The sequence below is a fragment of the Maribacter aquimarinus genome, from assembly GCF_047345505.1.
In the GTDB taxonomy this organism is placed as follows: domain Bacteria; phylum Bacteroidota; class Bacteroidia; order Flavobacteriales; family Flavobacteriaceae; genus Maribacter.
Genome location: NZ_JBLFEO010000032.1, coordinates 1 through 46441 on the forward strand (window position 1 = coordinate 1; position 46441 = coordinate 46441).

General features: G+C 53.3%; 33 protein-coding genes and 4 pseudogenes. 13 read left to right on the forward strand and 24 right to left on the reverse strand.

The genetic code is table 11. The features are described 5' to 3' along the window. Positions 1-115 precede the first annotated feature (115 nt). From ACKWCC_RS16935 to ACKWCC_RS16950, 4 genes are all read left to right on the forward strand, one after another. Positions 116-784 carry a hypothetical protein gene (locus ACKWCC_RS16935; protein ID WP_413997156.1) on the forward strand — a complete coding sequence of 223 codons (669 nt, stop codon included), beginning with the start codon at positions 116-118 and terminating at the stop codon, positions 782-784. Positions 785-866: 82 nt separating this feature from the next. Beyond that, positions 867-1385, forward strand: coding sequence for a porin family protein (locus ACKWCC_RS16940; RefSeq protein WP_413997157.1), 519 nt, complete (start codon positions 867-869; stop codon positions 1383-1385). A gap of 813 nt (positions 1386-2198) precedes the next feature. Further along, the gene (locus tag ACKWCC_RS16945; protein ID WP_413997158.1) at positions 2199-3758 is read left to right on the forward strand and encodes a M20/M25/M40 family metallo-hydrolase; all 1560 of its coding nucleotides are present in this window, start codon (positions 2199-2201) and stop codon (positions 3756-3758) included. A 98-nt stretch (positions 3759-3856) separates the two neighbouring features. After that, positions 3857-4813, forward strand: coding sequence for an L-threonylcarbamoyladenylate synthase (locus ACKWCC_RS16950; RefSeq protein ID WP_413997159.1), 957 nt, complete (start codon positions 3857-3859; stop codon positions 4811-4813). Between the two features lie 333 nt (positions 4814-5146). Here ACKWCC_RS16950 and ACKWCC_RS16955 read toward each other — a convergent pair. The 4 genes and pseudogenes from ACKWCC_RS16955 to ACKWCC_RS16970 form a co-directional block, all read right to left on the reverse strand. Beyond that, positions 5147-7277: pseudogene (locus ACKWCC_RS16955) on the reverse strand (Tex family protein). Positions 7278-7413: 136 nt separating this feature from the next. Next, positions 7414-9489: a methionine--tRNA ligase gene (metG, locus tag ACKWCC_RS16960; protein WP_413997160.1), complete on the reverse strand. Its 2076-nt coding sequence runs from the start codon at positions 9487-9489 to the stop codon at positions 7414-7416. A gap of 176 nt (positions 9490-9665) precedes the next feature. Beyond that, positions 9666-11375 (reverse strand): DUF1501 domain-containing protein, encoded by a 1710-nt coding sequence (locus ACKWCC_RS16965; RefSeq protein ID WP_413997161.1) that lies wholly within the window; start codon positions 11373-11375, stop codon positions 9666-9668. A gap of 11 nt (positions 11376-11386) precedes the next feature. Continuing rightward, positions 11387-12874, reverse strand: coding sequence for a DUF1800 domain-containing protein (locus ACKWCC_RS16970; RefSeq protein WP_413997162.1), 1488 nt, complete (start codon positions 12872-12874; stop codon positions 11387-11389). A 142-nt stretch (positions 12875-13016) separates the two neighbouring features. Here ACKWCC_RS16970 and ACKWCC_RS16975 point away from each other — a divergent pair, with 142 nt between their 5' ends. Together ACKWCC_RS16975 and ACKWCC_RS16980 are read left to right on the forward strand one after the other, a co-directional pair. Further along, positions 13017-13421 carry a YraN family protein gene (locus tag ACKWCC_RS16975; RefSeq protein WP_413997163.1) on the forward strand — a complete coding sequence of 135 codons (405 nt, stop codon included), beginning with the start codon at positions 13017-13019 and terminating at the stop codon, positions 13419-13421. Positions 13422-13557: 136 nt separating this feature from the next. Continuing rightward, complete coding sequence (locus ACKWCC_RS16980; protein WP_413997164.1) at positions 13558-14217, forward strand: aspartate kinase; 660 nt, start codon at positions 13558-13560, stop codon at positions 14215-14217. A 2-nt stretch (positions 14218-14219) separates the two neighbouring features. On the opposite strand, the gene ACKWCC_RS16985 is transcribed toward ACKWCC_RS16980, so the two are convergent. Beyond that, positions 14220-15545 carry a TlpA family protein disulfide reductase gene (locus tag ACKWCC_RS16985; protein ID WP_413997165.1) on the reverse strand — a complete coding sequence of 442 codons (1326 nt, stop codon included), beginning with the start codon at positions 15543-15545 and terminating at the stop codon, positions 14220-14222. A gap of 673 nt (positions 15546-16218) precedes the next feature. Between ACKWCC_RS16985 and ACKWCC_RS16990 the strand changes: the two genes are divergently transcribed. Next, the gene (locus ACKWCC_RS16990) at positions 16219-17061 is read left to right on the forward strand and encodes a zinc-ribbon domain-containing protein (protein WP_413997166.1); all 843 of its coding nucleotides are present in this window, start codon (positions 16219-16221) and stop codon (positions 17059-17061) included. 160 nt (positions 17062-17221) lie between these two features. Here the strand turns inward: ACKWCC_RS16990 and ACKWCC_RS16995 are convergent, their stop codons facing one another. From ACKWCC_RS16995 to ACKWCC_RS17025, 7 genes are all read right to left on the reverse strand, one after another. After that, the gene (locus ACKWCC_RS16995) at positions 17222-18034 is read right to left on the reverse strand and encodes a helix-turn-helix domain-containing protein (protein ID WP_413997167.1); all 813 of its coding nucleotides are present in this window, start codon (positions 18032-18034) and stop codon (positions 17222-17224) included. 164 nt (positions 18035-18198) lie between these two features. Then, positions 18199-21522 (reverse strand): transcription-repair coupling factor, encoded by a 3324-nt coding sequence (gene mfd / locus ACKWCC_RS17000; protein WP_413997186.1) that lies wholly within the window; start codon positions 21520-21522, stop codon positions 18199-18201. Between the two features lie 187 nt (positions 21523-21709). After that, positions 21710-22492 carry a tryptophan-rich sensory protein gene (locus ACKWCC_RS17005; protein ID WP_413997168.1) on the reverse strand — a complete coding sequence of 261 codons (783 nt, stop codon included), beginning with the start codon at positions 22490-22492 and terminating at the stop codon, positions 21710-21712. 164 nt (positions 22493-22656) lie between these two features. Next, complete coding sequence (gene pdeM, locus ACKWCC_RS17010) at positions 22657-23328, reverse strand: ligase-associated DNA damage response endonuclease PdeM (RefSeq protein ID WP_413997169.1); 672 nt, start codon at positions 23326-23328, stop codon at positions 22657-22659. Between the two features lie 185 nt (positions 23329-23513). Next, on the reverse strand, positions 23514-25979 hold the full coding sequence (locus ACKWCC_RS17015) for a ligase-associated DNA damage response DEXH box helicase (RefSeq protein ID WP_413997170.1): 2466 nt from the start codon (positions 25977-25979) through the stop codon (positions 23514-23516). Positions 25980-26108: 129 nt separating this feature from the next. Further along, positions 26109-27809, reverse strand: coding sequence for an ATP-dependent DNA ligase (locus ACKWCC_RS17020; protein ID WP_413997171.1), 1701 nt, complete (start codon positions 27807-27809; stop codon positions 26109-26111). Further along, on the reverse strand, positions 27806-28837 hold the full coding sequence (locus ACKWCC_RS17025; RefSeq protein WP_413997172.1) for a ligase-associated DNA damage response exonuclease: 1032 nt from the start codon (positions 28835-28837) through the stop codon (positions 27806-27808). The genes ACKWCC_RS17020 and ACKWCC_RS17025 overlap by 4 nt, the downstream gene beginning before the upstream one ends. Positions 28838-29111: 274 nt before the next feature. Between ACKWCC_RS17025 and ACKWCC_RS17030 the strand changes: the two genes are divergently transcribed. Beyond that, positions 29112-29534, forward strand: a complete 423-nt coding sequence (locus ACKWCC_RS17030; protein ID WP_413997173.1) for a tellurite resistance TerB family protein — start codon at positions 29112-29114, stop codon at positions 29532-29534. Positions 29535-29618: 84 nt separating this feature from the next. Here ACKWCC_RS17030 and fbp read toward each other — a convergent pair whose 3' ends face one another. Beyond that, positions 29619-30626: a class 1 fructose-bisphosphatase gene (gene fbp / locus ACKWCC_RS17035; protein ID WP_413997187.1), complete on the reverse strand. Its 1008-nt coding sequence runs from the start codon at positions 30624-30626 to the stop codon at positions 29619-29621. 108 nt (positions 30627-30734) lie between these two features. On the opposite strand from fbp, the gene ACKWCC_RS17040 reads away from it, so the two are divergent. The 3 genes from ACKWCC_RS17040 (at position 30735) to ACKWCC_RS17050 (ending at position 34402) form a co-directional block, all read left to right on the forward strand. Then, positions 30735-31229, forward strand: coding sequence for a GNAT family N-acetyltransferase (locus ACKWCC_RS17040; RefSeq protein WP_413997174.1), 495 nt, complete (start codon positions 30735-30737; stop codon positions 31227-31229). A gap of 18 nt (positions 31230-31247) precedes the next feature. Continuing rightward, positions 31248-32495: an aspartate kinase gene (locus ACKWCC_RS17045; RefSeq protein ID WP_413997175.1), complete on the forward strand. Its 1248-nt coding sequence runs from the start codon at positions 31248-31250 to the stop codon at positions 32493-32495. Positions 32496-32572: 77 nt separating this feature from the next. Further along, a complete protein-coding gene (locus tag ACKWCC_RS17050) occupies positions 32573-34402 on the forward strand; it encodes a GNAT family N-acyltransferase (RefSeq protein WP_413997176.1) in 1830 nt (609 codons plus the stop codon). A gap of 214 nt (positions 34403-34616) precedes the next feature. On the opposite strand, the gene ACKWCC_RS17055 is transcribed toward ACKWCC_RS17050, so the two are convergent. The 9 genes from ACKWCC_RS17055 to ACKWCC_RS17095 form a co-directional block, all read right to left on the reverse strand. Further along, positions 34617-35021, reverse strand: coding sequence for a TM2 domain-containing protein (locus ACKWCC_RS17055; RefSeq protein ID WP_413997177.1), 405 nt, complete (start codon positions 35019-35021; stop codon positions 34617-34619). A 90-nt stretch (positions 35022-35111) separates the two neighbouring features. Next, on the reverse strand, positions 35112-36068 hold the full coding sequence (locus ACKWCC_RS17060) for a 2-hydroxyacid dehydrogenase (protein ID WP_413997178.1): 957 nt from the start codon (positions 36066-36068) through the stop codon (positions 35112-35114). Between the two features lie 3 nt (positions 36069-36071). Beyond that, the gene (locus ACKWCC_RS17065) at positions 36072-36437 is read right to left on the reverse strand and encodes a cupin domain-containing protein (protein ID WP_413997188.1); all 366 of its coding nucleotides are present in this window, start codon (positions 36435-36437) and stop codon (positions 36072-36074) included. A 91-nt stretch (positions 36438-36528) separates the two neighbouring features. Beyond that, positions 36529-37881, reverse strand: a complete 1353-nt coding sequence (mgtE, locus tag ACKWCC_RS17070; protein WP_413997179.1) for a magnesium transporter — start codon at positions 37879-37881, stop codon at positions 36529-36531. Beyond that, positions 37868-38728 carry a 16S rRNA (adenine(1518)-N(6)/adenine(1519)-N(6))-dimethyltransferase RsmA gene (gene rsmA, locus ACKWCC_RS17075; protein WP_413997180.1) on the reverse strand — a complete coding sequence of 287 codons (861 nt, stop codon included), beginning with the start codon at positions 38726-38728 and terminating at the stop codon, positions 37868-37870. Before rsmA ends, mgtE begins: the two co-directional genes overlap by 14 nt. 13 nt (positions 38729-38741) lie before the next feature. After that, on the reverse strand, positions 38742-39380 hold the full coding sequence (locus tag ACKWCC_RS17080; RefSeq protein ID WP_413997181.1) for a DUF4286 family protein: 639 nt from the start codon (positions 39378-39380) through the stop codon (positions 38742-38744). A 409-nt stretch (positions 39381-39789) separates the two neighbouring features. After that, positions 39790-41577, reverse strand: a complete 1788-nt coding sequence (locus tag ACKWCC_RS17085) for a tetratricopeptide repeat protein (RefSeq protein ID WP_413997182.1) — start codon at positions 41575-41577, stop codon at positions 39790-39792. 149 nt (positions 41578-41726) lie between these two features. Further along, positions 41727-43478 carry a M28 family peptidase gene (locus ACKWCC_RS17090; protein ID WP_413997183.1) on the reverse strand — a complete coding sequence of 584 codons (1752 nt, stop codon included), beginning with the start codon at positions 43476-43478 and terminating at the stop codon, positions 41727-41729. 63 nt (positions 43479-43541) lie between these two features. Beyond that, positions 43542-44993 (reverse strand): M20/M25/M40 family metallo-hydrolase, encoded by a 1452-nt coding sequence (locus tag ACKWCC_RS17095; protein WP_413997184.1) that lies wholly within the window; start codon positions 44991-44993, stop codon positions 43542-43544. A 251-nt stretch (positions 44994-45244) separates the two neighbouring features. Between ACKWCC_RS17095 and ACKWCC_RS17100 the strand changes: the two genes are divergently transcribed. Beyond that, entirely contained in the window at positions 45245-45598 is a 354-nt protein-coding gene (locus tag ACKWCC_RS17100; protein ID WP_413997185.1) for a hypothetical protein, read from the forward strand. Positions 45599-45619: 21 nt separating this feature from the next. Here ACKWCC_RS17100 and ACKWCC_RS17105 read toward each other — a convergent pair. Next, a pseudogene (locus ACKWCC_RS17105) lies at positions 45620-45751 on the reverse strand (CBS domain-containing protein); the annotation flags it as partial. Positions 45752-46112: 361 nt separating this feature from the next. On the opposite strand from ACKWCC_RS17105, the pseudogene ACKWCC_RS17110 reads away from it, so the two are divergent. Beyond that, positions 46113-46337, forward strand: a pseudogene (locus ACKWCC_RS17110) (AHH domain-containing protein); the annotation flags it as partial. On the opposite strand, the pseudogene ACKWCC_RS19380 reads toward ACKWCC_RS17110, so the two are convergent. Beyond that, positions 46327-46441, reverse strand: a pseudogene (locus ACKWCC_RS19380) (IS30 family transposase); the annotation flags it as partial. The pseudogenes ACKWCC_RS17110 and ACKWCC_RS19380 overlap by 11 nt on opposite strands.

A 46441-nucleotide genomic window follows, 5' to 3' on the forward strand; every position in this document is an offset into this window, starting at 1 on the left:
ACAGCTTCAGGTCACCGCTCAACAGGTTCGACACCACAATTGCAAGCTGGAAAGGGTTCAACTACCTATCTTTCATCGTATTGGCACTGAAAAAAATAAAATTGAAAAAGTTTAAATGAGTTCATATAAATGCCGGGAGTTGGTACCTGTTTCACGAATTTTTATAATCGGTTTCTCGGTATTAATATTTTCCGATTGTTATTCTCAAATTGATAAATCAACAGAAGCCTATGTCGGTTTGGGATATTATCGTCATACAGGGTTTGATAACAATGCCTACTATCATGCAAGGCTCGGGCTGGAAATATTTTCATTTAAATTTATCTCCCCCGAAATAGATTTCACTTATTATTTTGGGGGCAATGATAGAATTGGCGAAAGGAACTTACAGACCGGCTTACCGATTTCCAGATTACTAAAGAATTTTAGAGGTGGGATTTGGGGGATTTCACCCAAGATTTATATCTGCGATATCGATTCAAGGTTGGTATTCATCCCCAAATATCACTTTGGTTCTGTTTCCGCAGATGGCCTAGTGATTACCCCCAATGGACGTGATGACATCACCGAAACGAAATCCCGAATCGCATTTTGGTCCTTTAGCGTGGGATTTGAAAACTTAATCGATAACGATAGGCTTACACTCGGTATTTATCTTACCTATACCGGCTTTGATGCCGGTGAAAGTCTAAATGATATTTCGTCCCCAGATTTTGGTTTTCCAAACTCCGAGACCGAAACCAGCACCATTGGACTGACCGCTAGAATAGGTTATAGAATGTGATAAATAGTTTTCGTTGAAACATATAAGCCATCGGAAGAAAGCTATATTTGATTTCAAATTACTCAACTATAATTGAATAAATATGAAATATGTATTATTGATTGTTGTCGCTTTGGCAATATCCCTGCCTAATGATGCTGCAGGTCAGAATATTTCCTTCGGCGCCACTGGCGGGCTTTTGAGCGGGGGTGAAAAGTTCAAGAGCGGTTCTGAGTCGGTAACCGCTTCGGATACCGGTTTTTACTTGGGGCTCACTTCGAAGATACCATTATCGGGAAAGTTTACCATTGCCCCAGAAGCGGATTACGGAAGAATAGAAAACAGTAGCTTCCTGTTTGTTGCTGGGCGGGTGCACTACTTTGTACTACCCAAATTTTATCTTCAACTAGGCCCTCAAGTAACTTATCTGTTCGATGACCTTAATGATGCCTTTTCCCAAGCCGGTCTGGATATTTCCAGTGGGGTGGGATATGAAATTAACGATCATTTTGGAATCAACGCCCGATATTCTTTTGAAATCACAAACCGTAGTAAATTAGAATTTGATGATGTGAGTTCAAGGCTTCGTTGGTTGATGATTGGAATTGAGTATGTGTTTTAGAGTATTACACCAAAATATCTTTTGAAATTAATGCACCTGACCAGGTGTGTAGGGGACTTAGCGACCTCATAAGTGCGAAAAACGACAAAATCTATGTGAAGTCCGGTAAACAGGCGGTAAATAAACATCAAATTTAATTTTATGAAATTTTTGATGATTATGGAAACTTGGGGCTTCTAGGAACTTCGAGCTAACTTGACTAATATGCAGCTACGTGGTCACTGACCCTATAATGTTTTCTCTCAGTTTGATTCAAAACGTCCCTAAAACCGGCCGTTTTACGGTGCCAGGAGTTTATCTCTTAAAAAGGAACAAAACACGGTTCCATTTCCCGTTCTTTTTAGTGATTCCGGTACTTCACCTTTTACGGAACTAAAGTAAAAGCAAGAGGTGTGGGTACCCTTATGGCCACCCAATGACCAAAAAGCGCGCATGGATTGCTTCCAAAATGCCGTTTGCGAAAAAATCTCCCCGCTGGAAATGCCTTTAACGTACCGGCAGCAAATGGAAAAGCACTTAGGCCCCTTACCTTGGTTAGAAGGCTGCCCAAAACACCACCATACTTCCAAAAAGAACTGGGGCACCGTTCGGCACCCTACAAAAAAACGGTTGGCATAATCCTGTATCACACCTATTTATGGTTCTCTGGAGTGCATCCCCATTCCAGTCGCCCCTAATCCGTTCTTTGAAAAAGCGCAGTGCGATATCTTTTGTAGCGCTCCCCAAGCGGTGCCCAACATCGGCCCCATAAAAAGGTGTTGGTTCCCACTTTATTACCTATCTTGTTCAGTTGAAATCCATACCCTTATAAAAATGAAAAAAATAGCTGCTTTCCTCACCTTTCCATTGCTTTTCGTGGGCGTCCTATCTTGGGCCCAAACCACTGAAGAAATCGTTGCTTCCATAGAAAAAGAGGCCACCGAGAACTCCCAACTGGAACGCTTGGCCTATGAGGTGCTGGACCTGAACGGCCCCAGATTGGTGGGCACGCCACAGATGAAGACCGCGCACGACTGGGCGGTACGCGAATTTGCCAAATGGGGCATTTCCGCAGAAAACGAAGCCTACGGCACCTGGCGCGGTTGGGACCGTGGCATTACCCATGTGGACATGATATCCCCCAGAGTGGCCAGTCTCAGCGCCACCCAATTGGCCTGGAGCCCCAGTACGGGAAAAAAGCCCCTGGAAGCACCCGTGATCCCATTGCCCACCGTAGCAGATTCCGTGGCCTTTGCCCAGTGGCTGCCCAAGGCAAAGGGCAAGATCGTCATGGTGAGCATGCTGCAGCCCACGGGACGGCCCGACTACAATTGGGAAGAATGGGCCACCCCGGAGTCTTTTGAAAAAATGAAGCAGGAGCGCGAGGCCCTGGAAAACGCTTGGCGCGATAACATGCGCAATACGGGCTATACCAGCCGAACCATTAACGCAGCACTGGAAAAAGCCGGGGCGGTGGGCATTGCCCAATCGCGCTGGTCAGATGCCTTTGGCGCCAATAAGATCTTCAGCGCGGGCACCAAGGAAATTCCCGTGGTGGACATTTCCCTGGAAGATTACGGCATGCTCTACCGCATGGCACAGAACGGGGACACCCCCACCCTGCGCATTGTGGCCCAGTCCAAGGACCTGGGCGAGGTGCCCACCTTTAACACCATTGCCTCCATTCCAGGCTCGGAACTGCCCAACGAGTACATTATCCTCTCCGCGCATTTCGACTCTTGGGACGGCGGTACCGGTGCCACCGACAACGGCACCGGCGTGATCACCATGATGGAAGCGGCCAGAATCTTGAAAAAAGTGTACCCCAACCCAAAACGCACCATCATTGTGGGACTATGGGGCGGTGAGGAGCAAGGGCTCAACGGATCGGCGGCCTACGTGGAAGACCATCCCGAAATTGTGGACAATATGCAGGCACTTTTTAATCAGGATAACGGTACCGGACGCGTGGTGCGGTTAAGCGGACAAGGCTTTTTGCATGCCTACGACTACTTGGGAAGATGGATGGAACCCGTTCCCCAGGACATTAAAAAACATATTGAGACCACCTTCCCCGGCACGCCCGCCAGTGGCGGATCGGACTATGCCTCGTTCGTGGCGGCGGGTGCTCCCGGTTTTTCCTTGAGCTCCCTGAGCTGGAGCTACTGGAACTACACCTGGCACACCAATTTGGACACCTATGACAAAATTGTCTTTGACGATGTGCGCAACAATGCCATCCTAACGGCAATTCTTACCTATATGGCGTCGGAAGACCCGGAGAAAACCTCCAGGGAAAGAGCCACCTTGTTCGGCAAAAACCGCAGAACCGGCGAACCCATGACCTGGCCCACGCCACGGACCCCAAATCGTAGAGGGGGATTGGACGATTGAGCTGGTGCCGGGCCACAAAAGGGAACCGTGCCACGACCGGCCAAAATCGCCGTGGCCATGCGGGACGCATGCCCATTTGGTAGTATCTTTGTCCCATCATGAACACCCTTGTCACCACTAATGTTGGCCACTGCCAAACCCTCTTGAAAAACGGAGAGGTCGTGGCCATTCCCACGGAAACGGTCTATGGCCTCGCGGCCCATGTTTTCAATGATGCCGCTGTGGGGCGCATTTTTGAGCTCAAGCAGCGGCCAAAATTCAACCCCCTCATTGTGCATTTGCACCAGATGGCACAATTGGATTCCGTTGTACGGCACATTCCAAAAAAAGCGCAAAAGCTCATGGAGCACTTTTGGCCCGGGGCCTTGACCTTGATCCTGCCAAAACACCCCGATGTAAGTGACCTGATCACGGCCGGAAAACCCACCGTGGCGGTGCGCATGCCCAAACACCCCATGACCAGGGCCCTATTGCAGGGGCTGGACTTTCCCTTGGCCGCCCCCAGCGCCAATCCCTTTACCCGGGTGAGCCCCACTTCTGCCAAGCACGTGCTGCACTACTTTAACGGTAAGATCGCCGCCATTTTGGACGGTGGGCCCTGCGAGGTGGGCCTGGAGTCCACCATTGTTGGTTTTGAGGGGGAAACGCCCGTGGTGTTCCGCAAAGGGGGCATCGCCATTGAGGCCCTCGAAAGGTTGGTGGGCCCCGTACGCCTTTTCACGGACAATGAAAGTGCCCCACAGGCACCGGGAATGCTCTTGAAACACTACTCGCCCCGCACGCCCTTGATCATTTCCAGCAACATAAGAAAGCGCTTGGAAGCCTGTACGGACAAACGTGTTGGCGTGCTGTCTTTTTATGCCGATGATTTTCCAACGGCCGAAACCATAAAAGTTTTGTCTCCCAAAAAAGACATGGAAGAGGCCGCCAAGGGCCTGTTTGCCGCTTTGCACGCACTGGACGCCCTGGACCTTGACCTCATCATTGCCGAAGCCTTTCCGGAAGAAGGTTTGGGCCGCAGCATACAGGACCGCCTGCGCCGGGCGGCCCATTAGATTGGCATACGGTTTTGTTTCAACCCATTGCTTCGGCGAAAGTGCCCCGCAATGAGGTCTTCGCGGGGAGGCACAACAAGGCCCCTGGCCTACGTCTTCGCGAGGAGGCACAACGAAGCGATCTGTTTGTTTCCAAGTTGAAGGTTCGTCTGGTTTCCCAACACCCCGAGACGGGTTGTCCCTTTGGATTAAACCAATTGCTTCTTCCGAAATGGGCCCCGCAATGGCGTCTCCGCGGGGAGGCAGGACGAATGCTGCCCCTGCCACAGGCGGGGGATGGGTCCGATCCAGGAAGCATTCACACCCTTTTGCCAGGGAAACCAAAAACCGATCCTAGTCCTTGTGCATGGCCAACTGAATGCGTTTCCTGGCCACATCCACGGCCAAGACCTTTACCATGATCTGTTGGTGCAGCTGCACGTGTGCGCCCACATCCTTGACAAAGCCAGGGGCCAGGTTGGAGATATGGATCAGACCGCTTTCCTTGATGCCCAAATCCACAAAACAGCCAAAATTGGTAATGTTGTTGACAATGCCGGGGAGCAGTTGCCCTTCCCGGAGGTCTTTAATGCTGGCAACGTTCTGGTCAAAGGCAAAGACCTTGGCCTTTTCCCTCCGATCCAGACCGGGCTTTTCCAATTCCTCCAAAATATCCTTCAATGTGGGCAGTCCGATCCCATCTTTGCAATAACGGTCCAGGTCCACTTGTGCCAACAGCTCCTTGTTGCCAATGAGTTCCAGCACGTTGGTTTTCCGATCTTTTGCCATCTGCTCCACCACACCATACCGCTCTGGGTGCACGGCCGAATCGTCCAGGGGGTGTTTACCTCCCTTTATGCGGAGGAAGCCGGCCGCTTGTTCAAAGGCCTTGTCCCCCAGGCGGGGCACCTTTTTAATGTCCTGTCTGCTGGCAAAGGGCCCGTGTTCCCGGCGGTGCTTCACCAAGTTCTCCGCGAGTTTTGGGCCTATGCCGCTCACATAACTGAGCAGGGACACGCTGGCGGTGTTCACGTTAACGCCCACGGCGTTCACACAACTGGCCACCACTTGGTCCAGGGCGGTCTTTAATTTGGTCTGGTCCACATCATGCTGGTACTGCCCCCACCCCTATGGATTTTGGGTCTATCTTGACCAGCTCGGCCAGGGGATCGGCCAACCTCCTGCCAATGGACACGGCACCCCTAACGGTAACATCGTAATTGGGGAATTCCTCCCTGGCCACCTTGGAGGCAGAATAAATGGATGCCCCCGCCTCGCTCACCACAAACACTTCTACGGGATGCCTAAAGACCACTTTCTTCACAAGGCGCTCGGTTTCCCGGGACGCCGTTCCGTTTCCTATGGCAATGGCCTCCACTTTATGGGCATTGGCCAGGGAACCCAATTTTTTAATGGCTCCGGAGACATCGTTTTTTGGCGCATGCGGATAGATGGTCTCATTGTGCACCAAGTTCCCTTGGGCATCCAGACAGACCACCTTGCAGCCGGTCCTAAATCCGGGGTCTATGGCCAGAATCCGCTTCTCCCCCAACGGGGCGCCCAACAACAATTGCCGCAGGTTCTTGGCAAAAACCGCAATGGCGGCATCATCCGCCCTTTCCTTTGCCTTGCGCAGCAGCTCATTGCCCAGGGCGGGAAACAGCAATCGTTTATAGGCATCGGCCAGGGCCAGTTCAATTTGGGCCGCACATTCGGTGTTGGGGTTTTTAATGAGGCGCTGGGCCATCCGTTCCAGGGCGCGATCGTGGTCCATCTCAATTTTTATACGGATGAACTTCTCGGCCTCTGCCCGCAAAATGGCCAGAAACCGGTGGGAGGGACAACGGTTAAGGGCTTCGCTATGGTCGAAGTAATCGCGGTACTTCTGTGCTTTTTCATCCTCTTTTTCAGGGGTGGCTGCCTTGGTGGTGATCAGGGCATCACGCTCCAGCCACTTCCTCAGTTGATGGCGAATGGCCGTGCGTTCGTTGATCCATTCCGAAATGATGTGCCGTGCCCCTTCCAAGGCCATCCCCACCTGGGTCACCTCCTTGTTCAGGTATTTGGTGGCCAAGGGTTCCAAGGCCCCGGTATTTTGGGCCATTATGATCTTGGCCAAAGGTTCCAAACCGTTTTTCCGTGCCACCTGGGCCTTGGTCCTTTTACTTTTCTTAAAGGGAAGGTACAGGTCTTCCAGTTCCACCAACTGTGTGGCCCGTTCCAGTTTGTCCTTGTGTTCCGGGGTCAGGGCCCCCTGCCCCTCCACCGCCTTTAGAATGGCCTGCTTCCGTTTCTGCAGGGCCTCGTACTGTTCTTTGTGCCCCAAAATGGCCGCAACCTGAACTTCGTCCAGATTTCCGGTGCGCTCTTTTCTGTACCGGGAAATGAAGGGAACGGTACAATCTTCGTTGAGCAGCGCCACGGTGTTCCGGATGCTCTGTTCTGGAAGTTGGGTGTGGGTCTGGAGATAGGGGATGAGCTGCATAGGGAAGAGGTGTTTAACTGAACGAAATAAGGGTCTATATCCGAAAACTGGGTTTGTAAAGGGCCTTTATGGCACCTTATTTCCGCCGCGGAAAAATGACCTTGGTCCAAAAAGAATGGGAATGGGCGTTTAAGGTTTAACCAATCCCTTCCCCATTCGCGACCCCAGCGGTGTCCGGATTCACAAAGACGAGTTTGCCTTCCTTGTTTTCGGTCATCAAGATCATGCCCTCACTTTCCACCCCACGCAGCTTGCGCGGAGCCAGGTTCACCAATACGGTCACTTGTTTCCCCACGATTTCCCCTGGGACAAAACTTTCGGCTATGCCAGAGACTATGGTGCGCACGTCCAGTCCGGTATCTACCTTCAGCACCAACAACTTCTTGGCCTTGGGCATCTTTTCCGCTTCCAGGATGGTGCCCACGCGCATGTCCAGTTTGCTGAAATCATCAAATGCAATGGTGTCCTTTTGGGGCACTGGGGCTTTGTTCATCTGTTCGTTGGCTTTTTTTGTGGCCTCCAATTTGGCCAGTTGTGCTTGGATCTCCTTGTCCTCCACCTTGCGGAACAGGAGTTCGGCTTGGTTGATCCTGTGCCCTGGATGTAACAGTACATCATTCGCGCTTACGCTCTCCCAACCCATCTTGACCGCGCCCGATGTGACATTCAACATCGATCTGAGTTTTTTGGAGGTAAAGGGCAAAAACGGCTCGCTCAAGACCGCCAGGCCCGTGGCTATTTGCAGGGCCACGTACATGATGGTGCGCACCCGTTCCCCGTCCTGTTTTATGACCTTCCAAGGCTCTTCATCTGCCAAATATTTGTTGCCCAGACGGGCCAGGTTCATCAGTTCCTGGCTGGCCTCCCTAAAACGGTAGCGTTCCAGGGATGCCGCAAGGCTGTCCGGGAATTTTCGCAGGGCCTCCAGGGCCGCCCGATCTTCTTTGCCCAAAACTCCGGGCTCTGGCACCGTGCCCTGGTAGTACTTGTTGGTGAGCACCACCACCCTGTTCACAAAATTGCCAAAGATGGCCACCAACTCGTTGTTGTTGCGGGCCTGAAAGTCTTTCCAGGTAAAATCATTGTCCTTGGTTTCCGGGGCGTTGGCCGTTAGCGTGTAACGGAGCACATCTTGCATGTCCGGAAAATCCACCAGGTACTCGTGCAGCCAAACGGCCCAGTTCTTGGAGGTGGACAGTTTGTTGCCCTCCAAGTTCAGAAATTCATTGGCGGGCACGTTCCGGGGCAGGACAAAACCGCCGTGGGCCTTTAATATGGAAGGGAAAATGATGCAGTGAAAGACAATGTTGTCCTTGCCAATAAAGTGCACCAGTTGGGTGTCCTGGTCCTTCCAATAGGGCTCCCAATCCTTGCCCTCACGGGCCGCCCATTCCTTGGTGGAAGATATGTAGCCAATGGGGGCATCGAACCAGACATAGAGCACTTTTCCCTCACCGCCACTAACGGGCACGGGAATGCCCCAGTCCAAATCACGCGTCACCGCACGGGGCTCCAGACCGCCATCGATCCAAGATTTGCACTGCCCGTACACATTGGGTTTCCAATCGTTCTTATGGCCCTCCAATATCCATTTTCGCAAAAACGCTTCATAGCGGTCCAAGGGCAGAAACCAGTGCGTGGTCTCCTTGGTGGTGGGCACACTTCCGGTAATGGTGCTTTTTGGATTGATGAGGTCCGTGGCGTTCAGGGACGATCCGCAGCTTTCGCACTGATCGCCGTAGGCCTCTTCGTTGCCACATTTGGGGCAGGTGCCCGTGACAAAACGATCGGCCAAGAACTGCTGGGCCTCCCCATCGTACAGCTGTGCCGTGGTCTCCTCCAGAAAATCGCCCTGTTCGTACAACTTCACAAAAAAGTCCGATGCCGTTTTGTGGTGAATGGCCGCAGATGTCCTGGAATAATTGTTAAAGGTGATGCCAAAGTCCACAAAAGACTGCTTAATGATGCCGTGGTACTTGTTCACCACCTCCTGGGGGGCAATGCCCTCTTTCTTGGCCTTCATGGAAATGGCCACCCCGTGCTCATCGCTGCCACAGATAAAGGCCACGTCCCGGCCCAGCCCGCGCAAATAGCGTGCATAGATATCTGCCGGGACATAGACTCCGGCCAAATGGCCAATGTGAATGGGGCCATTGGTGTACGGCAGCGCGGCGGTGATCGTATATCGCTTAGGGGTCTCTTTTGTGGCCATTTTATGGTTTTAGGCTGCAAAAATACTGAAATTGTGTTTGGGAACCTTCCCTTGGAGGCTAACAAAAATGGGCGTTGGCCCCGTAACGGACCCGGTGGCATCCAAAAGAAAAACCTTTGGGCCATCCCAACGATGTTCCCAAAGGTTTAAAAATCAGTGCTCGATTGGATCTTGTGCTAGGCCACCATCACCGACTTGCTCATTTTCTGGTTCTGCACGCTGATGCGGTAAATGTATTTCCCGGTGGACAAATGTTCGGGCATCCGCTCGCGGATATTGATCTCCGTGCTGCCCTCCATCATCATCTCATTGAACACCGTGCCCACGTTCTGTCCCAGGATGTTAAAGAGCTGAATGTCCACATGGGCCGAGAAGGGCATTTCCAAATAGATATGGGGGGTACTGTCCGTGGGATAAAAAGGTTTGTGCACCACGGCATTGGTGAGATTGGGGTCCATCGGGCTTGGGTCCGTGCCCTCTTCGGTGGGCGGCACCGGCGGGGTCACTTCCCCATCGTTGTACACAATGTCCGGAAATTCCGTTCCGCTGCAGTTGAACCCCAAGTTAATGGGCCTGTAAGGGTGCTGCAAGAGATGTTGTTCCACCAGGGGGATGTCCACGCACAGCCATTCTGCCAGCACCGTGGCGTAGAGGTCACGGAAATCCGTGTTGTACTCCAGATTGCCCCGGCCGTCCGGGTCTTCCAGGGTGGGGTGCTCCCCCACAAAGGCACTGCCGTTTAGGCCCGAGCCAAAAAACAAGGTGGGGGCGGCCTTGCCGTGGTCGGTGCCATTGGATCCGTTCTCAAAGATGCGGCGACCAAATTCGGAGAAGGTCATGCTCAGCACCTTGTCATCTTGTTGGGTAAAGGCAATGTCCTCATAAAAATTGTTGATGGCCACCGAGAGGTTGGTCATAAGGCGTTCATGGGCCAAGGGTTGGTTGCCATGGGTGTCAAAACCGCCCATGGAGACCATGAACACCTTGGTGCCCAGATTACCCTTGATCAGTTTGGCCAAGAGCTTCATTTGGCGGGCAAAGGGATTGTCCTGGTATTCCACCTGGTTCTGGCCCCTCTCGTAGGCCGCGTGGATAATGCCCGAATACTCATAGGTGGTGTTGGCCACGCCCCTTAAAAATTTAAGCTGATCGCCGTACATACAGTTGTTGAAAAGCGCGTCTTCCATGCCATAGACCAGTCCGGATTCCGCAATTTCCTCCAATTGGTTGATGTTGGAGGTCACAAAGGCATAGTTGGTCTCCTCGCCCTGAAAGACGAGGTTGCCAAACTGACCGATCTGTATGGCGGCAGGCGCCGCCGGCGGATTTACCAGGTAATCCGGGTACAAGTTCTCAAAATGCCGTCCCATCCAACCCGTGTCCAGGCCACTGAAACCACTGGTCTGCAGATCGGTGTTGGCAAAAATGTCCGACCCCGTAAAATGGGACAGGCTCTGGTTCTCATAGCCCACACCGTGCACGGCCTTGAACTGTCCTTCTCCCCAAAGGGGCTCCAAAGCGCTCATATAAGAGGGCACGCCAAAATCGTCCGTGAGCTTCAACACCTTGCTCTCGGGGATGTAGATGTTGGGGCGGGCGTTGGCGTAGGTATCGTACTGTTGTATGGGAATCACGGTACTGAGGCCATCGTTGCCCCCGGAAAGGCGAATGAGGATCAAGATGTTGTCCGTTTCCGCAGCGGCCACCCCGGCCGAAAGCGCCGATGGTCCGGAAGCCGTGAGCATGTTGCTGCCCAGCATCATGGAACCACTACCGGCAATGCCCAGGGCCTGCAGGAAAGAACGACGGCTCCAAAACTTGTGTTCGTCATCGTGGCCGTCATGTTCAAGGCCTTTGTATGGGGAATGGTGGGGTATGTTGCACATGGAAGTAGGTGTTATTTAAGTTGAAACTCTGGTTGACGGGCCAAGTATTGCAAAAGGAGGTACACTTGGTAGGGGGCTTGGGGCCAGGTGCCCAGGTCCCAAATGGGTTGGTCTCCGCCCTCATAGTACACCTCCTCCACATCACTCCTGAAAATGGCAAAGGCCTTATCGTATTCCGCCTCGTTCAGCAGTCCTTGGGGAAGGACATAATCAATGATCGGCCGGGCCACCAGATCGGGGTTGCTGGTGGTAAGGCCCAAGGTGCCGGTCACGGCCAGGCCAAAACGGCGAAACTGCTCGTTGTCCGCTTCATAAAAACGTTCCAAAATGCCTTCGATGGTAAGCCAGCGCCCAATGATAAAGTTGGTGTTGATCCATTCCCTGTCCCGCTGCCATCCGGCCACGTCATAGGGATCGAAGAGTCTTTGGCTCAACTGGCCGCTGTAGTTCACCATTTCGGCCACGTGGGTCTCGGTGTAGTCAAAACCGGTTTCCTTAAGGGTGTTGAAAAAGAAATCGAACGGGCTTTTTATGATGACCCCTATCGCTTCTTCATCAAAGAAATGTTCACTCTTAAAAAGCTGTCGCAAGACCGGGGCCATTTCAAAATCGTTGGCCAGCATGGTGTCTGCCATACCGTTCAGTATGGGCTGGGCCTGATCGGCCAGCGCATCTGGGTGCACAAAGAACTTGTAGAGCTTTTTGGAGATGAAAAAAGCGATCTCCCGGGTACGCTCCTCGAAAAGGATGTCAATGACATCGTCATAGCCCCAATTGCCGGTACGTCCCATAATGGTCTTGGCATCGGTATCAAAACGGGTGGGGTCAAAGGTGATCATGGTACAGCCCACCTCGCCGCGGTTCACATAACCGGTCAGTGCCCTTGAGGCCTGCACAATATCTTCTTCGGTATAGCCAATGCCCTCGCCCAGGGTAAAGAGCTCATAAAGCTCACGGGCGTAGTTCTCGTTGGGCCTGTTCTTGTTGTTAAAGGCCCCGTCCAGGTAGCGCAGCATGGCGCTGGTAAGGCCGATCTCCCTCACAAAGGTCCTGAAGTTTCCCAGGGCATTGCGCTGGAGACAGACCAGATATTCATAAAGGAAGGAGTTGCAGTCGTACACGTCATACTCCGTGACAAAGTGGTTGCTCCAAAAGAAACTGAGCCGGTCCCGGAGGTTGTTGTCCAGCAAGGACCGGGCGTACTCCAGCTTAAATTCCTCGAACTGCTGGCGGCGCAACTGCCTGGCGGCGTCATTGTCTTCGGGGTAGTTGGCGTTGGTCCAGGTTGCCCAGGCCGGTGGCGGTAGCACCGGTAGGGCCAAGGCTTGGTCCACGAGGGTGTCCACGAGGGTGCCCGCGTCCTGTCCCACGGCCTGCGCTATGGTCTCCGGAGTGGCCCCAAATCCCAACCTGCGATAAAGGTGCTGGGCACGGCGCTGATCCAAGGAAACGGTATAGGGGGCAAGGGAGGATTCATTGCAATTAATGAAATATTCCATAATCCTAAATAGGTTATTTATGCGTTTATAGAGAGTTGGGGCTTCTAATTAACGACCGGAAATATTGTTTGGTATCAAAAACCAAGTTAATTTCGATGGAATGCACAACAAAATAAAACCAATATTTTAAAATGACCGCCCAATGGTGTTTTTTTTCGATGAAATGCACCAACAAACCACTGTTTTATGGGAAAGCATAATGAATTTGGTAAAGAAGGTGAACAATTGGCCATCCTGGCACCTTGTAAAAAAAGGGTATAGGATACGCCAAAAAAACTACCGCTACCTCAAGGCCGAAGTGGATATCATTGCCCAGAAGGGAGACACTTTGGCCATAGTGGAGGTCCGTTCCCGAAGTTCGGAATTTTTTGAGCACATTGCAGAGACCGTTACCCCAAAAAAGATGAAGCTCCTGGTCATGGCCGCAGACCACTACGTGCAAAAAGAGGACCTGGACGTAGAGGTGCGCTTTGATATCATCACCGTCTTGAAAAAACAGGGCAAGCTCACCTTGACCCACCTGGAGGACGCTTTCTACCATTTCTGAACCCTTGCGCTCCCGCTGCCGCCGGAAGGCCCGCCAAGCCGCCCCATCCAAGGAAAGGGACGGCCATGGGGAATACCTTGGGCAAAATTGTTTTATTTGTAACATTATGTTATATTTGCAGTATAACCGTATTCCAATGAAGACCATATCTTCCGTAGTGGAGCGCTACATAAAAAAGAAGCCCTTTTTGCAAAGTGCCCTGGCCCAGGGCATCATTAACCTCACCTCCCTATCCCGAATGGTAAAGCCCGAAATTGAGGAAGAATTGGGCAAAACCGTGCGCAACGGCGCCATTGTCATGGCTTTGAAACGCCTATCGGACGACTTGGAGTTCAGGGCCACCCACAAAATTGTAAAGGTGCTCAAGAACATTGGCGAGATCACCGTACGCTCGTCTTTGACGGATTATACCTTCTTGGCCTCCGACACCATTTTGGTGCAGCAGGCCAAACTTTTGGAAGCGATAAACAACAACAAGGACGTCTTCTATACCTCCTCCCGTGGGGTCAATGAGATCAACATTGTGATCAGCACGGTAATGGACAGCACGGTGGAGACGCTTTTCAAAAACGAGAAGTGCACCCAAAAATCAGAGGAACTATCGTCCATAACCGTGAAGCTGCCGGCAGAGAACGTATCCGTGCCGGGCATCTACTATTTTATCTTTCAGCGCTTGGCCTGGGAGGGCATTGTGCTCTACGAGGTGATCAGCACCACCAATGAGTTCACCATATTGGTCAATGACGACCAGGTAGATGTGGCCTTCAAGACCATTAAGGACCTCAAAGGGCTCTGACCCTATTCATTATCCACCGAAAAGAAGCGCAGCACGCCCCCGTAATCCTGGGGCTTGTGAACAAAACGCTTCTCCGCATCCAGGACAAAGTAAGTGGGCGTTTGCCGTATGTCATAGGTTTTCGCCAGTTCGCTGTCCCATTTGCCCAAGGATAGGGCATGGGCAAACAAGGGCATTTCTTCCGTCACGGAGCGCCATGGCACCTCATCTTCCTCCAGGCCCACGGCAATGACCTTGGTGTTGGGCAACTGGCCCACTTTTTCGTGCAACAGGGGCAGCTCTTTTAAGCAATGGGAACAGCCACTGCTCCAAAAAACGAGCACATAGTTGGCCGCACCTTCCATCTCCCATAGATTTTGGGTGCCATCCGGTCCTTGCCAAGCCATGTCAGGGGCCTTGTTTCCCAATCTCAGCGTACGCTCGGCCTCAATGAAATGGGCCATTTCCGTATCGCCAAGGTCCGTTGCCAATTTTTGGAGGTACTTGGTGGCAACATGATCGGTGAGCTGGTGCAGGCCATTGTTCTGGGCAATGTTCCAAACATCAAAAAGCACGTCCAACTGATATTTTTGGGGCGTCTGTGTTAATTTTTCTTGGGCCTGGTCCACCAAAAGCTGCATTTGGGCCTCAGCGGGCATCCCGCCCTCCAACTGCTCCGGATGATCGGTATAGACATGGGCCAGTACCTTGTTCTTGAGCAGGCCGGAGGTTTGCAAGAGACTGCTGCCCACGGGCACGGAGTCCAAGAAACCCTTCTTTTTTTGCACAAAGTAATCCTTGAGCCCCAGCGGTTCCTTGGGCACAAAGGGCTTGTTGGCCATGATCAATTCCCTTACCATGAGCCCGGCAGAACGCTCCAAAAAACCTTCCTGTACGTCTTGCTGCCGTTGCAAGATGGCCTGCCATTCCCCTGGGGCTATGTCCCGGGGCACAGCGGCCATGGCCTTTTCCACCTCGGCCATGGCCTCCAGATAGTCGGCCCAAGTCCTATTTTCCTCGGATACCACAAAATCACTGCCATCCTGCAGGTCAAAATGGAGTTCAATATTCTCCTTTCCGTTGTAAAAGACATCCACATAAAACTCCTCTTGGGGAACCGCATATACCAACCTATAGGTGCCGGCGGGTGCACCCTTTGGTAGGGAAAGGACAAAACTGCCATCATTCACTTGGGTGTCTGCCACATAACGTTGGCTCCCGGGTATGAGCCTGTAGGCAATGAGCCACTTAAACTCCTCGGGCGGGGAGAGCACCCCCGTGATCTGGTTTTGGGATCGGAGCCCCATGGAAGTGAAGAGGATAAGAAAACACAAAAGTCCTTTTTTCATGGCTACGGGAATCAAGGGCCGCGACCGGCCGAGAATACCCACAAATATAGTCACTTGGCCCTAGTTAATTTTGCGTTGGCATTTTTATGTGGCACCGATCAAAAAATAAAACCTTTTAAAATCATTGGTATGCCCGCCCATTTTCGTGTATTCCTTCCCCTTTTGCAGGGAAGGTGGTCTGGTGCCCAACCGCCCAAGGCAGGTGGGGCAAAGCTCACGCAAGGGACAGCGCCCCAACCACCGGGCAGGGCGGATATTTGTAGTGGCGCTAACACCACGCATCGGCACCTAACCATAAGGGGCTGGGTGCAACCTCTTCCATAATGGAAACAGTTTGTTCAAAAAAAAAAAGGAGCTCCCGTCAAGAAAAACAGGTAAGCCCCCACGGCCCAAAGGGCTCCGAACCTTGGTGGAACCTTTAAAACCCAGATTAAGCAATAGAAATTCCCCGCCTGAAAGGAACGGGCAGGTATTACGGCTGCAAATCACGTCAAAAATCCAATGTGCCCACTTTCCATTTGTAATGGCTAATGGCCCCTGGCAAAAAACCAACCATCCAGACCTACCGGCCTCCCAACCTCCAAGGGAAGGCTGCCCACTTATCCCTGAAAAAGGGGTGTTACGATGACCGTACCCTGCTTATTTTTGGCGTTGTAACCATTAATTTTGGGGTATGATCTATTTTTTTGGAACACGGAGCAGCGTCATCAAGGAACGTAAACTGGACAAGACCGTTTGCCCGTATTGCCAAACGCCCAATTCCTTTGTGGTGCGTACCTATGGCAAGTATTTCCATTTCTTTTGGATTCCCTTGCTTCCCTTCTTTAAAACGCACGTGGCAGCATGTTCCCACTGCAAAAAATCTTACGCCCAACGGGAATTCACCCCCGACATGCAACGGGCCCTGGCGCGTGCAAACACCATAGATCCCGCCAAAAGACCGCTATGGCAGGGGTGTGGCTGCCTCATCCTCTTCACCTTCTTTGCCGTGATGCTCAGCATTTCCTTCTACGGTGTTTATGTAAGGTCTCAAGGGCAGGACACCGCGACCAAGGCCGTGGACCCTAGAATGGAACTGCTCTTAAAGGACATGGCCCAAATGGAAAGGCCTTTGAGGCCCGATACGGACTCCCTGTCCGTGGAACTGAAGGCGTGCTTGGATCATGACATCGTGGGCGGTCTGGATACCCGGAACATAGGCTACTTTACCAAAAAGGAGGGGAACAAGGTGCTGGTATTGCTCAAGGTTGCAAACATCAAAGCCATAAAGCCCGAGTTCAGGAAAGATATCCTTGATGTGGTAACGGACTGCCTAGGGCAAATGGGCATGGACCAAGAGGGCCATGAACTTTATCTGGGCGTGGAGGGCAGATGGAACACCGTTTTGGTAAAAACGCCCACGGAGGCCGACCTGGGCGGCAGGTATGGGGACAAGGCCAAACTACTGCCCTTTTACGGCGACCCCGCCCCGCTGGCACCCGAAACCCCGGCCACCGATTCCCCCATCAATGAATGACCCGGACGATCGTTTACCCCAGATGGAACATTAAAAAGTCCATCACGGCCACAAATCCCTGAAAAAACCGAGCGCTGTACTTCATTTGGCCCGATCGTAAAAATCTTGATTTTATTGGGGGTTGCGCCCTCATTGCGGCAGTCCGATACATTATCCGGGTTTAAGCCGCCTTGGCAACCATCTGCCGGGTCCTTACCAACAGCACAATTTCCAGCACCACCGTGGGAAACAGACTAAAAAGGCCCACCGGAGCCAAGACCACGGTCAAGAAAAAGAGGGCGGTGAGCACCTCAAAACCACCCGCCACATAGCCCAAAACGCCCCATCTTTTGGCCGATTTTAAAATGGAGATGCCAAAGAGCAGGCCCAGGGTGCCCATGACCATGGATGCTGCCACCAGAATCCCCTCCACCGGAAAGGTCTCACCAAGGAACAGGGAACCAATGTCGTAGCCATAGAAGAGCAGCAGCACTACGGCCATGATCACCGTGGCGATCTTCATCAAGTAATTCTGAAACAGTTTGCCCACCACCAAGAAACCGTAGATGAAAATGGCAAAAGAGATGAAGGACAACACCTTTATGGCCACGTGCCCGGGGCGCCCAAAAAACAGGTGGTCTTCCCAAAAGCGGTAATAATCGGCCAGCCCCTCAAAAGTGCCCAGAAGCAAGTACAGCGCGCCCGCTATGGCGGCCACGCCCAAGGCAAGACGAACCGACCGGCCTTCCCGGGCATTGTCCAGATCCAGGTTGCCCCCTTGGCCCCCTGCCCGGGTTCCGAAAACGGATTCATAATCGTGGTCCAGTGCGGAAAGGATGGTCCTTACCGTGTAGCTTCGGGGAGAGACCTCCCCGTTTTCTATGCGTTGCAGCGTACGTACGTTTATGTTGCAGCGCTCAACGAGCTCTTCTTGTGTAAGTCCTTTTTGCTTGCGCAGTTCGGTGATCTTGTGTCCCAGTGCCGGTTGTTTCATCAGTGTATGTTTTTTTTGGATTCTTGGACAATGTTAGCATCCAAACCCAGGGCCACCAAAAAAAACAATGAAATTTAACCCGACATTAAAACGGCATTTTGCCCCGTGCCAAGGGTTTGCGGGCTTTTTCAAAGGGGGGCATGGAAAGTGCAAGAAAGGGTGTCCTACACCTTTTCCACCTTGGGTTCCATCATTTTTAAAGGTTGAAGGGCCAAAAGGGCGCGATCCACACTGCCAATATCCCCGAACACCAAAAGGAGACGCAAGCCATTGCGGGTCTGTTTTTCCTTGACCTGGCATTTTTGCGGATGTTTTTGCACAAACTGGAGCACCTTGGTAAAGATGGCACTCTGGTAAAAGGCCGATTGTTGGTCCGAAATAAAGTACCCGATCAGTTTTCCCTTTTTCATCACCACTTTTTCCAGTCCAATGCCGTTGGCGATCCACTTGATGCGCACACTGTTCAGGAGGTCTTGGGCCTCCGGGGGCAGTTCGCCGAACCGATCCAACAATTGTGCCTCAAACCGTTGCAGGGCCTGTTCATCCTTTACCTGGTTCAGCTCGGTGTAGAGCGTGAGCCGCTCGGTAATGTTGTTGATGTAGGCATCCGGGAAGAGCAATTCAAAATCGGAATCCAACTGGGTCTCCTTTACAAAGACCTTTTCCTTCTCCCCTTCCACTTCCTCATAGAGCTCCTTGAACTCGTTGTCCTTGAGCTCCTCAATGGCCTCGGCCAGTATTTTCTGGTAGGTCTCAAAACCGATCTCGTTCATGAACCCGCTCTGTTCCCCGCCCAGCAGATCGCCCGCGCCCCGGATCTCCAGGTCCTTCATGGCAATGTTAAAACCGCTGCCCAGTTCGGTAAACTGTTCCAAGGCCTCTATGCGCTTACGGGCATCGGTGGTCATGGACTCATAGGGCGGGGCAATGAAATAGCAAAAGGCCTTTTTGTTGCTCCGGCCCACGCGGCCCCGCATCTGGTGCAGGTCGCTGAGGCCAAAATTATTGGCGTTGTTTATGAAAATGGTGTTGGCGTTGGTCACGTCCAGGCCACTTTCCACAATGGTGGTGGAGACCAGCACATCAAACTCCCCATTGATAAAGCGCAGCATCAGGGCCTCCAACTTTTTTCCCTCCATCTGGCCGTGGCCAATGCCCACCTTGGCATCGGGCACCAGGCGTTGTACCATGCCGGCCACTTCCTTGATGTTCTCTATGCGGTTATGGATGAAGAACACTTGCCCGCCACGCGCTATTTCGTATGCGATGGCATCCCTTATGGTCTCCTCGTTAAAGCCGATCACGGCACTCTCTATGGGGTAGCGGTTGGGTGGTGGCGTAGTGATCACGGAAAGGTCACGGGCCGCCATAAGGCTAAATTGCAGGGTCCTGGGAATGGGGGTGGCCGTTAGGGTGAGCACGTCCACGTTCTCTTTAATGGCCTTGAGCTTGTCCTTGACGGAGACCCCAAATTTCTGCTCCTCGTCCACAATGAGCAGCCCCAGGTCCTTGAACTTTACGCTCTTGTTCACCAGCTGGTGGGTGCCAATGATGATGTCTACCTTACCGGCGGCCAAGTTTTCCAGGGTCTCCCGCCGCTCCTTGGCCGTGCGGAAACGGTTCAGGTAATCTACCGAAACGGGCATGTCCTTTAGGCGTTCCGTAAAGGTGCGGTGGTGCTGAAAGGCCAAGATGGTGGTGGGCACCAAAACGGCCACCTGTTTCCCATTGTCCACGGCTTTAAAGGCCGCCCGTATGGCCACCTCGGTCTTGCCAAAGCCCACATCGCCACAAATGAGACGGTCCATGGGCCGCTCGCTCTCCATATCTGCTTTGATGTCTTCGGTGGCCTTGCTCTGATCGGGCGTGTCCTCGTAGATAAAGGAGGCTTCCAGCTCGTTCTGCAAATAACTGTCCGGGGCGTATTGGAAGCCCTTTTCCAGGCGCCTCTTGGCATACACCTTTATAAGGTCAAAGGCTATTTTCTTTACCCGTGCCTTGGTCTTGTCCTTGACCTTTTTCCAGGCCCCGGAGCCCAACTTGTATATTTTGGGCACGGCACCGTCCTTGCCGTTGAACTTGGATATTTTGTGCAGGGAGTGGATGCTCACATAGAGGATGTCGCGCTCGCCGTACATCAGCTTTATCGCTTCCTGTTTTTTGCCCTCGACCTCTATTTTTTGCAGTCCGCCAAACTTGCCAATGCCGTGGTCCATATGGGTCACATAGTCCCCGATCTCCAATTTGTTCAGCTCTTTGAGGGTAATGGCCTCCTTCTTGGCATACCCATTTTTAAGGCGGAATTTATGGTACCGCTCAAAGATCTGGTGGTCCGTGTAGCAGAGCAGTTTCAGGTCCTTGTCCACAAAGCCTTGGTGCAGCGGAAAAACCAAGGTCTTGTACGGCACTTTTTGGGAGATCTCCTCAAAAATATCGTGAAAGCGCTTGGCCTGTTGCTCCGAGGCGCAACAGATATAATTATCGAACCCGGCCGCATGGAATTGGTTCAGGTTCTCAATGAGCAGGTCGAACTTTTTGTTGAATGCCGGCTGGGGCACGGTATTGAAGGAAAGCGTCCTTTGGGCAGGGGTGCCGTTTTCTTCGCTTCCCATGACAACACACCTAAAATGTTCCAGTTGTGCCCTAAAGGCGGCCCCGTTCAAAAAAAGCGCTTCGGGGGTGGCGTGCTTTATGTCCTTTGAAAGATCGGCAAAGGCCTTGGTTGCCTTGTCGTAAAAATCATCCAACCTGCTGTAGAGCAGACCGCTGTTCTTTGTGAACACCAGGGTGTCGCCAGAAATATAACTCAGGAAAGAGGCGCGCTTTTCTTCCAGGAACTTATTGGCCACATTGGGTATTATGGTAATTTTTGCCACCTTCTCCGTAGAGAGTTGGGTCTCCACATCAAAGGTGCGGATGCTGTCCACCTCATCGCCAAAGAACTCCAGGCGGTAGGGTTCGTCATTGGAAAAAGAGAAGACGTCCACAATGCCGCCGCGCACGGAAAACTCCCCGGGCTCCGTGACAAAATCCACCCGCTTAAATTTGTACTCAAAGAGCACTTCGTTCAGGAAATCCAGCGAAAGCGAGTCCTGTACCTTGATCTTCAGGGTGTTCTTGTTCAGTTCCTGTCGGGTCACCACCTTTTCAAAGAGCGCATCTGGATAGGTGACGATGATGGCGGGCTTTTTACGGGAGTTGATGCGGTTTAGCACCTCTGCCCTGAGCAAGACATTGGCGTTGTCCGTTTCCTCTATCTGGTAGGGCCTGCGGTAACTTCCCGGAAAGAACAGCACGTCCTTATCGCCCACCAGCAGTTCCAGGTCATTGAGAAAATAGGCCGCCTCTTCCTTATCGTTGAAGATGAGCAAAAAGGGATCGTTGGAAGATTGAAAGAGCGAGGCAACGCAAAAAGAGAGGGAAGAGCCCACGAGCCCCTTGAGCCTTATGGCCCCATTCTCTGGGGAGGGGGCGGAAACTTGGGCCATAAGCCCCCTCAGTTCCCCCAGTTTGGGAGACCCCTGAAAAAGCTCGAGTATGGACGATTTGGTCAATCCAACAAATTTGTGGCAAAAGTAAGCCCGAGCAGGCTAGCATACAATTTTTTTGCGCGCCCATTTTAACCCTTGGCAAAAATGGCCCTGCTGTATAGGGGCCAGTCTCCCAGCTTAGGCTTCATTGCCCTTTAAAAAAGGGGTTGCCCTTTCTGTTCTTAAAACCGTGCCAGGCCATATGGGCAAAAATGACAACACTCCCCACCAGGGCCGTATAGGCCACGGGCTCCACAGCCTCCCTGTGCCTTATGAAGATGGCGAACAGGGCCCAGACACCCACGGCTGCAAATTCGCGCATGTTGCGGCGGTGGATGACGATGAGGTTTAAACCGGTGGCCACAACGATCATAACGATCGTCCACACCTCTTCGGAGAACGGTGCGCCCTCCCAGCCCAATTTGGTCAAGTAGGCCGATATGTTGGCTATGGTGGCCACGGATATCCATCCGGCATACAGGCAGATGGGCCACCAGACAAAGACAATGATCTTCTTGGGCGCGTGCCAGCGCTCCATATTGGTGTTCAAGATCACTTTGATCAGGGAAAGGAGAATGCCCAGCATGATCAGCACGGAAAGTCCGGTATGCTCATACACAAAGGCAAACACCCAAAGGGCGTTCAAAACATTGGCCGCTACGAACCAATAGCCGGTCTGGACCATGAAATCATGGGTCTCTTCGGTGAAGAATGCCCGGTACACCTGAAAAATGCCGTAGGCCAAGAGGCCCAAAAAGATGAGGCCCCAAATGGCAAAGGCATAGGAGGCGGGTGTAAACAGATTGTTGTATTTCTGACTGATGTCCCCTATGGTGGTGTCATTGAACCTCAGGGCCTGCGAGACGTAGTTTACGGCAATGACCGCCAACACGGACAACAGATTCAAGATGGCCAAGGTTTTCTTCATGGTGTGGATTTTTGATGCTATTTCCCCTTATTGAAAAAGCAAAGGATGGGTCGTTTCTCTTTTCTCCATCATACTCTGGCGTTTATATGGCTCAGGGATGGCATTCCCTGTCAAAGATAGCCCAAGCCGCACCCCGGCTTGAATGCATTTGAACAAAAACTGCACTATTTACGGTGGCGTCCGCTTGCCTTGCGTTCCTGGAGGGTCACGGGCAAAACGGCGTCGCCGAGCAGGGCAAAAATGGCACAGCCTTCCCTGGCCTCCAAGACGTGCGAGCCCGTGAACTCCCCGAAAGCGGGCAGGATCATTTGCAGGGGCAACTGATAAAAACAGCGCAGCCTTACGGATTGCCGCCCCAAGCCGGTGAGGCGCACGGCCGGATGGACGTGGCCGCAAAGATTAAAGAACCCTTCCCGTTCCTCCGGATGGTGGGTGAGCAAAAAACCGTCCAACAGCAGTTCCTCCACGACCTCTACGTCCAAGGCCTCGTACCTGAGGGGCGAGATGATGTCGTGATTGCCACTGACCAAAACAAAGTCTGCCGATTGCCTGCCCAACCAGGTCGCAAAGAGGTCCCACTCCATGTTGAGCGATGAATGGAACAGATCGCCCATGAACACCACGGTTTTGGGCGTAAAATGGGACAGCACGGCATCCAGGGCATCAAAATTGCGTTGCACGGCCCGCTGGGGCACCGCCGCCCCGAATTTTCTAAAATGGGACACCTTGCCCAAATGCACATCACTGATGAGCAAGATGCCCCGTTGCGCCCAATAGAGCACGCCCGAGGCGTGCAGGACAAAATCTTGGTTTTGGATGCTGATGGGGTGGGTCATTCGATAGGGTACTCGGCCAATCCCAAGGCACGATGGTCCTTTGTGAAAAAATGGCTTGGCTTTCTGGGCAAAAATAACGCAAATTGGGATACAGGGGCTAGGCCCAGAAACCACAAAACCCAAAAAACCTTCCTTTTCCGGGCATTATGCACCATATCTACCCCTGCATTTTTGCCTTGGCACCCTCACTTCATCAAAATGGCCGTCATTCTCTTAATACGGTCCGCGAGCTTTTCACTGGACAGTTTTTCGCGCAGCCTGTCCGTGATGATCGGGAAGGAAAATGGGGTGGGCTTGGTGCAGGTTTTCCAAACAAGGTGCTGCGACGCAATGCGCTCCAGGGCCATTCGAAGTCGGCCTTCTTCCAACTGATGCTCAAACGTTTCGGTATGGGCTTGCTGATACAGGAGGTTATCGGCCTCAAAATCCTTAAAGACGTCGAACAGCAATTGGGAGCTGCTCTGCAAGTGCTTCATCTTTATGCCCTTGTTGGGGTACCCCGTGAACACCAGGCCACTGATCACGGCAATATCCCTGAACTTGCGCCGGGCCATTTCATTGGAGTTAAGGCTCTTTTGCAGGTCTTCCAGCATGTGCTCGGTGGTGAACAGATCGTTGTCCAGCACCTGCTGTATGTCTATTTGTTTGTCCGAAAGCAGCTCAAATCCGTAATCGTTGTACGCCAAGGAACAGGTAATGGGCATCAATAAACCAATTCTGTAGGCCAGCAGGCTGCTCATGGCCTCGTGCACGCCACGGCCCTCGAACGGATAAAATATGTGGTGGTACCCGTCCCGGGTCTTGAACGTTTCCATAAGGAACTCATTGGGTTTGGGCACCATGCTCTCTTCGCGCTGTTTTTTGAACATGGGCGCCAAGGATCGGATTTCAATGGATTGCTCCTCTGTGCCCAGCCCCGCGGTATAGAGCTCCTGCCGCAACAAAGCGCTCATCTGGGCAGAAAAACTGAGTCGCCCGCCCATCCAACTGGGCACCTTGTTCGTTTTTTTGGTGGAGTTCCTGACAAGGGCCTGCATTCCCTTAACGCGGATAAATTCCAGGTTTCTGCCCGCAAACGTAAACACATCTCCCCGCGTGAGCTTGGAAATGAAAAACTCCTCAATGGAGCCAATATAGCCCCCTTTCTGATATTTCACGGCAATGTTGGCATCGCCCACAATGGTGCCGATCTGGAACCGGTGCCGCATGGCAATACCGCGGTTGTTTACCTTGAACCTGCCATCGGCCTCCACCTCCACCTTTTTGTACTCGTCATAGGATTGCAGGCTCTGGCTGCCCATCACCAAGAAGTTGAGCAGCCACTGCCACTGGGCTTCGGAAATGCCCTGGAAACAGAAGGTCTGTTTAATTTCACCATGGATCTCATCCGGATAGAACCCGTCCGAGACCGCCAAAGTGGTCAGGTATTGCAGCAGCACATCAAAACTGTTGAGATAGGGAATACGGTCTTCCACGGCTTCATGCTTAACGGCCTGTTGCATGGCCGATGCCTCAATGAGCTCCATGGCGTGGGTGGGCAAAAAATGGATCACGCTCTCCTTGCCCGGGCTGTGCCCGCTGCGGCCGGCGCGCTGCAGAAACCGGGCCACGCCCTTGGGGCCACCGATCTGCACCACGGTCTCCACCGGGGCAAAATCCACGCCCAGGTCCAGACTGGAGGTACAGACCACGGCCTTGAGGCTTTCGTTGCGAATGGCCTGCTCTACCCACAAGCGGGTCTCCTTGTTCACACTGCCGTGGTGCATGGCCAGTTCCCCGGCGTATTCCGGATGTTTTTCCAGGATTTTTTGGAACCAGATCTCGCATTGGCTGCGCGTATTGGTGAACATCAGGGTGGTCTTGCTGTGGTTGATGATGGGCACCACCTCTTCCAACAAGCGCAGGCCCAAGTGCCCACGCCAGGGAAAGGTCTCCATTTGCTTGGGAATAATGCTCTTTACGGTTATTTTTTTGTTGAGCCTGGCCTTGATCAGGACCGAATTGGCCAAGGCATCGGTGTCCGGGCCCAACAAGACCTCCCGGGCCTGCTCCAAGTTCCCTATGGTGGCCGATATGCCCCAAATGCGCATATCTCCACAGATGGCCTTTAAACGGGAGAGCCCAAGCTCCATCTGCACGCCGCGTTTGGTGCCCAGGAGCTCGTGCCACTCATCCACGACCACGGCGGTACAGTCCCGGAAGACCCTGGCGTACCCCTTGGAGGACAAGAGCAGTTGGAGGCTTTCGGGCGTGGTGATCAAGAGGTCCGGCATGGTCCTTTTCTGTTGGGCGCGCTCCTTGTTGGTGGTGTCGCCGGTGCGGATGCCCACGGTCATCTGCGTGCCCAGGTCTTGCGTAATGCGCTCGGCCGATTGTTTTATTTCGTTGGACAAAGCCCGCAGCGGGGTGATCCAAATGGCCTTCAATCCCTTTTTGTGCTTGGTTTTGTACTCCGGATGGTGCTTTATGTAGTGGAGCACAATGGGAAACCAAAGGGCATAGGTCTTGCCGCTGCCCGTAGGGGCGTTCAAAAGGCCGTTCTTGCCCTGGAGAAAGGCCCTCCAGGTGTCCTTCTGGAATTTGAAGGGGGTCCAGTTCTGGTGCTGGAACCAGGTCTCGGCAATGGTGTACAGTTCTTGTCTTGTGGGCATTGGGTTGTTTGTACTTCTGGGTCCGGGCCATTTGGCCCTTCTTCGTATATTCCTTGTTATGGCCCCGGGGCAAATGGCAATAACCATGTGCCCACCCTAGCACTCAGGGCCTGTGATGTTCCATTGCGGTCATTGATCGGAAGCCTCCCTTTCAGGGACATCCTCCCCCGGTATCAATGCCTTCAGGTCTTCCAGGGTATTGGCCTCTTCCACTTTTTTGTCCTGCCTCCACCGGAGTATTCTGGGAAACCGGGTGGCCACGCCGCTCTTGTGCCTTTTGGAGGGGGCAATGCCCTCAAAAGCGATCTCAAAAACGTGGTGGGGGGTTACGCTCCTAACGGGGCCAAAGCGTTCCAGGGTGTTCTTCTTTATCCAGGCATCCACCTTTCGGAACTCGGCATCGGTAAGTCCGGAATAGGCCTTGGCAAAGGTGACCAGTTCCCTTTCCCCGGCCTCGTTGGTGCCCCACAGGCCAAAAGTGTAATCCGTGAACAGGTTGCTCCTTCTGCCGTGCCCCCGCATGGCATAGGTGAGCACGGCGTCAATGCTCAGGGGATCCACCTTCCATTTCCACCAATCGCCCTTTTTTCTGCCCACCAGATAGGGGCTGTCCTTTCGTTTCAACATCAACCCCTCGCTCTTCATTTCCCTGGACCGCTGCCGTTCCCTTGCCACCTGTTCCCAAGAGGCAAATTCCATGGTCAGGGACAGGTGCAGGGGCAGGGAGCGGTGTTGGGCCATTTCTTTTGGCCCGAGGTCGTTGGGCCCCTTCCCCATGTTTGGGGACGGCGGTGGGCTTGGTGGGGCAAACAGTGCCTCCAAGAGTGCCCTACGTTCCGTGAAGGGTCGTTGCCTTATGTCCTGGCCCTGCCATTCCAAAAGGTCGTAGGCCTTTAGGATCACGGGCACTTTGGCCAAAAGGGCCTTGGAGACGGTTTTCCTCCCAATGCGGGCCTGCAGGTCGTTAAAGGTGCCCACGGCGCCCTTGGGAAAGGGCAGGATCTCCCCGTCCAGCACCGTACCGTTGGGAATATGGCCCACAAAGGACCGGAACTCCGGATATTTATCGGTCACCAGTTCCTCTCCCCTGCTCCAGACAAAAATGTCGTTGTTGCGCAGGATCACCTGGGCGCGTATGCCGTCCCATTTGTGCTCCACGGACCATTGTTGCACCTTGCCCAGTTCCCCAACTTCCCCTTCCAAGGCGTAGGCCAGGTAAAACGGATAGGGCTTGGAAAGATAATCGCCTTCATTTTCCTCCAGTACCAGCTCCTGGAAGCCAATGGTGCTGGGGTCCCAATTGCCCATGAGCTTGTAGGCCAGGATGTCCTCATCAATGCCGGTGGACTTGGACAGGGCGCGGGTCATCAATTTTTGGCTCACCCCAATGCGGAACCCACCGGTGATCAGTTTGGTAAAGACAAAGCGCTCATAATAGCCCATGGATTTCCAGTGCCGCTGTAGGTAGCTTTTTTTATCGGTGTCCGATTTCTTTTTGAGCGCTATCATCTCCTCCAAAAATTGGGAGAGGCTCTGGGTGGTGGTCTGGGTGGTGCTGGGCACCACCAAGGCTATGGTTTCGGCCAGATCGCCCACTATGTGGTAGCTTTCCTCAAAAAGCCACAAGGGGATGTTGGCCAGTTCCGAGGCCCATTCGCGAAGCAGGGTGGTGTTCACGGGCCTGGGCGGCCTGCGGTGGGACAGTATGGCAATGGTCCATACCTTGTCCCGATCAGTGGCCCCATTAAAATATTCGCTTAGGGCCGCCACTTTGAGGTTGGTCTTGTTGGTGCTGTCCAAGGTCTTTATGAGTGCCGCAAAATCCTTCATTCCGTCGTCTCTTTTTCTTGGGTCGCCTGCAGGGCCCCTTCATTTTCCTCAGCGCCATACTGTGTTTCCTCGGTGCGAGCATCATAGCCCTGTTCCCGCAGATAGCGCGAAAAGATATCGGTGTACCCGTGGGTACAGATGACCTTTTCGGCCCCGGTGGCGGCAATACTGTTCAGCAGCCCCTCCCAGTCGCAGTGGTCACTGAGCACAAAACCGCGATCCACGGCCCGGCGGCGGCGGGCCCCGCGAAAGGCCATCCAACCGCTGGCGGAGGCCGTGACATAGGGCACCATTTTCCGTATCCAGGGAGATCCGTGCGCGCTGGGCGGGGCCAGCACCAAATTGCCCAGCAGCTCCGTTTTTTTGGTATCGCGCGTGATCAAATGGGTCTCTGGAAAGGACACCAGGGGACGCAGCACCTCGGTCATTTTTTCAATGGCGCCGTGGGTATGGATGGTGCCAATGTCCGTGTCCAGATACTTCAGCAGGCGCTGGGCCTTTCCCAAACTGTAGCCAAAGAGCACGGAGGTCTTCCTCTCCTTCCGGTTCTGGGCCCACCAGGCGTTTATATCGGCCAAGACCGCTTTCTGCGGAGTCCAGGAAAAGGCCGGAAGCCCAAAGGTGCACTCGGTGATGAAGGTATGGCAGGGCACCGGCTCATAGGGGGTGCAAATACCGTCGTCCTCGGTTTTATAGTCGCCCGTGAACACCCACACCTCCCCCCGGTGCTCCACGCGTATTTGCGAGGACCCTATGATGTGGCCGGCGGGATGCAGGCTAAAAGTGACATTGTTAATGGTAAAGGTCTCGCCCCATTCACGGCCGGTGACCTCAATGTCCCCCAAGCGGTGTTTTATGATGGGTACATTTTTTTTATGGGTGATGTACCTGCGGTGGCCCCAGCGGCTGTGGTCTGCGTGGCCGTGCGAGATGATGGCCTTGTCCACGGGCTTCCAGGGATCCAAATACACCTTGGCGGCCGCACAATAGATGCCCTTGTCCGTAAATTCCAAAAGCGGTTTTTCCATAGCTCCATAAAATTACAAATAGAAAGGGAGAACAAAGTGCCCTAATGGAGGTTTACCCCGGTTTATGCCGTAAAAAGTTCCTTTACGGCCGCAAATCCCTGCAAAAAAGATGGTGGTGCCCGCCTTGGCCCCATTCCCGTGGCCCTAACGATGCCTCCATCGCAAAGATCTTGCTTTTACAGGCGGTTGCACCCCAATGACGAAAATCCAATACATCATCTGGGGCCAATGAAGCTTAAAAAAATTATATTTGCCCCCATCTTAACAAAAAGCTATGTCCTTTAAAGATTTGTACGGCCATTCCGAATACAAGAGCAATCTGGCCCATTTTGCCGCAATGGCCACCCTAGCGGCCTCCGATGGTCAGATCGGACCCGAAGAGCAGCGCCTCTTGGATGCCTTTGCCCACAAACTGAACATTTCCGAAAAAGACTATGGTGAGGTGATGGACCCCGCCAACAAATATCCCATTGAGCCACCGGTGAGCGGCGAACTGCGTCTGGAAAGGCTCTATGACCTGTTCAAGATCATCTTTGCCGACCATTACATAGACCATGAGGAGATGATCTTGTTGAAGCGCTACGCCATTGGCCTGGGATTCTCAGAGGAAAAAGCCAATGATGTCATTGAAAAATCTGTGGCCATCTTCAGTGGAAAAATACCCTACGAGGATTATCTGTACTTGCTAAAGCACTAGTCCAAGCTCACGGAACACCCCTTTTTGGGCAGGGCAAGGGCAGGGAACAGCAGCTACCACGCCGCCTTGGGGCCTTAGTGGGCCTTAGTGGTATTTTTCCAAAAATTCGCTCAATTTCTGCACCATGTTACGGCTTCCGCAAAAGAAGGGCACGCGTTGGTGCAGCTCGGTGGGCACAATGTCCATAATGCGGTTCTTACCGCCTATGGCCAGCCCATTGGCCTGTTCCGCGAGAAAGGCCATGGGATTGCATTCGTAGAGCAACCGCAACTTTCCGCTTTCCGTGACACTGCTCTTGGGGTACATGTAAATGCCGCCCTTGATCATGTTTCTATGAAAATCCGACACCAGGGAGCCAATATACCGGGAGGTGTAGGGGCGATCGCCCGCTTCCATCTGGCAGTACTTAATGTAATCCTTTACCCCTTGGTGAAAATGCACGTAATTGCCCTCGTTCACGGAATAGATACGGCCGTCTTCCGGGAACTGCATGTTGGGATGGGACAGGTAAAACGTGCCCAGGGCCGGGTTCAAGGTGAATCCGTTAACACCATCGCCGGTGGTATAGACCAACATGGTGCTGGTCCCGTACACCACATAGCCCGCGGCCACCTGTTGGCTACCGGGCTGTAAGAAGTCTTCCAAGGTCACCGGGGTGCCCACGGGGGTTACCCTTCTATAGACCGAGAAGATGGTGCCCACGGAGACATTGACATCAATGTTACTGGAACCGTCCAAGGGGTCTATGAGCACCACATACTTGTTCTGGTGCCGATCGTCATGGCTGTTTATGCTCACAAAACTGTCCTCTTCCTCAGAGGCTATGCCACAGACAATTTCGCGGTTGGTCAGGGTCTGGATGAACTTCTCATTGGCAAACACATCCAGCTTCTGCTGGTTTTCGCCCTGTATGTTGGTGTCCCCGGCATTCCCGGTAATGTCCACCAAGCCGGCCTTGTTCACCTCGTGGTTCACCACCTTGGCCGCCAACCTTATGGCATTGATCAATTTGGAAAGCTCCCCGGAAGAATATTGAAAGGCGTGTTGGTTTTCAATGATGAACTCCCCTAGGGTCTGGTTTCGCTTGGATATCATGGTCATGGTTATTTAGGTGACAAATATCGGTTATTTTGTGAAACCTTGGCTTTTCACTTGGGGAGCAATTTTAAAATTATAACTTTGTGTTTTATTTGTAACAATATGTCGTTTTTGATACGAAAGGCCAAGGCCGAGGATATGGGTGCCGTTCTGGAACTGGTGCGGGAACTTGCCGTGTTCGAAGAAGAACCCGATGCCGTGGAAGTCACCGTGGCCGATCTGGTACGCGATGGTTTTGGGGATCGGCCGTGCTTTCACTGTTTTGTGGGCACACAGGGGGCAACCGTGGTGGGCATTGCCCTGGTGTACCCGCGCTACTCCACTTGGAAGGGGCCCATTCTGCACTTGGAGGACCTGATCGTGACCGAGCGCATGCGCGGCAGCGGACTGGGCACGGCCCTTCTGGACGCCGTGGTGCGCTACGGCAGCGACCTGGGCGTTAAACGCATCTCCTGGGAGGTGCTGGACTGGAACGAGCCGGCCATAGCCTTTTACGAGGCCAAAGGGGCCAACGTCATGCGGGATTGGGACGTGGTGCACCTGGATGAACATGCGATGGCCAACTACCTGGAAACTTTGGACAATACTTCTTCTTAATTCATAATCATAAAAAAAATGCGGGTTTTTAAATTTGGAGGCGCCTCCGTAAAAGATGCGGAGGGCGTAAAAAATGTGGTGCACGTCCTGGGGGAGACCGGACACCAGGACACCATCTTGGTCATTTCTGCCATGGGAAAGACCACCAATGCCATGGAGGCCATTGTGAACGCTTATTTTGAGGACAAAAAGACCATGCTGCCCTCCATTGACCAAGTGGTAACCTACCACCATGACATCATGCGTGACCTCTTTCCCAACGCCGGCCACCCGGTGTACAAAAAGGTAAAGGAACTCATGGAAGAGGTTAAGGGCTTTTTGATCTGGAACAAGTCTCCCAACTACAATTTTGTCTATGACCAAGTGGTGGGCTACGGCGAACTCTTGAGCACCACCATTGTGAGCGCCTATTTGGAGGAAGTGGGCATCCAAAACCGCTGGTTGGACGTGCGCGAGTACATAAAAACGGACAACAGCTACCGGGACCCCAAAGTGGACTGGGAACGTACCCAAGGGAACGTGGGCAAGATAAACCGCGGACTCCTTAACGTGACCCAGGGATTCTTGGGCAGCGACGACAACAACTTTACCGTGACCCTGGGCCGGGAAGGCTCGGATTACACCGCGGCCATTTTGGCGTTTTGCCTCAATGCGGACTCGGTAACCATTTGGAAGGACGTGCCCGGCGTGCTCAACGCAGACCCAAGGTACTTCCAGGAAACACAGTTGCTGCACAACATTTCGTACCGCGAGGCCATTGAACTGGCCTTTTACGGTGCCTCGGTCATTCACCCAAAAACCTTGCAGCCCCTGCAGCGCAAAGAGATACCGCTGCACGTAAAATCCTTTTTGGACCCCAAGGGGGCCGGGACCACGGTGGGCAAGGGCGTGGGCATATCGCCCAAGGTGCCCTGTTACATTGTAAAGAAGAACCAGGTGCTCATGAAGCTGTCCTCCCTGGATTTTTCCTTTATCGTGGAGAACAACATCAGTGCCATCTTTAAGTTGTTCCATGACCATAAGATGAAGGTGGACCTCATCCAGAACTCGGCCATTAGCTTCTCGGTATGTGTGGACAATACCTTTGGCGGCCTGGAGGCCCTCCTAAAACAGCTAAAGCGCACCTTTAAGGTGGTGCACCAGGAGAACGTGTCGCTCTACACGGTAAGGCATTTTGATGAACACGCCCTGGAACGCCTGCAAAATGGCTATGACATCCTATTGGAGCAACGGGGCAAGGAAACCTTGCAATTGGTGGTGAAGTAAACGCACACGGCCCTGTTAAAAAGCAAGGGCACGGGCGTTCATTTTGCTATCTTTGCCGATTAAAGCAGCACCATTTTATGGGTTTAGTTACCGCAAAGGAAGTGGCGAAGGCCATTGGTTTGTCCAAGTATGGCCCCATAGGGACATTCCTGGGCTGGTCCCTGATGAAGCTTACCCGAATCTCGGACATCAACACCTTTTATGACTCCATTGCCCACCTTGAGGGAAGGGCCTTTACCACGGCCGTATTGGAGCACTATGACATCCGTTTTGAAATCCCCGAGGACGATCTAAAGCGGCTGCCCAAAGACGGGGCCTTCATTACCATTAGCAACCACCCCCTGGGCGCCCTTGACGGGGTGCTGCTGGTGGACCTGATGTTGGGGCAACGCCCGGACTACAAGATCATGGCCAACTTTTTGTTGGAACGCATGCTTCCCCTAAAGCCCTATATCCTTCCCGTAAATCCTTTTGAAGGGCACCGGGACGCCAAGAACAGCATTGCCGGTTTTAAAAGGGCCTTGGCCCATATACGCAGCGGGCAGCCCTTGGGCATCTTTCCGGCGGGAGAGGTCTCTACCCACCGGGACGGGAAATTCATCGTGGACAGGCCCTGGGAAGTGGCCGCCCTAAAGCTGATCCGCAAGGCGGGCGTACCGGTGGTGCCCATCTATTTCCACGCCAAGAACAGCGCCTTCTTTTATCGTGCGGCCGCAAAGGCAGATGTGCTCCGCACGGCACTCCTGCCCGCACAGGTGTACAGCCAGCACCGAAGGCCGATCAAGGTGCGCATTGGGCAGCCCATCTCCGTGGCGGTACAGAAGGAGCAGCCCAACCTTAGGGAATTCTCCGAACTGTTGCGCCGCAAGACCTACATTCTTTCCAACGCCTATGAAAAAGAACGGTTGATCGATCATTTCCCCAACCGTTTAAAATTGCCCAAGGCCCCCAAAAAAATTGCCACGCCCGTGAGGAAGGAAGTGATGCAGGGCGAAATAGAACGGCTAAGGCAAAAGGAACGCCGTCTGTTGCAGAGCAAGAACTACGAGGTGTTCCTGGCCAAGGAACCGGACATGCCCTTCCTGTTAAAGGAAATTGGCCGGCAGCGGGAAGTTACCTTCAGGGCCATTGGCGAGGGCACTAACAAGAGCATAGACCTGGATGTCTTTGATGCCTACTACCACCATCTTTTTCTGTGGGACAACGAGGACAGCTGCATTGTGGGGGCCTACCGCATGGGCATGGGCGCGGAGATCTACCCCAAGTACGGCATAGACGGCTTTTATGTGCAGGACCTTTTTAGGGTGGAACACGAACTGCACGACATGATGGCACAATCCATTGAAATGGGCCGGGCCTACATTGTCAAGGACTACCAACAAAAACCCATGCCCCTCTTTCTGCTCTGGAAGGGCATTGTGCACACCACTCTGCGCTTTCCCGAACACAAATACCTTATTGGCGGGGTGAGCATCAGCAACCAGTTCAGCAATTTTTCCAAATCGCTCATGATCGAGTTCATGAAATCCAACTACTGGGACCCCTATGTGGCCCAGTACATACGGCCAAAAAAAGAGTTCAAGGTAAAGTTGAAGGATGCGGACAAGGAATTTGTGTTCGATGAGACCAAGGCCGACCTCAATAAATTCGACCGCCTCATTGAAGAGGTGGAGCCTGGCAGCCTAAGGTTACCGGTCTTGATCAAAAAATACATAAAACAGAACGCCAAGGTAGTGGCCTTCAATGTGGACCCGCTCTTTAACAACGCCGTGGACGGCCTTATGTACATTAAGATAGCTGACCTGCCCGAGAGCACGGTAAAGCCGGTCATGGAAGAGTTTCAGGCAGAACTGGAACAAAAAATGGCCGAGGGCGAAATGACCACCGAACGGAACAACGCCTCCTAGTCCGAAAAAAAATGGCAAAGGGTGGCCCCCATGGCCAAAGCAGTCTTGGCTCCTCCGAGAACACCGCACAACGGTTCCTTATCCAAAAAAAACAGGGGCCAAGGCCCCTCTATCCCAAATCTTTGAATTGGGTTTTTAATTTTTACCCCGAAAAATGGCCCGTAATGGGCTGCACACCTTAAGGTGGAATATTACTGAACGAGGAAAATTCGCCTTAAAACCAAGGTTTCTGACCCACTTGATAGGTATTGTAGAACTCCTCATCGGACTTGGTAAGGTAAATAATGCCCTCTACCAGACCAACAATGGCCGTGGCCGTTACAATGAAGCCCCCTATCACAAAACACATGGTCGCGTAGCCAATTATGGACGCCCCCAAAAGGATGAAGCCTTCCTTTTGATATCCAAGAATAAACTTGTGTACTCCGGCCCATCCCAAGAGAATGGCCAAGATACCGGCCAAGACTTTTTTGTTTTCACCTCCGGCACTGCCAAAAGCCTCTTTAGCTCCTTGTGTAAATTCATTCGCCGTTTTTTTTGCTTCTTCCCCAAATTCCCCGACTTTCTTTTTAGCCCCCTCTCCAGCATCGTTCGTGTTATTCGTATTCTCTTCTGACATACTTTTGATATTTATTGGTTTGTTCACCTTAAAAGTAGTAAAAAAAAGAACGCTGAAAACCGTCCTTTTCCATGGCAGGTCCCTTTGCCCTTATGGGGAGAAGAACTCTTCCTTGATCTTGTTCACCACCGTTTGGGCCAAGTTTACCTTGCTCTCCACGCTCCAGCCCGCCACATGGGGAGACAACAGCACATTCTCCATCTTGAGCAGCTCCTGAAATGCCGCCGGCATTTGGGCCGTGCCCTGGCCGTCTTGGAACATGTCCTGGAAAGAGGCCTTCTCGTACTCCAACACATCCAGGCCCGCGCCCAACACCTTGCCCGTCTTAAGGCACTGCACCAGATCGGCCGTGTTTACGCAACTGCCACGGGCGGTGTTGAGCAACCAGATGGGGTGGTGGAATTTTTCAATGAAAGCGGCATTGACCATGCCCTTGGTCTCCTCGGTCTGGGGCACGTGCAAACTGAGCACCTCTGTCTTCTGGTGCAGTTCCATGATGCCCACTTGGCGGGCATTGGCGTCTTCCACCCCGCCCTGTATGTCATAACAGATCACGGAAACGTCAAAGCCCCTGAGCTTTTCCGCAAAGGCCTTGCCCATATTGCCGTAGCCAATGATGCCCACGGTCTTGCCCCGCAGCTCCGTACCGCGGTTGCCCTCGCGGTCCCAGATGCCATTGCGCACCTCACGGTCTGCCTTGTTCAGTTTGTTGAAAAGGGACAGCAGCATCCCCAGGGCATGCTCTCCCACCGCATTTCTATTTCCCTCCGGGGCAGGGGCCAGGAAAATGTCCTGCTGCCGGGCAAAGCGCACATCTATGTTCTCCATACCGGCACCCAAACGGGCAATGAACTTAAGGTTGGTGGCCTTTTCCAGAAACGCTTGGTCCAGCGGAAACCGACTGCGGATCACAATGCCGTCATAGGCCGCCACACGCTTTTCCACGTCCTCTTTGGGGCTGGTATAGTCCTCATGGTTCTCGATCCCCAGGGCGTTTAACTGTTCCATGAGCAGGGGGTGGTTTTCGTCCAAGTGCAATACTTTCATGGGCTATATTTTTGGATAATGGGTTCTTGTTCTGGCATCCCGTACCTTCCCGGTGTGGGCAATGGTGCTTTTCTCGAACAAGAGCAGGTGCACCTCCTGGTTGTTCTTGGTCATGGGGCAGTGCTCCGTTCCCTTGGGCACCACGATGAGCTCCCCTTCCCGCACCACTTCGGTGCGGTCCCGGAACTGCATGTACAGCGTGCCCTTGATCACCTGGAACAGCTCGTCTTCCCGTTCATGGGCATGCCAGACAAAGGGGCCCCTGACCTTGGCCAAGAGCACCTGCATGTCATTCACGGTGGTGATCTGTTGGGGATGCCATTCCGCGGAAAAGGAGGCGTATTTTTCTTTTAGGTTGATGGGGGTCATCTTCATATCTTTTTTCTTTTGCATTAGGGATAGGAGCAAACTACCGTGTAGTGCGGATAGCCCGGCCGCACCCTTTTTGGTGCGGAATGCCCTAAATGCCCAAAATGAGCTTTGCGATCACAAAGTAGATCAATATACCGAAAATATCGTTGCTGGTGGTAATGAACGGCCCGGTGGCAATGGCGGGATCTATGCCCCTCTTGTGGAGGAAAAGGGGAATGAAGGTGCCCACGAAGCCCGCGACCACGATCACGGCGATGAGGGAGACGGAAATGGCCAGGGCGGTGTTGAAATCTCCCTTCCAGGTCCAGGTGAAGAACAAGAGCAAGACGGCCAGGATCACCCCGTTGAGGAGGGCCAGGAGCATTTCCTTGATCAGGCGGCTGCCCATACTGCCCTTGATATCGTCATTGGCAAGGCCCTGGACAATGATGGCACTGGACTGCACGCCCACGTTGCCGGCCATGGCCGCAATGAGGGGCGTAAAGAGAAAGAGCACGGTATAGGTGCTGAACATTTCCTCAAAACCGCCCATGATCACGGCGGCGGCGGCGCCCCCAAAAAGGCCCAGGATGAGCCATGGCAGGCGGGCACGGGTAAGGTCCCAGATGCTGTCATCCGCTTCCACGTCCTGGGAGATACCGGCGGCCATCTGGTAGTCCCGCTCGGCCTCCTCACGGATCACGTCCACGATATCGTCTATGGTAATGCGGCCCACCAGGCGCCCGATCTCATCTATGACGGGTATGGCCTCCAGATCGTACTTGCTCATGATCCGGGCCACCTCTTCCGGCTTTTCGTTCACGTTCACATAGTCCACCTTGGGAATGTAGATCTCCCGGATGTGGGTCTCGGTGCTCACGGTGAGCAGGTCCTTGAGGGAAAGCCGGCCCTTGAGCTTTTCTTCCTTGTCCACCACGTAAATGGAGTGCACGCGGGTAACGTTCTCTGCCTGGGCGCGCATTTCCTTGACGCAGCGGGTCACCGTCCAATTCTCGTTCACCTTTACCAGTTCCTTGGCCATGAGGCCCCCGGCGGAATTCTCATCGTAGCGCAGTAGGTCCACGATGTCCTTGGCGTGCTCTTTGTCCTCTATCTCGGAAATGACCTCCTGTACCAGCTCCTTGGGAAGTTCGCCCACTATGTCCGCGGCATCGTCCGTATCCAACTCGTCCAGTTCCTCGGCAATTTCCTTGGAGGACAGGTTGCCCAAAATGGCCTCGCGCACATCTTCGTCCAGCTCGGTGAGCACCTCGGAGGTCTTGTTGCTCTCCAGCAACTTTATGAGGTAGGTGGCCTCTTCCTCATTGAGCTCGTTGATGATCTCCGCCACATCTGCGTAGTGCACGTCTCCCAACAGCTCGGTCAAGGCGCTGTCTGCCCCGGAGCCGATCAGCTCCTGGATCTGGGTGAGCAGTTCATCTGTGAGTTTAAAGGGTGTCATGGGCAATTTTCCTGGTCAGTGCAATAAAACCGGGCACGGAGACTTGTTCCGGGCGCAGGTCAAAGATAGGGTCTTCTTTCAAAACATCGGAGAGTCCCAGCGATTTTAAGCTGTTGCGCAAGGTCTTGCGCCTTTGGTTAAAGGCGGTCTTGACCACGGTGAAGAACAGCTTGTTGTCCACATCCAAAAGCGGGCGTTCCTTCCTTATGAGGCAGAGCACGCCAGACTGCACCTTGGGCGGGGGATCAAAGACCTGGGGGTGCACGGTAAAGAGGTACTCCGCATTGTAGTACGCCTGTACCAACACGGAGAGGATGCCGTAGGTCTTGCTGCCGTGCCCGGCACAGATGCGCTGGGCCACCTCTTTTTGAAACATGCCCGAAAACTGCGGAATGCGATGGCGGTGCTCCAACATCTTGAAAACGATCTGGGTGGAAATGTTGTACGGGAAGTTGCCGGTAATGGCAAAAGGGGCGCCCCCGAACAAAGCTTCCAGGTCATGCTCCAGAAAATCGGCCTCGAGCACCGTAAGGGTCCCCTTGCCCTGCAGTACCTTGGGGTGCTCCATGGGGAAACCCTGCCTTAGGTAGGCAACGGATTCCGCATCCACGTCCATGGCCACCAGATCCACCTCCCGCAGGAGGAGGTACTTGGTGAGCACCCCGGCACCCGGGCCTATTTCCAGCACCTTGTGCACTTGGCCCAGGGGCAAGGTCTGGGCAATCTTTTGGGCTATGGCCTCATCCCTTAGGAAATGCTGCCCCAAGTGCTTTTTGGCCTTTACGGGCCCGCGCTCCTTTTTTCCCTTTTTAAAATGGGTGTTGCCCGGTGGTCTTCTTTTGCCCATATAGCTTATGCGATCAATTGTTTTTGGCCATGTACGCCCAGGCCCAGACGCCAGAGGCCAAGGTTACCGAAATACGCTCATAGGCGCCGCCCTCATAACGATCGGCACGTTCCAGTTCCTTTGTGGTAAGCTGGTAGCGATGTCCCACCACCCCTTGGTCATGGGGCGGGGCGGGAACAATGTTGGGGTAGGTTCCAGATACTTTTGTGCCGGCCAGCACGTACCCCACAAGATGGTCTGGCTCCCCGGAAAGCAGGCGGGAAAACAGCTGGCGCTGCACCTCCCGCTCCTGTAGGGTGCCGTAGGCGAAGAGCTGGTGCACCTCCTCCGGCGGTGGGGCCAACTGTTCGTGCACCACCTCCAGCTCCGTACGGAAGGCCACGAATTTGCCGGCAAAAAGTCGTTGGGCATCTTCACGCAACCGCGGTGCATCTTCCTCATAATAGCGTTGCAACAGGGTCCGGTTGGCCAGGGCGAACTGCACACTGTAGGTAACCCCGCCCATTTCTTCGGCCACCAGTACCCGGGTCATCTTGGCCCACAGGAACTTGCCCGTGGCCAGCACCTGGGGAATGTGGGTGTCCTTCATCCACTGCACCCACTGTGCTTGGACCGTTTCCTCAATGTTGGTGGTAACGTTGTAGATCAACATGTTGCATAGGGTTAAAAAATGGCGCTCCCGGCGCTTGGTGCGGCACCGTTCATTTGGCCTTGCCACGTGCGGCCGCCCAAAAGTAAGCGAAGCGGAACGTTATGAAAAATGGTTTGCCCAAAAATGCGAACATTTGCAGACAGGGCGTCACGGAATTGGGCACCGCGAAGGCCCCCATCCATTGGGAACGTGGCGTTGCCCCCTAGTGTTAAGCTAAGCCAAATTCGTCGCATGATGCCATGCTTCTTTTGCGGCATATTGTCGTTAAAAAATAATGCCGCAACTACTGCCATGCCTTGCCTTCGCAGCAAATCGCCCATAGCACTTGCCATGTCGTGCCCAAATCTGCCACAAGATCCACTCCCGCACCTGCGGGAGCCCCATACGCCAATACAGCTTTAACCCAACACTAGTTGATGGCATCTCCCCGCAGCTTTCTAAACTGCTTCCGTGCCTGGGGAAAATAATAACTGTCCTGATAGTTGTAGATGATCTTCTCGTACTGTGCCTTGGCCTTTTCCGGTTGGTCCAGTACCTTCCGGTAAAGTTCGCCCAGGGCAAAAAAGGCGTCATCTGCCAGGATGCCGTCCCCAAAGAACTCGGTGATCTTGCGGTAGTTCAGTTCGGCCTCGGCATATTTCCCTTGGGCCTCCAGAAGCTGGGCCTGCTTTAACAGGGCCTCATCCTCTATTTTCTCCCCTTTGTGCTGCTGCAGGATGTCCTCGAGGGCGGCTATGGCCTCGCGGTCTTTTTTCTGATAGGCCAAAAAATCGGCCCGGGCATACTTTTTCAGGGCGGTCTGGGTGCTGTCTTCCAAGGAATTGTCCGATATGAGCAAACTGAGCTGCATGGCATCATTGGCAATGAGCTGGGAGGTGGATCCCCGCAACACCTTCAATTGGGTCAGGGCCCACTTAAAATCGCCCTTGTAAAAGCTGGTCTCTGCCACTTTATAACGGGCATTCTGCCCCAGCACATCGTTCTTTAGGCGCTGCTGTACCTGTGAAAAATAAATGAGTGCCTCGTTGAACTTTTTGTCATAGACCAAGATATCTCCCAGCGCCAACTTTATAAAGGCCATGCCCCGCGGATTCAGGGGCAGGTCCAAACTGTTCTTTAACAATTGTGCGGCGGGCTTTGGCTGGTCTTTTCTAAAGGCGAGGAAATTGGCATAGGCCACCTGCAGTTGTAGGGTGCCCACCCCATAACCATAGCGCTCCACCAGTTGCCCATAGCGCTCCCCTATGGCCTGCAGCTCTTTTGGGCCGGCATCCAAGAGGGCAATGTCCTGTAGGTTCAGTTGGGCCTCCAGCCGGGTGCCGTTATCCACGGCATTTTCCTCCACATATTCAAAAATGGCCTTGGCCATCTCCGTGTCACCGGTCTCCAGGGCCGTTTCGGCCAGGTTTTCCAAGCGCTGTATGGTGGCGCCGTCCGTCCTTTTAAAAATGGCCTTTTCCTGTCTAAAGGCACTGCCGTACTGCTGTTGTTGCACAAAGAGCCAGCTGAGCAGTTCGTTCCAGACCAGGTCAGGGGTGCCCTGGGCCTTTTCCAACAGCACCTGTTTCAGGGCCAGGTTGTTGGGGTCTTCCGCATTTTCCGAAATAAATTCGCTGATGCTCCTGAGCACATTGCTCCTGGAGGTCTTTCCGTTGCTTATGAGGTCCAGGTAGGCGCGGTACATTTTCTCCACGTTCCCCTGCTCCCCATAGATGCGCGCCAGTTGAACGTTGTAGTCCAAGGCGGGATTCAGTTCCATGGACCTCTTGTAGGCCGCTATGGCCCAATCCAACAGACCGTATTTCTGAAATTGATAGCCCAGGGCATAGCCAAAATTGGGGTTCTCGTCAATGCCTTCCAGGGCCCGATCGTAAAGGGCATTGGCCTCTTCGGGAAAATCCTGCAGGGCGCGGTTGTAGCCTTTTTCTATGTAGAGGTTGGGGTGGGGCCTGGGCAGTTGCAACAGCTTGTCCAAAAACGCATCGGCATCGGCATAGCGCTGCAGTTGCTGATAACACTGTACCAGCCCCTGCACATAGTCTGGCCGTCTGGGGTTCTTGGTGGCCAGTTTTTCGTAAAATACCACGGCCCGCTCAAAATCGCCCTCGGCAAAATACTGCTTGGCCAAAAAGTCTTCCTGCCCCTGTGACAGGGCAAGGCCGGCGACAAATGTAACAATGAAAATAAAAAAACGCATACCCAAAGATACGCAGAATGGCCTTGGCGCCTGTTAAAGAAATGGGAAGATGTGGTGGTAGGATGTCATGCGCCACCTGTGATGCCCAGTTTGGACCACCATTAAAGAAAGCATCCATCACCTGAGCCCCAAGACCTGTTTTCTGTTCTTCAGGGCGACAGCTGCGCCAACAGCGCGTTGGTGTGCCGCGCCAGGCGTTCCTGTGCGGCGGCAATCTCCTGCCGAAGCGCCGTGGAAGGCCTGCGTTCCATATCCCGGACCGAGGCAAAGGCCTTGGCGTACCAATCTTGCCAAGCCCTTAAAATAACGGCTTCCCCCTTGGGGTTTTCCCCTGATGCCATAGCCTTAAGGCTCAATTGAAGCTCCGCTTCCAGGCGCTCCTTGGCCGTGGCCTCCAGTTGGGGCAGCAAGGCCATTGCGGTAGCGGCATCCGAGTTTACCAAGCGGAGTGCGCTGGCCAGGGCCGCCGTGCCCACATTGGCCAGGGTCTCTTGGGACACCTTGTCCATGGTGTCATTGTCCGTATGGTAAAACTGGTCCGTAAAGTGCCACAGCAGCACCCCGGGGATGTCTGCATCCAAAAAGGGCGTATGGTCGCTGCCGCCCTCAAAGGGGTTGGTGTTCACCTCCCAATGGGCGTGGTTTCCCTGTTCCTTGAAGATGTACGTTAAAAAATCGTTGAGATAGTGGGGCTTCATCTCCTGCAGGGAAAGCGTCCTGCCGCCCCATTCGGTGTGCTTGTCTTCGCCGCGCGTCCAAATGGCGCTGGGATCGGGCATTTTTTCCAGTAAAAAGGAACCCCAGGTAAGGGCCGTGTTCTGCCCCACCATATCCAGGCTCACGCCCCATTTAATGCCCTTGGCCCGCTCCGGATCCTCTTGTATGTACCGCCGCGTGGAGATGATCTCATCTCCCCAGAGAAAGGTGAGGGTGCGGGCCAGGTCCACCTTTTTTTCCCGCAGCAGGCGGGCAGCGAGCGCGGCCATCTCCAACTGCGCCCCCACACCGGAAGCGTTGTCGTTGGCACCGGGCTCTTGCACGTGGGCACTGAGGACCAAGCGTTCGTTGGGCAAACGGCTTCCCTTTATATGGGCCACCACGGTCAATTCTTCGGAATCATAGCGTTTGGTGGCGATGTTTACCTTGGCCCTAACGCTCCCTTGTTCAAGGGCAGCCTCCAAACGCCCCTTGGCGGCATGGGAAAGGGCCAGGGCCCAGAACTCCCCCATACCCTTGGGCGGCAATCTGCGAAACTGTATGGAGGTGTTGTTCTTCTCCGGTTGCAGGTAACTGGGATTGTCATAGGTCATGGCACCAAGGGCCCCCGCACGCAGCAACTGGTTTAGATGGGGCCTTAAGCGCCCGTTGATGTAAACAATTTTTCCGGCCACCCCTTGTTGGGACACCTCTTTGGTAGTATCCAGGCGCACGATCTCCGCTTCCACGCCCATTTCCGGGGTGCCCGGGGAATGCAGGTAGATCATGTTCCAATTGCTTTCAAAGTCCAACAGTGCTTGCGATTGCCCCACGATCCGTACGTTGGCGGACACCGGTTCCCAAGTGGGATGTTCCATGGGCCTCCGCGCTACCACATAGGTGAGCCTATCTGCCGCCGTGGCACTTTCTTGGGGCACATATCCGGCCCGCTCCAACTGCTCTACAATATGGAAAATGGTCTTGTTGAAACCCGTATTGCCGGCCACCCGCCAGAACTGGGCCGCATAGGCCGTGGTTTTATGGGCCAGATCTCCCGTAAATCCCTCCCGTACCAAATCCAGATAGTCGCCCGAAGAGGCTTGGGCCATCGGTTGTTGGCTCGTGCCCCAGGTGGAGTTGACAAGCAAAAGGCCCAAAAAGACCCCTTTAAGCACTCTGGGCCATATACCGGGATATTCAAGCATCTCAATCTTTGTTTTAAATTTGTGAGGTCGATTTTTTATCGTTTTGGCCTTGGCCCATGGGAACTAATCTTCCCATTTCCAATCGCCCCCGATCACCAATTTTTCCTTCAAGCCCTTATCGATCATAAACTGTTTCGTGGCCCCACTGTCCATGGTGATGGCCGGTAGGCTGTCTGCGTTGGCCAAGCCATGGAGCATCATGGTGCCAAAGCGGGCCGTGTTAAGCAAATGGTCTTGGTTCACCAGGTGAAAATCGTCACAGTCGCTATGGTAGCAACCGTAAATGGCAGGGTCCAGATTGCTCTGCACGGAGAGGATCGGTATGCCTTCCAGTAAAAAGGGCTGATGGTCACTGTGCAGGCCAACCCGTTGGGAGAAACCGTTTTCATAAGCCGGGTCCCGCTGTTGTATGGCCGCTCCCAGTTCTTTGAAAAAGGGGGCGTGCACCCCCGATCCGGCCACGTTCATTCCCTTGGGGTTTCCGGCCATGTCCAAGTTCATCATGAACTTTACCTGCCCCAGGGTGTTCTGTTCCTTGGCCTGTTGCACCAAGTGCCTGGAGCCCAAAAGGCCCTGTTCCTCGCCCATGAACATAATGAATTTTACGGTTCTCTTGGGGCGCAGGCCGTTGGCCTTGAAGGCCCGGGCAATATCCAAAATGGCAAAGGCCCCGATACCGTTGTCTATGGCCCCCGTGGCCAGGTCCCAGGAATCCAGATGCCCGCCGATCACCACATGCTCTTGGGGAAGGGCACTACCGGGCAACGTGGCCACGACATTACGTGCCTTGATGACCTCGCTCTTGTTGGTCATCTGGATATGGGCGGTGACCTTTTCGCGCTCCAGGCGCTCCTTCAATGCCATTCCGTCTTCCAGTCCCACGCAGACCGCGGGAATGGGAATGAGGGCCCCGGTGACCGAGGCCGTGCCCGTGAGCAACACGCCCTTGGGCACTTGGTTGATGATGATGATGCCCTTGGCCCCGTATTGTATGGCCAAGGCCGTTTTTTCACTGCGGTGCAGGTTGCTGAGACCGGCCGGGCTGCCCTTTAGAATGTTTATGTACACCAGGGCGATCTTGTCCTTAACGGCATCCGGACGGGCGGCATAGTCCGCTTCCAGGCCGTTGCCCATATCCACCACCCCTGCGGTCACATTGGCCTTTACGGGGCTGTGCCCCAACGCCACCACCGGAACGGGACTGCCGTCCAAGGTCATGGAAACGCTGTCCCGCGCCCATGCCTCCACCTCAAAGGTCTGGTACTGCACATCTTCAAACCCGTAGGACTTGAACTTGTTGTAGGTGTACTCCTCTGCCCGGGCACCGTTCTCGGTTCCGGTGAGCCTATGCCCAATGGTATTGATGGCTTCCTCCAAATTGGCGTAGGCTTCGGAGTTTTCCTTTATTTCTGCGTCCACCCTGGCAAACAATTGGTCCTGGGTCTCTTGCCTGGGGGCTTCGGAACAGGCACCGGCCCAAAAGGCCATGGCCCCTAACAAAAGGTACTTTCTCATCATTTTAAATGGAATAAATTCCTGGCTAAGATACCCCCATTTTTGAAATTGCCGGCAGCGGATGCCCCCGTATAAATCCTGCTTGCTTTCCAAAAAAAGATCCTCTGCCCGTGCCCGCCGCCAAGGCACCTTCCACGGATTGTGGGATTATTTGTATCTTTTCCCCAGGGATGCCCATTGGGCACAGCAGTCACGGCCACCGCCAAAGAGATCGGGTGGCCGGGCAAAAGACACTCTAAAAAAAGTAGGTTTTGGAAACGCGAACATGTTTGGAATGCAACGCCCCCCTCATGGGCAGGGTAGATAAAAAATTCTGCAATGACCAGTGCCGCAATACCTACAACAACAAACTGAACAAGGAAAGCAACAACCTGATCCGTAGCGTGAACAACCAATTGAGAAAGAACTACCGCATCTTGGAGAGCTTTGCCCTGACCGATGGAAAGACCAAGACCACCAAGGCACATTTACTGCGCAAGGGGTTCCATTTTGACCTCATCACCAAATTGTACACCACCAAGAAGGGCACAGTGTACTACTTTGTCTATGATCTGGGCTACTTGCCGCTGGACAATGACTTTTACATGATCGTGAAACGGGATTGATCGCCTCTGCCACCTCCCTGCCTATTTCCAGTTGTGCCCGCTGAGCTTCAGGGCGGCAATGACAATGTCCTTTCTACTGATCTGGCCCACCAAAATGTCGTTTTTCATCACCGGGAGCCGGCGCCTGTGGTGGGTGTCGAAAATACCGATCAAAAAAAACAGGGGAACGGCAACTGTTTCGCTAACGGGCGTATTATTTTTTAGAGGTCAGCATATCGTTACTCATTTTAAATCGAGTTGATGGCCAGAATGTCAGGCCGGGCGCCCGCCTGGATGGTGGTCGAGGCAGGCAGTCGAAGCCTCCTTTGGCTGGCGAAAAGTTCTCGACTGCCTGCCCGTCCGGTAGGCGGGCGCTCGAACTGACAACAACAAAAATTTTTATTTATATGATAACCAAATGATTATCTTGTTAAGTTAATACATATTTATCTGCTGACCTTTATTATCTTTTTACATTTTGGCCACTTACCGTGGCAAAAGGATAATTGTATGATTGTAAAGCGGGGAAGCCCACCATATAATCCCTTGGGCATCGCGTTTTGATGACGTAATTCAAAAAGCGGCCGAGTGGGGATTTCACATGAACGACAAATTAAATGGAATTCCTCTTCCTAAACTATTTCAAGGTATCGGTGGAAGTCATGCTTACCATCCAAACTACAACGATTATGTTTTGGAAAGACTTAATGAATGGAAAAAAAGTAACCCTAATTTTACAGGCGCTGGATTCAAGTCATAAACGCAACAATGCCCTGATTTTCTATTGCTGCGGCAAAAACCTCGTTGGGCGTTCTGTACCCGAACCTTTTTCTGGGCCTGTTGTTTAAAATGTTCTCCGCCTTT

Bases quoted from the DNA above. Each gene is read 5' to 3' on its own strand.
- ACKWCC_RS16935 (WP_413997156.1), top strand. From the start codon at position 116: ATGAGTTCATATAAATGCCGGGAGTTGGTACCTGTTTCACGAATTTTT.
- ACKWCC_RS16940 (WP_413997157.1), top strand. From the start codon at position 867: ATGAAATATGTATTATTGATTGTTGTCGCTTTGGCAATATCCCTGCCT.
- ACKWCC_RS16945 (WP_413997158.1), top strand. From the start codon at position 2,199: ATGAAAAAAATAGCTGCTTTCCTCACCTTTCCATTGCTTTTCGTGGGC.
- ACKWCC_RS16950 (WP_413997159.1), top strand. From the start codon at position 3,857: ATGAACACCCTTGTCACCACTAATGTTGGCCACTGCCAAACCCTCTTG.
- metG (WP_413997160.1), bottom strand. From the start codon at position 9,489: ATGGCCACAAAAGAGACCCCTAAGCGATATACGATCACCGCCGCGCTG.
- ACKWCC_RS16965 (WP_413997161.1), bottom strand. From the start codon at position 11,375: ATGTGCAACATACCCCACCATTCCCCATACAAAGGCCTTGAACATGAC.
- ACKWCC_RS16970 (WP_413997162.1), bottom strand. From the start codon at position 12,874: ATGGAATATTTCATTAATTGCAATGAATCCTCCCTTGCCCCCTATACC.
- ACKWCC_RS16975 (WP_413997163.1), top strand. From the start codon at position 13,017: ATGGTGTTTTTTTTCGATGAAATGCACCAACAAACCACTGTTTTATGG.
- ACKWCC_RS16980 (WP_413997164.1), top strand. From the start codon at position 13,558: ATGAAGACCATATCTTCCGTAGTGGAGCGCTACATAAAAAAGAAGCCC.
- ACKWCC_RS16985 (WP_413997165.1), bottom strand. From the start codon at position 15,545: ATGAAAAAAGGACTTTTGTGTTTTCTTATCCTCTTCACTTCCATGGGG.
- ACKWCC_RS16990 (WP_413997166.1), top strand. From the start codon at position 16,219: ATGATCTATTTTTTTGGAACACGGAGCAGCGTCATCAAGGAACGTAAA.
- ACKWCC_RS16995 (WP_413997167.1), bottom strand. From the start codon at position 18,034: ATGAAACAACCGGCACTGGGACACAAGATCACCGAACTGCGCAAGCAA.
- mfd (WP_413997186.1), bottom strand. From the start codon at position 21,522: ATGGCCCAAGTTTCCGCCCCCTCCCCAGAGAATGGGGCCATAAGGCTC.
- ACKWCC_RS17005 (WP_413997168.1), bottom strand. From the start codon at position 22,492: ATGAAGAAAACCTTGGCCATCTTGAATCTGTTGTCCGTGTTGGCGGTC.
- pdeM (WP_413997169.1), bottom strand. From the start codon at position 23,328: ATGACCCACCCCATCAGCATCCAAAACCAAGATTTTGTCCTGCACGCC.
- ACKWCC_RS17015 (WP_413997170.1), bottom strand. From the start codon at position 25,979: ATGCCCACAAGACAAGAACTGTACACCATTGCCGAGACCTGGTTCCAG.
- ACKWCC_RS17020 (WP_413997171.1), bottom strand. From the start codon at position 27,809: ATGAAGGATTTTGCGGCACTCATAAAGACCTTGGACAGCACCAACAAG.
- ACKWCC_RS17025 (WP_413997172.1), bottom strand. From the start codon at position 28,837: ATGGAAAAACCGCTTTTGGAATTTACGGACAAGGGCATCTATTGTGCG.
- ACKWCC_RS17030 (WP_413997173.1), top strand. From the start codon at position 29,112: ATGTCCTTTAAAGATTTGTACGGCCATTCCGAATACAAGAGCAATCTG.
- ACKWCC_RS17040 (WP_413997174.1), top strand. From the start codon at position 30,735: ATGTCGTTTTTGATACGAAAGGCCAAGGCCGAGGATATGGGTGCCGTT.
- ACKWCC_RS17045 (WP_413997175.1), top strand. From the start codon at position 31,248: ATGCGGGTTTTTAAATTTGGAGGCGCCTCCGTAAAAGATGCGGAGGGC.
- ACKWCC_RS17050 (WP_413997176.1), top strand. From the start codon at position 32,573: ATGGGTTTAGTTACCGCAAAGGAAGTGGCGAAGGCCATTGGTTTGTCC.
- ACKWCC_RS17055 (WP_413997177.1), bottom strand. From the start codon at position 35,021: ATGTCAGAAGAGAATACGAATAACACGAACGATGCTGGAGAGGGGGCT.
- ACKWCC_RS17060 (WP_413997178.1), bottom strand. From the start codon at position 36,068: ATGAAAGTATTGCACTTGGACGAAAACCACCCCCTGCTCATGGAACAG.
- ACKWCC_RS17065 (WP_413997188.1), bottom strand. From the start codon at position 36,437: ATGACCCCCATCAACCTAAAAGAAAAATACGCCTCCTTTTCCGCGGAA.
- mgtE (WP_413997179.1), bottom strand. From the start codon at position 37,881: ATGACACCCTTTAAACTCACAGATGAACTGCTCACCCAGATCCAGGAG.
- rsmA (WP_413997180.1), bottom strand. From the start codon at position 38,728: ATGGGCAAAAGAAGACCACCGGGCAACACCCATTTTAAAAAGGGAAAA.
- ACKWCC_RS17080 (WP_413997181.1), bottom strand. From the start codon at position 39,380: ATGTTGATCTACAACGTTACCACCAACATTGAGGAAACGGTCCAAGCA.
- ACKWCC_RS17085 (WP_413997182.1), bottom strand. From the start codon at position 41,577: ATGCGTTTTTTTATTTTCATTGTTACATTTGTCGCCGGCCTTGCCCTG.
- ACKWCC_RS17090 (WP_413997183.1), bottom strand. From the start codon at position 43,478: ATGCTTGAATATCCCGGTATATGGCCCAGAGTGCTTAAAGGGGTCTTT.
- ACKWCC_RS17095 (WP_413997184.1), bottom strand. From the start codon at position 44,993: ATGAGAAAGTACCTTTTGTTAGGGGCCATGGCCTTTTGGGCCGGTGCC.